This window comes from Vibrio limimangrovi (assembly GCF_054064025.1).
Genome location: NZ_JBSUGF010000007.1, coordinates 576,715 through 634,385, shown reverse-complemented (window position 1 = coordinate 634,385; position 57,671 = coordinate 576,715). Strand labels below are relative to the sequence as shown.

The 57,671-nt window shown below is 44.7% G+C and carries 48 protein-coding genes (1 of these 48 running past the window's edge); 15 read left to right on the top strand and 33 right to left on the bottom strand.

Annotation, left to right across the window (positions count from 1 at the left end; genetic code table 11):
- The first annotated feature begins 141 nt into the window (after positions 1-141).
- Positions 142-1,083, top strand: a complete 942-nt coding sequence (locus ACWYU8_RS10535) for a sugar-binding transcriptional regulator (RefSeq protein WP_457519519.1) — start codon at positions 142-144, stop codon at positions 1,081-1,083.
- Positions 1,084-1,129: 46 nt separating this feature from the next.
- Here the strand turns inward: ACWYU8_RS10535 and ACWYU8_RS10530 are convergent, their stop codons facing one another.
- From ACWYU8_RS10530 to ACWYU8_RS10500, 7 genes are all read right to left on the bottom strand, one after another.
- Positions 1,130-1,741, bottom strand: a complete 612-nt coding sequence (locus tag ACWYU8_RS10530) for an NAD(P)H-dependent oxidoreductase (RefSeq protein ID WP_457519518.1) — start codon at positions 1,739-1,741, stop codon at positions 1,130-1,132.
- Positions 1,742-1,856: 115 nt separating this feature from the next.
- A complete protein-coding gene (locus ACWYU8_RS10525) occupies positions 1,857-2,354 on the bottom strand; it encodes a (R)-mandelonitrile lyase (RefSeq protein WP_457519517.1) in 498 nt (165 codons plus the stop codon).
- A 14-nt stretch (positions 2,355-2,368) separates the two neighbouring features.
- Positions 2,369-3,085, bottom strand: coding sequence for a carboxymuconolactone decarboxylase family protein (locus tag ACWYU8_RS10520; protein WP_457519516.1), 717 nt, complete (start codon positions 3,083-3,085; stop codon positions 2,369-2,371).
- 403 nt (positions 3,086-3,488) lie between these two features.
- A complete protein-coding gene (locus ACWYU8_RS10515; protein WP_457519515.1) occupies positions 3,489-3,839 on the bottom strand; it encodes a cyclophilin-like fold protein in 351 nt (116 codons plus the stop codon).
- A 190-nt stretch (positions 3,840-4,029) separates the two neighbouring features.
- Positions 4,030-5,196 carry a MalY/PatB family protein gene (locus tag ACWYU8_RS10510; RefSeq protein WP_457519514.1) on the bottom strand — a complete coding sequence of 389 codons (1,167 nt, stop codon included), beginning with the start codon at positions 5,194-5,196 and terminating at the stop codon, positions 4,030-4,032.
- Positions 5,196-6,089: a DUF3737 family protein gene (locus ACWYU8_RS10505; protein ID WP_457519513.1), complete on the bottom strand. Its 894-nt coding sequence runs from the start codon at positions 6,087-6,089 to the stop codon at positions 5,196-5,198. The genes ACWYU8_RS10510 and ACWYU8_RS10505 overlap by 1 nt, the downstream gene beginning before the upstream one ends.
- 403 nt (positions 6,090-6,492) lie before the next feature.
- Positions 6,493-7,122 (bottom strand): carboxymuconolactone decarboxylase family protein, encoded by a 630-nt coding sequence (locus tag ACWYU8_RS10500; RefSeq protein WP_457519512.1) that lies wholly within the window; start codon positions 7,120-7,122, stop codon positions 6,493-6,495.
- A gap of 435 nt (positions 7,123-7,557) precedes the next feature.
- Here ACWYU8_RS10500 and ACWYU8_RS10495 point away from each other — a divergent pair, with 435 nt between their 5' ends.
- Both ACWYU8_RS10495 and ACWYU8_RS10490 read left to right on the top strand, forming a co-directional pair.
- Entirely contained in the window at positions 7,558-8,469 is a 912-nt protein-coding gene (locus ACWYU8_RS10495; protein WP_457519511.1) for an AraC family transcriptional regulator N-terminal domain-containing protein, read from the top strand.
- A 202-nt stretch (positions 8,470-8,671) separates the two neighbouring features.
- Entirely contained in the window at positions 8,672-9,841 is a 1,170-nt protein-coding gene (locus ACWYU8_RS10490) for an iron-containing alcohol dehydrogenase (protein ID WP_457519510.1), read from the top strand.
- A gap of 81 nt (positions 9,842-9,922) precedes the next feature.
- Here ACWYU8_RS10490 and ACWYU8_RS10485 read toward each other — a convergent pair whose 3' ends face one another.
- Positions 9,923-10,966: an NAD(P)-dependent alcohol dehydrogenase gene (locus ACWYU8_RS10485; protein ID WP_457519509.1), complete on the bottom strand. Its 1,044-nt coding sequence runs from the start codon at positions 10,964-10,966 to the stop codon at positions 9,923-9,925.
- Positions 10,967-11,517: 551 nt separating this feature from the next.
- Here ACWYU8_RS10485 and ACWYU8_RS10480 point away from each other — a divergent pair.
- A complete protein-coding gene (locus ACWYU8_RS10480) occupies positions 11,518-12,555 on the top strand; it encodes a GlxA family transcriptional regulator (protein ID WP_457519508.1) in 1,038 nt (345 codons plus the stop codon).
- A gap of 98 nt (positions 12,556-12,653) precedes the next feature.
- Here ACWYU8_RS10480 and ACWYU8_RS10475 read toward each other — a convergent pair whose 3' ends face one another.
- The 8 genes from ACWYU8_RS10475 to ACWYU8_RS10440 all read right to left on the bottom strand — a co-directional run bounded on the left by ACWYU8_RS10475 (position 12,654) and on the right by ACWYU8_RS10440 (position 23,090).
- Complete coding sequence (locus tag ACWYU8_RS10475) at positions 12,654-14,033, bottom strand: L-serine ammonia-lyase (RefSeq protein WP_457519507.1); 1,380 nt, start codon at positions 14,031-14,033, stop codon at positions 12,654-12,656.
- A 14-nt stretch (positions 14,034-14,047) separates the two neighbouring features.
- Positions 14,048-14,914: a formyltetrahydrofolate deformylase gene (purU, locus tag ACWYU8_RS10470; RefSeq protein WP_457519506.1), complete on the bottom strand. Its 867-nt coding sequence runs from the start codon at positions 14,912-14,914 to the stop codon at positions 14,048-14,050.
- A 64-nt stretch (positions 14,915-14,978) separates the two neighbouring features.
- Positions 14,979-15,647: a sarcosine oxidase subunit gamma gene (locus tag ACWYU8_RS10465; RefSeq protein WP_457519505.1), complete on the bottom strand. Its 669-nt coding sequence runs from the start codon at positions 15,645-15,647 to the stop codon at positions 14,979-14,981.
- Positions 15,640-18,657: a sarcosine oxidase subunit alpha gene (locus ACWYU8_RS10460; RefSeq protein WP_457519504.1), complete on the bottom strand. Its 3,018-nt coding sequence runs from the start codon at positions 18,655-18,657 to the stop codon at positions 15,640-15,642. The genes ACWYU8_RS10465 and ACWYU8_RS10460 overlap by 8 nt, the downstream gene beginning before the upstream one ends.
- 12 nt (positions 18,658-18,669) lie before the next feature.
- Positions 18,670-18,954 (bottom strand): sarcosine oxidase subunit delta, encoded by a 285-nt coding sequence (locus tag ACWYU8_RS10455; RefSeq protein WP_444495532.1) that lies wholly within the window; start codon positions 18,952-18,954, stop codon positions 18,670-18,672.
- Between the two features lie 13 nt (positions 18,955-18,967).
- Positions 18,968-20,221, bottom strand: coding sequence for a sarcosine oxidase subunit beta family protein (locus tag ACWYU8_RS10450; RefSeq protein ID WP_457519503.1), 1,254 nt, complete (start codon positions 20,219-20,221; stop codon positions 18,968-18,970).
- A gap of 46 nt (positions 20,222-20,267) precedes the next feature.
- Positions 20,268-21,530 carry a serine hydroxymethyltransferase gene (gene glyA / locus ACWYU8_RS10445; protein WP_457519502.1) on the bottom strand — a complete coding sequence of 421 codons (1,263 nt, stop codon included), beginning with the start codon at positions 21,528-21,530 and terminating at the stop codon, positions 20,268-20,270.
- A gap of 432 nt (positions 21,531-21,962) precedes the next feature.
- A complete protein-coding gene (locus tag ACWYU8_RS10440; RefSeq protein ID WP_457519501.1) occupies positions 21,963-23,090 on the bottom strand; it encodes an FAD-binding oxidoreductase in 1,128 nt (375 codons plus the stop codon).
- Positions 23,091-23,425: 335 nt separating this feature from the next.
- Here ACWYU8_RS10440 and ACWYU8_RS10435 point away from each other — a divergent pair, with 335 nt between their 5' ends.
- A complete protein-coding gene (locus ACWYU8_RS10435) occupies positions 23,426-24,685 on the top strand; it encodes an aromatic ring-hydroxylating oxygenase subunit alpha (RefSeq protein ID WP_457519500.1) in 1,260 nt (419 codons plus the stop codon).
- A 290-nt stretch (positions 24,686-24,975) separates the two neighbouring features.
- Complete coding sequence (locus ACWYU8_RS10430; RefSeq protein WP_457519499.1) at positions 24,976-25,845, top strand: aldo/keto reductase; 870 nt, start codon at positions 24,976-24,978, stop codon at positions 25,843-25,845.
- A 191-nt stretch (positions 25,846-26,036) separates the two neighbouring features.
- Here ACWYU8_RS10430 and ACWYU8_RS10425 read toward each other — a convergent pair whose 3' ends face one another.
- From ACWYU8_RS10425 to ACWYU8_RS10365, 13 genes are all read right to left on the bottom strand, one after another.
- A complete protein-coding gene (locus ACWYU8_RS10425) occupies positions 26,037-26,279 on the bottom strand; it encodes a hypothetical protein (protein ID WP_457519498.1) in 243 nt (80 codons plus the stop codon).
- A gap of 123 nt (positions 26,280-26,402) precedes the next feature.
- Positions 26,403-28,010, bottom strand: coding sequence for a BCCT family transporter (locus ACWYU8_RS10420; protein ID WP_457519497.1), 1,608 nt, complete (start codon positions 28,008-28,010; stop codon positions 26,403-26,405).
- 197 nt (positions 28,011-28,207) lie between these two features.
- Complete coding sequence (etfB, locus tag ACWYU8_RS10415) at positions 28,208-29,002, bottom strand: electron transfer flavoprotein subunit beta (protein ID WP_457519496.1); 795 nt, start codon at positions 29,000-29,002, stop codon at positions 28,208-28,210.
- Positions 28,992-30,230, bottom strand: coding sequence for an electron transfer flavoprotein subunit alpha (etfA, locus tag ACWYU8_RS10410; protein ID WP_457519495.1), 1,239 nt, complete (start codon positions 30,228-30,230; stop codon positions 28,992-28,994). The genes etfB and etfA overlap by 11 nt, the downstream gene beginning before the upstream one ends.
- 9 nt (positions 30,231-30,239) lie before the next feature.
- The gene (locus ACWYU8_RS10405; protein ID WP_457519494.1) at positions 30,240-32,195 is read right to left on the bottom strand and encodes a (Fe-S)-binding protein; all 1,956 of its coding nucleotides are present in this window, start codon (positions 32,193-32,195) and stop codon (positions 30,240-30,242) included.
- 9 nt (positions 32,196-32,204) lie between these two features.
- Positions 32,205-34,268, bottom strand: coding sequence for a dimethylglycine demethylation protein DgcA (gene dgcA, locus ACWYU8_RS10400; protein WP_457519493.1), 2,064 nt, complete (start codon positions 34,266-34,268; stop codon positions 32,205-32,207).
- 83 nt (positions 34,269-34,351) lie between these two features.
- Complete coding sequence (locus ACWYU8_RS10395) at positions 34,352-34,885, bottom strand: DUF5943 domain-containing protein (protein WP_457519492.1); 534 nt, start codon at positions 34,883-34,885, stop codon at positions 34,352-34,354.
- Positions 34,886-34,952: 67 nt separating this feature from the next.
- Positions 34,953-35,930, bottom strand: coding sequence for a dipeptidase (locus ACWYU8_RS10390; protein WP_457519491.1), 978 nt, complete (start codon positions 35,928-35,930; stop codon positions 34,953-34,955).
- A gap of 174 nt (positions 35,931-36,104) precedes the next feature.
- Positions 36,105-37,232, bottom strand: coding sequence for a choline metabolism transcriptional regulator GbdR (gbdR, locus tag ACWYU8_RS10385; protein ID WP_457519490.1), 1,128 nt, complete (start codon positions 37,230-37,232; stop codon positions 36,105-36,107).
- Between the two features lie 705 nt (positions 37,233-37,937).
- Positions 37,938-39,044, bottom strand: coding sequence for a CocE/NonD family hydrolase (locus ACWYU8_RS10380; protein WP_457519489.1), 1,107 nt, complete (start codon positions 39,042-39,044; stop codon positions 37,938-37,940).
- A 483-nt stretch (positions 39,045-39,527) separates the two neighbouring features.
- A complete protein-coding gene (locus ACWYU8_RS10375; protein ID WP_457519488.1) occupies positions 39,528-40,670 on the bottom strand; it encodes an iron-containing alcohol dehydrogenase in 1,143 nt (380 codons plus the stop codon).
- A gap of 577 nt (positions 40,671-41,247) precedes the next feature.
- Complete coding sequence (locus tag ACWYU8_RS10370) at positions 41,248-42,219, bottom strand: glucokinase (protein ID WP_457519487.1); 972 nt, start codon at positions 42,217-42,219, stop codon at positions 41,248-41,250.
- 186 nt (positions 42,220-42,405) lie between these two features.
- Entirely contained in the window at positions 42,406-43,392 is a 987-nt protein-coding gene (locus tag ACWYU8_RS10365; protein WP_457519486.1) for a LacI family DNA-binding transcriptional regulator, read from the bottom strand.
- A gap of 234 nt (positions 43,393-43,626) precedes the next feature.
- On the opposite strand from ACWYU8_RS10365, the gene ACWYU8_RS10360 reads away from it, so the two are divergent.
- Genes ACWYU8_RS10360 through ACWYU8_RS10345 form a run of 4 tightly spaced genes read left to right on the top strand, consistent with a single transcriptional unit; the run spans position 43,627 to position 47,993 of the window.
- Positions 43,627-44,760: a Gfo/Idh/MocA family protein gene (locus ACWYU8_RS10360; protein WP_457519485.1), complete on the top strand. Its 1,134-nt coding sequence runs from the start codon at positions 43,627-43,629 to the stop codon at positions 44,758-44,760.
- Positions 44,761-44,810: 50 nt separating this feature from the next.
- Positions 44,811-46,055 carry an MFS transporter gene (locus tag ACWYU8_RS10355; protein WP_457519484.1) on the top strand — a complete coding sequence of 415 codons (1,245 nt, stop codon included), beginning with the start codon at positions 44,811-44,813 and terminating at the stop codon, positions 46,053-46,055.
- 23 nt (positions 46,056-46,078) lie between these two features.
- Positions 46,079-47,143 (top strand): sugar phosphate isomerase/epimerase family protein, encoded by a 1,065-nt coding sequence (locus ACWYU8_RS10350; RefSeq protein WP_457519483.1) that lies wholly within the window; start codon positions 46,079-46,081, stop codon positions 47,141-47,143.
- Between the two features lie 4 nt (positions 47,144-47,147).
- Complete coding sequence (locus tag ACWYU8_RS10345; RefSeq protein WP_457519482.1) at positions 47,148-47,993, top strand: sugar phosphate isomerase/epimerase family protein; 846 nt, start codon at positions 47,148-47,150, stop codon at positions 47,991-47,993.
- A 294-nt stretch (positions 47,994-48,287) separates the two neighbouring features.
- On the opposite strand, the gene ACWYU8_RS10340 is transcribed toward ACWYU8_RS10345, so the two are convergent.
- Positions 48,288-48,785, bottom strand: coding sequence for a hypothetical protein (locus ACWYU8_RS10340; protein ID WP_457519481.1), 498 nt, complete (start codon positions 48,783-48,785; stop codon positions 48,288-48,290).
- A gap of 406 nt (positions 48,786-49,191) precedes the next feature.
- On the opposite strand from ACWYU8_RS10340, the gene modF reads away from it, so the two are divergent.
- From modF to ACWYU8_RS10325, 3 genes are all read left to right on the top strand, one after another.
- Positions 49,192-50,646 carry a molybdate ABC transporter ATP-binding protein ModF gene (gene modF / locus ACWYU8_RS10335; protein ID WP_457519480.1) on the top strand — a complete coding sequence of 485 codons (1,455 nt, stop codon included), beginning with the start codon at positions 49,192-49,194 and terminating at the stop codon, positions 50,644-50,646.
- A 339-nt stretch (positions 50,647-50,985) separates the two neighbouring features.
- A complete protein-coding gene (locus tag ACWYU8_RS10330) occupies positions 50,986-51,720 on the top strand; it encodes an IclR family transcriptional regulator (RefSeq protein WP_457519479.1) in 735 nt (244 codons plus the stop codon).
- A gap of 6 nt (positions 51,721-51,726) precedes the next feature.
- The gene (locus tag ACWYU8_RS10325; RefSeq protein ID WP_457519478.1) at positions 51,727-52,569 is read left to right on the top strand and encodes an arginase; all 843 of its coding nucleotides are present in this window, start codon (positions 51,727-51,729) and stop codon (positions 52,567-52,569) included.
- A gap of 75 nt (positions 52,570-52,644) precedes the next feature.
- Here the strand turns inward: ACWYU8_RS10325 and ACWYU8_RS10320 are convergent, their stop codons facing one another.
- The 3 genes from ACWYU8_RS10320 to pcp form a co-directional block, all read right to left on the bottom strand.
- Positions 52,645-53,937, bottom strand: a complete 1,293-nt coding sequence (locus tag ACWYU8_RS10320) for a DEAD/DEAH box helicase (RefSeq protein ID WP_457519477.1) — start codon at positions 53,935-53,937, stop codon at positions 52,645-52,647.
- Positions 53,938-54,111: 174 nt separating this feature from the next.
- Positions 54,112-55,098 carry a CobW family GTP-binding protein gene (locus ACWYU8_RS10315; protein ID WP_457519476.1) on the bottom strand — a complete coding sequence of 329 codons (987 nt, stop codon included), beginning with the start codon at positions 55,096-55,098 and terminating at the stop codon, positions 54,112-54,114.
- A 173-nt stretch (positions 55,099-55,271) separates the two neighbouring features.
- Positions 55,272-55,910, bottom strand: coding sequence for a pyroglutamyl-peptidase I (gene pcp / locus ACWYU8_RS10310; protein WP_457519475.1), 639 nt, complete (start codon positions 55,908-55,910; stop codon positions 55,272-55,274).
- A gap of 229 nt (positions 55,911-56,139) precedes the next feature.
- On the opposite strand from pcp, the gene ACWYU8_RS10305 reads away from it, so the two are divergent.
- Together ACWYU8_RS10305 and trpB are read left to right on the top strand one after the other, a co-directional pair.
- Positions 56,140-56,388, top strand: a complete 249-nt coding sequence (locus ACWYU8_RS10305; protein WP_457519474.1) for a hypothetical protein — start codon at positions 56,140-56,142, stop codon at positions 56,386-56,388.
- 196 nt (positions 56,389-56,584) lie between these two features.
- A protein-coding gene (gene trpB, locus ACWYU8_RS10300) for a tryptophan synthase subunit beta (protein WP_457519573.1) crosses the window boundary here: on the top strand, positions 56,585-57,671 show its 5' portion. 113 nt of this gene lie beyond the right edge of the window; only the first 1,087 of its 1,200 coding nucleotides appear in the window; the start codon lies at positions 56,585-56,587; its stop codon lies off the right edge, out of view.

Here is a 57,671-nt window from a genome sequence, read left to right as displayed (position 1 = left end):
ATGACTTTTTGTTCATTTTTGGGTAATTGATTGCTATTGCACTCACGAGGAGTTAGAGAGAAGATAGGTGTTCTAGATACGATGACGAACTAAATATTGTCATCAAGAGAAACACAATAAGCTGAATAATAAGGATAAAACGTGGCTAAAGACGATAGTTTTAGAACCGATCAGATGGTTCGCGCAGCCTGGCTGTATTACATCTCAGGTCGTAATCAAAGCGATATAGCGTCTGAACTTGGTTTATCGCGTCCGGTTGTACAACGTCTTATCGCAGCAGCGAAAGAAGAAGGAATTGTCTCGGTCGGTCTGCACCATCCGATTTCCACTTGCTTGGATTACGCAGAACTTCTTAAAGAGAAGTACCAGTTGGTGGAATGCAATATCGTGCCCACGACCAGCGATGATGAGACACTTGATAACGTTTCGTTTGGCTGCGTTCAGCTCATGTCAAAATATGTAAAGGACCAAAAGGCTAAAATCGTGGGTATTGGCTCTGGCCTGACACTAAAAAAAGCCATCAACCGAATTGATTTTGAATCACCGAATAGTAAATGTGTCGCCTTAATAAGTGCGATGGGCGTAGATGGTCAGTGTAACTACTATGATGATGTTCCACTGATTCTGGCGAGAAAAATTCAGGCAAACTACTATCAGTTACCTGCCCCACGTTATGCGACCTGTTCTGACGAGCTTAAAACTTGGGTAGGTATGCGAGTGTTTAAAGAGGTCTTCAGCGTTGCCGATAGTGCCAATGTCATTTTCATTGGTATTGGCTCATTGAGTAAAGCAAGCCCTATCATCAAAGACGGTTTCATTTCTTCAAATAAGGCAGATGAACTCAATCAGCAAGGCGCTGTAGGCGAAATCCTAGGCCGATTTATCAACGCACAAGGTGAAGTGATCGACTGCACCATCAACACTTTCATCACCAGTTACGATATACGTAACAATGATTGCCCTCGAATTGGCGCGGCTTGTGGTGAAGATAAACGCCCTGGTATTCTCGCGGCACTGAGAGGCCATTGGGTGAATGGTTTGGTTACCGACGAAGCGACAGCGAGATGGCTACTCACTCAATAAGCTAGCTGTCGCACTAAGCCATAGCAGCTAAGGAAGTTTAACCAATTTAATGTGTTAACCTTTCTATCAATGCTTGTTGATACTCAGGCAGTTTGGAACGTGAGACTGATTGAAATGCCAGTGGCGTAAGGTAGGTCATTCCTGCATGTAGCGCACTCGCTTTCATTGGTAAGAAAACATCTTCTAGTTTAACGCCAATTCTGCCCGATTCACCGTAAGTACTTGTACCACCAGCCGCAGTCGTAACCAACAGCATTTCTTTGCCTTGCCATAAACCAGGTCCTACACTCCCCCAAACATCGTTCATGTAAGCTTTCATCATTGGAGTGATGTTGAACCAATGAGTTGGAAACATAAATACGATACGATCATGCTGTCTTGTTAACTCACGCTCTTTTTCTGCATCGATAGCGCGAGTATCAAAGCCATAAATGGTCTCTAGGTTTCTTACGGTTACGCCTTCAACAGTTTCGGCAGCTTGCTGCATCCCTTTTGTCATCACTGACCGTTCTGGATAAGGGTGAGAAACAATAACCAGTGTTTTTATATTCGTTTTATGTACCTGCTCAGCAGCAGATACCACATTGATACACGCGAGCCATAGCACCTGCAATACAAGCAAAAAGCCAGCGCGCTTAATTACGCTATCCCTTTTCATTTTCGTTGTTCCTAACTTTCTATCTGTCGACAGTTTTTGTTTTATAAAATTAAGCCCGGCAAACCGGGCTTAATAGCAATTGTAGTAACGAACCAATAGTAGAAACTGATCGTTTTTATTGGCCAGCAGCGTATTGCTCGTCGGTCACCTTCTCTTTCCAAACGACGTTTTTGCCATCTTTCGATGCCGTCACAACAAGGTGAGTCATTGGCGCATCAGGAGTCGCGCCGTGCCAGTGATCAATACCCGGTGGACACCAAACGCTCTCGTTTTCGCTAAAGCGAATGACTTTACCGTCTCGGGTACCAGTAAGAGCCACACCAGAAGTGACGATCATATGCTGGCCTGCTGGGTGCATGTGCCACGCAGTACGAGCACCTTTATCAAAAGTAACGTAAGCAGCACTGTAATTTGCGACATCATTTTCAGGGAATAGCATGTCAACTTTTACATTACCGGTGAATAAATCTTCTGGTCCATTAAATGATTTCAGATCTTTTGCTCGATAAACTTGCTGGCTGTCTGCTGTATCATCTGACGCCTGTACGGTAGAAACCATCGCTGTAGATGAAACCATTCCTGATAATAAAATTAAAGCTAGTTTATTTTTCATAATAATATTCCCTATTATTTATTTAGGACCGAATCCAGAACTTTTTGCGCATTATTAGCAACATCTTGCCCAACTTGCTTTTCGATGATGGTGATAAACTCTTTTAGTTCATCGACTGTCACATCATTATTCATGCTGATGTTGTAATGTGCGGCCAACTGGCTGTTTACGCCCGGTATATTGGATAAAGTCGCAATGGTTGCAACTTCGCGTTGTTTCCAAGTCAGTACATCACGGGCAAAAATGTCACCAAACAGATGAGATTTCAGGTATTCATCAATTTGAGGAGAGAAATCAAACAGTGGCCCTTTTACTTCAACACCGATCAGCTTAGTTTGGTTCTCCGCACCAAATTCTAAGCTGGTTCTGTCCGTTGGTAATGGGGATGATTCAGGACCCACAACATCTTCGATGCCTTTGCTTTTTCTCTCGTCGAGCACTTGCATAAATGCAGCAAGAGCATTCAAGCTGCGTGGAAAGCCTGCGTAAGCGTACAGTTGACCAAGCACTTCTTTAGTTTCATTGATGGTAAGGCCCGCTTCCAATCCTTCATTCAGGCTCACTTTTAACTTGTCTATCTCACCACTTGCTGCGAATGCTGCAATGGGAATGATCGCTTTCTCTTTACTGTCAAAGCCTTCTGAAGCGACGGCTGCATTCACGGTGAATAACGCTAACAAGCTGGCGACTAAAATGGCCAACTTACTGGCATATTTGTCTATACGAAACATTTAATTCTCCCTATACCCTTTTGTATTTATGAGTACTTCAAGCGTACTCTCTAAATATAAACTTATCTCAAAATCCGCATACTACTTTGCCTAGAAGAGTCTAATTATTGCCTAATCTTCTATTAAATAATTTCAGGTAGGAGAACGATAAAATTAAAAACAATATATTACATTCAGAAACAAATTAAACAAAATTATGAACTTGACTATTCTTAGATTAAAGCTACTAAGATTGAAGCTAAATAGCTTTAATATTTTATATCATTGAATTTCAGCAAGTCTGAGCGAGACTAGGAATCTAATATCAGCGCGCTGGGTAGTTAATGAAATAACTTTGGCCATAAAGTGCTTGGACATTAGTTCCTGAATCACGCTCCTTCATCGCTGTTCAGCAAGAAGGGTATTACTCGATAACTTCGATCGTAACCTTCATGGAACCACCAGAAGTAAAACGAGATAAGTCGCCGTCGATCTTACCTAGATTGATAAGACCAGATGCATACCCGAAGTTCTTGTAGAAAACGACTAAGTTACCCCAAGGTGCATAGTAAGAAATATCCCCAGCTTTAGAGCTTACGCCTGCTGGTGCGCCTTCCTTAGTCAATTTTGATGGTAAGTAAGCGATTTTTTCAGTGCTTGCGTAATCTTCCAGTTCTACTGTTAGCGGTAGCTGAGCGATAAAATCTTGTGTGCTTGGACTGTCGTTTAACGTTGCTGTGACTGTGCGATCATCAAATACAAAACGAATTTTCATGGAACCTTCCCCGGTAATTGCTCCGCTCTCGAGCACATTGCTAGCAGCGAAACAGAATTGACTAATAAGTAATGCGGGCAACACTGTCAACGTGAACAAAATGGTCTTGCGCCAGTTTTCAAACAACCCATTTACAAAAAACCAATTTTCAAACAACATCGTAGTGATTCCCTTTTCGTAACTGACAGTATTAGACGCTACCTAATACTCGTGCCATCCGTTGTAGGCCTTCGAGTAATTGTACTCTCGGACAAGCCATATTGAGACGAATATAACCCTCGCCCGGAGCGCCGTACACCGTACCTTGATTAAGCATTAAAGCGCCTTCATTTATCAACTTTTCGCCGATCTCAGCTGAAGGAATATCTAACTTACGGCAGTCAATCCATGCCAGATAAGTGGCTTCCTGCTGAATAACACTCAAACGTGGTAAGTGCTGATTAATAAACTCTACAACAGTTATATAGTTCTGATGGAGATACTCTCTAAGAGCGTCTAACCAGGCTTCACTTTCGTTATATGCCGCCATTAAAGCTTCTACACCAAAAGGATTCACATCGCATACTTCATGAATATTTAACGCGCGATCGATTTTATCTCTGAGTTGTTTATCCGCGGTGATGATGTTGGCGATTTGTAGTCCGGCGATATTGAACGACTTACTCGGAGAATTTGTCGTCACCGTGTTAGCAAGGAACTGGTCTCCGATAGCAGCAAAAGGCTGATGCCGAATCCCTGGGAATGTCAGATCACAATGGATCTCGTCGCTAATCACTTTGACACCGTGTCTAAAGCAGATCTCACCGAGTCTGGTCAGCTCTTCTTGAGTCCACGCACGACCAACCGGATTGTGAGGGTTGCATAGAATCAGAACAGTAACATCAGATCGAGAAGCTTTATCTTCGAGATCCTTAAAATCCATTTCGTAGTAACCATCACGATTCACCAGCGGATTTTCAACAAGGTGGCATTCCATGTTGCGAATCGAACTGAAAAAGCAGTTATACGCAGGAGTTTGAACAATAACGCCATCACCCGGATTGGTCAGTGCTTTCAGGATAGCTGATAACGCAGGAACTACGCCTGACGTGTACTGAATCCACTCACGTTGGATGTGAAAGTTATGTCTGTTCGCGAACCAGTTAACAACTGCGGTGTAATAAGCCTCGGGGACTTTCGTGTAACCAAAAATGCCGTGCTCAACACGTTGTTTCAATGCACTTACAATAGGTTCGGCAGTGCGGAAATCCATGTCCGCGACCCACATCGGAAGAATAGAGCTGTTCCCCATGCTATCCCACTTAACACTGCCCGTTCCTTGTCGTTCAACAATTTGATCAAAGTTGAAAGATGACATTATGTTCTCACCTCAAATTCCGTCTCAATTGTGCATCCTCCTGGGTTCTTACAATGCTTATCTAAGATAATTTCGCCAATTGAGCGAGCTTTGATAGAGCCAGACAAAGGGTTCTTTATACTGATGATGTCGGAAACAATTTCGGCGTTCAATGTCGCGTATTCAAAACACAGATCCGTTTCTTCCATTACGCAATTCTCCATGACTAGATCTTGCGCGTAACACAGTGGCTGCTCACCGCGAATGGTGCAATTAACCAAACGTAAGTTTTTAGAATGCCAGCCTAAATATTCTCCATCTAAAACACTGTCGTATACAGTGACGTTTTCCGTACCCCAAAATGCGTCTTTAGAATCCAAATATGCGTTACGAATGGTGACATTTTTAGCATCTTGGAACGAGTAATTTCCTTGCAATTTAAAACCGTCAATTTCAACATTTTCACAGTTCATAAAAACGTAATCGGCTCCGCGCATTTCAACATTTTTCAGGCTTACGTTATCGCACATCCACAAGGTTTCACCCGCATTAGGAAATCTCGTATTCTCGATAGTAAGATGCGAGACACGGCGAAACATTTTAGGTGCTTCGACAACACAGTTATTCATCGTAAGGTTTTCGGTATACCAAATAGCCGCTCGCGCGTATACCGTAAACAGACTCTGCTCAATCAAGATGTCATTGCTATGCCAGAAAGGATACTTACCCATGAACTCACAGTGTTTAACCATGATATTTTGGGTGTGTTTCAGTGCTGACTCGCCCGGGTAAAAACGAACTTTGTGCAGATACTTATTTTCTTCCGCGTATAACGGTCTCTCACCTTCAAAAAAAGTGTCGCATATTTTCTCTTGATGACAGAGTTTATCTTGAATTGTTTTAGATAGGGTCATAGTACACCTGAACTTAGCAAATTGGGGAATAGTCGTCGGCACGAATATACCAACGATTTAAATCATTAACTTTATGTGAGCAATAAGAACCCTAGGCACCAAATGTGAGCCTTATTAATAAATTTTTAATTAATTATATTTAGAGTAGCCAACTATTCAGCTATTGCTCTAACCACCCTAATAACTCAATAAAAAGGTAAGGAATACAAAAAAGGCAGTGGATCAGTAAACCTTACTCGAAACTTTTTTGAAGAGATTATGGCGTAGGTCATAACCCCTTCCATATATTCATTTCTCACATTTTCTATGAGAGTTCACACTGTCTTGTGAGTTAGCCTCTCAGGCGTTATTTTGTCTAATTCGTTATTAAAGAAAATCTTCAGAAATATTCTTATTATGGAACTTAGCCTAAAACAACGTTCAGAACTTGGTTTGCATTTGAGGCAACATCCTCACCACAGTGCTGTTTTATTTCGACAATAAATTCTTTTAACAAATCTGGCGTAATACCATTATTTAAACTGATAGCAAAATGAGCTTGAAGTTGACCATTCACACCTTGCATGTTCGCCAACGCCGCAATCGTCGCAAGCTCTCGATCTTTCCATGTCAGTACATCACGTTGGAAAATGTCACCAAAGAGATGTGCTTTTAGGTACTGGTCAATTTCGGGTGCAAAATCAAACAAAGGGCCAGAGACAACTTGCCCAACTAACTGGGTTTGGTTTTTAGTACCAAAACTTAAACTGCTTTCGTCTGTTGGTAGAGGGCTTGAAGGCTCGCCTTCTGTATCAAAGATTCCTTGCTGCTTGCGCTCTTCTACAACAGACATAAATGTCCCGAGCGCGTTAAGGCTTCTGGGAAAGCCAGTGTATGCGTACATCTGTACCAGTATTTCTTTGGTTTCGCTGATGGTGAGGCCAGCATTCAACCCTTCGACCAAACTCAGCTTCAGATTTTCAAGATCACCACTTGCAGTGAATGCCGCAATAGGAATGATGGCTCGTTCTTTATTAGAAAAATGTTCTTGCATCGGTGCCTCCGAAGATTGAGTCAAAGGTGAATATCGTGCCTTGCCGTGACAACAAGATTAAATTTACGCCTAAATGACAAAACCCGTTAGCCTAATGATTGCCAATAATTGCCTAATTATCCAAACTTCCGTACTAAGACTGGAAGCCAAATCGAAGTCCCCCTCGGAGCTCGCCTTTTACAACCATAAATTAACATACTGATTTATAATGATTAAATAACTTATCCATCCCCATTAATCTTGTTTTCAGCGGTAAGTTTTGACTGAAAAAGAGTGATAAACTCGTCAATAACAGATTGCCTAATAATCTTTACATAAAAGAAATAGCTGTTATAACTACGTTGTGCAGAACCAAAAAACTGTTGTGCAAAACCAAAAAAACTAAGTTGACAAAACCAGAAGTAGTCCAACCCTTTGGTTGCCCGTGGAGTAACTATGAACGATTCACAAAACATGAATATGGCAGCGTCAGTCCTTGCTGAAAAAATCCAAAAGTGGACCGGTGACACCACACAATTTGATACCAAAATTCCTGGACTTAGACTCAGCCGCTGGACAACCCCAACCCCGCCAACAAGTTACACCCATAACCCTAGTATCTGTCTAATCGCACAAGGTAAGAAACGGGTTTTGCTCGGTCAGGATAGCTACACCTATGATGCCAACCATTTTCTGATTTCTTCCGTTAACCTCCCTATTACGGCCAACATAATGGAGGCAAGCGAAGAAAAACCGTACCTTGGGCTGATAATGGAGCTGGATTTACAAGAGATTTCTCAGCTAATTGTTGATAGTGAACTTTCTTTTAGTAGCGGCAAGGAAGCGCAGAAAGGCATTGCTGTAGGCGAGCTCTCAAGCTCACTGCAAGATGCATTTATCCGGTTGATGACACTATTAGAACAGCCGGATGACATAAAGATCCTCGCACCAGTCATTAAAAAAGAAATTTTTTATCGATTGCTAATGACCGAACAAGGCGCACGTTTAAACCAAATAGTGACGACAGGTAGCCATGGCCACCAAATAGCCAAAGCCATTGACTGGCTGAAAAACAACTTTGTCAAACCGTTAAGCGTTGGCGATCTCGCGGCATACAGCGGTATGAGTAAATCTGCTTTTTATACGCACTTTCGTTCCATGACATCGATGACGCCGTTACAGTTCCAGAAGAAGTTGAGATTAAGTGAAGCTCGTCGATTGATGTTGACCGAAAACTTGGATGCGATGGCGACAACATTCAAAGTTGGCTATGAAAGCCCCTCTCAATTTAGCCGCGAATACAGTCGTCTGTTCGGTGCACCACCTTCAAAAGATATTAAAGCGCTGAAAGAAGCAAATACAGCTTAAACTTCTTTTCTATAGCAATAATTTGGAAGAATAGGCAAACCCCAGCGACAATCCGACATTCACAATATCGCTTTACCCTTCTAAAATGAGCGCTATATTAAACACGTTTGCGATTCAGTTTGTAAGCGGAAGTATATGGCTTATGAACCTCTGTCTTCGTGCATTGACTTCATAAGTCCAAACACCTTAGAAGGATGTGATCATGCAATTAGATTTCTCATACTACAACCCAACAACAATTCACTTCGGTAAAGACTCACTCGCCAAACTTAACGATGAATTGCCAAAATACGGTAGTACTGTTTTGCTTGTTTACGGCCGAAACGCAATCAAATCCAATGGACTTTACGACGATGTCATCGCGAGCCTAAGCGCTGCAGGTAAAAAAGTCGTCGAGCTGTCTGGTGTTATGCCTAACCCTACTTATGCGAAAATGATGGAAGGTGTTGAGCTTGTTCGTGAGCACAACGTAGACCTTATTCTTGCTGTTGGTGGTGGTTCAGTTGTTGACTGTGCGAAAGGTATTGCTGTATCTGCACACTGTACAGATGCTGACCCATTCCAAAAGTACTGGATAGAATGGCAAGACATCTCAAACGAGGTAGTGCCTGTTGCTTCTATCCTTACTATGGTAGGTACTGGCTCAGAAATGAACGGTGGCTCAGTGATCACTCATGAAGAGACTAAAAACAAAGCGGGTCGTGTTTTCCCACCAGCAGCATACCCTAAGTTTTCAATCTTAAACCCAGAGTACACATTTACTGTATCTCAATACCAAATGGTGAGTGGCGTGTTCGACACAATGTCTCACCTGATGGAGCAATACTTCTCAGACCAAGGTGCGAACACAACAGACTATGTCATTGAAAGCCTGCTTAAGTCTTCAATCGATAACTTGCGTGTTGCTCTGAAATCACCAGAAGATTACGAAGCGCGCAGTAACATCATGTGGAACGCAACTTTAGCGTTAAACACCGTTACTGGCTTGTCTAAAACTCAGGACTGGCAAGTACATATGATTGAACACCAGCTTGGCGCTTACACTGACTGTGCTCACGGTATGGGTCTGGCTGCGGTGTCTCTGCCTTACTACCGTCTGGTCTACAAGTTTGGTTTGGATAAATTCGTTCGTTTTGCTACCGAAGTATGGGGTGTATCTAAGGAAGGTAAAACAAAAGAACAAATCGCATTGGAAGGCATTGATGCTCTGGAAGCATTTACTAAAGAGTGCGGCATCGTGACCTCTCTGGAAGAGCTTGGTGCAACTAAAGAGATGCTACCGAAAATTGCAGAATCAACCATCATCATCGGTAATGGTTACAAGAAACTGACTAGCGAAGAAGTTCTGAACATTCTGGAAGAGTGTTTCTAACAGTCTTTACTGACTAGCTGATACTAAAAAGCGAGCATCATAGCTCGCTTTTTCTTTATCTATTTTTTGAAAACCGAATGATTAATCGAGAGAAGACATATCGATAACAAATCGATGCGCTAAATCACCGGAAGCGAGCTGCTTAAATGCATCGTTAATTTCATTCATTTTGATCATTTCGCATTCTGGGTAGATGTCATGCTCAGCACAAAAATCCAGAAGTTCTTGCGTTTCAGCGATACCGCCGATCAAAGAACCAGCAACGCGACGACGACCAAATACTAGAGGCACGCTCATTAGCTCGTCTAATGGACCAACCTGACCAACAATGACAAGTGATCCGTCTAGATCCAACAATGGCGTGTATAGATTGACATCATGCTTGGTTGGTACTGTATCGATGATGAGATCGAACGAAGAAGCCGCAGCTTGCATTGCCTGCTCATCTGTTGACGCCAGGATAGCTTTAGCACCCAATGCTTTTGCTTGCTCTTCCTTGCTTGTTGTACGGCTGATTACCGTTACTTCAGCGCCCATCGCCACAGCAAGTTTAACTGCCATATGGCCCAGACCGCCCAAACCAATGACGCCAACTCGCGAACCTTCAGTTACGTTCCAAGTACGTAGTGGTGAGTATGTTGTAATACCTGCACAAAGAATTGGCGCGGTACGAGACATATCCAACGAGTCTGGAACGCTCAATACAAACTCTTCACGAACCACGATGTGTTTAGAGTAACCACCTTGAGTGATTTCACCGGTATGACGATCTGGTGCACCGTAAGTCGGCGTCATGCCATTGCGGCAGTACTGTTCTTCGCTGTCATGGCAGTGGTCGCATTCCTGACAACTGTCCACCATACAACCAACGGCAACTCGGTCACCTACTTTGTATCGAGATGCTTCCGCACCTACCGAGGTAACGATACCAACAATTTCGTGGCCAGGAACCAGTGGATATGGTTGAGGTCCCCAGTCACCATTAACGGTATGTAAATCTGAGTGGCATACACCACAATAGGTTATTTCAATCGCGACATCATTTGGACGTAATTCTCTGCGTTCGAAATGATATGGTACTAGATCCGTATTTTCTGCTTGTGCCGCGTACCCAACTGTTTTCATGTCACAATATCCTTTTATTCTCTATTGCTTAATAAATAGGATGACTGTCAATTACAAGTCATCACTATCACCTTATACGCTTAGAGATCACAGTTCTTGCCCGATACTCTTTTATCCTTGCTCGATTGTTGTAGTTAGAGATGAGATTGCATCGGGCTCAACTATAATCATTGATATAGTGTAGCTTGCTGGTCAACATCGTTGTATCCTGAGTGCAATTGAACAGACGCGACTATTGAATTGTTTACTGACGTCGGAATAAGTCGTTCAACCGATTTGCTGCGCTGAGCACCGGACAACATTATCAATTATTTACGCCATTAATTGGTGAAGCGACTGATTTATCTGATCCGGTTTGTTTGAGATTCGAAGTCAGAGCTCTGCAATCTCTACCTAAAGTGCGCTCCTGAGAATAGATCTCTTTCACTCACCTTCACAATCTCTGTCAAGCACATTAGCCGACAGACTATATTTATGCCTAAATAAAAGAATAAAACAGAGTAGTTATGAGCTGTTATCATACGATCCACCTTAAAATGAGTGAGAACTAAATGCAGGCTACTTCCTCGCAATCAAATCAGAAAAATTCTTGCCCTGCTCCAATTAGAATCGGCTTTATTCTCCAGCCACATTTTTCTCTTATGGCGTTTACTGCCGCCATGGATGCCCTGATTACCGCCAATCTTGTGCATGAAACAGAGCTATTTCAAATCCAGACCTTTGGTATCGATTCGCGTAAGGTATTGAGTGATATAGGGATTGACATTGCGACAGACGCAACGGTTGAATCCTTAAATCTGCACAACAGAGGCATTCTGGATTGGTTATTTGTTTGTGGTGGATACCGTTGCAGCACGCAAGCTTCTCTGCCTCTGATTGAATGCTTAACGTCTGCCAAGAATCAAAAAGTCCGTCTGGGAAGCATCTGGAATGGGACGATAGCCTTGGCCTATGCCGATGCAATTGAAGAAGGTGCTGTTTCAGCGGTACATCCCAACAGCCATCAGTTTATTCATACGACTTTCCCTACGCTGGAATTGTCTACACACACCTATGAAGTCACGGATAGAAGCGCCAGTTGTGCGGGGCCAAACAGCGCTATGGAAATGATGCTTAGTATCATTGAAGCGCAGTTTGATAAAAAACTAGTCCGAGCTGTTCGGGAGATCTTAAGCTGTGACCAAGCGTCAGAAGGAAGACAGGCGATATTACACAGTCAAACCAATAAATCTCAAGTCGATGCCTTGGCCCGTCCTGAGGTTTTAAGAGATGCGATTGCGCTAATGGAAGCAAACATTGAAGAGCCGCTGACTCCTGATGAACTCGCGCGATTTTTATCTATGTCGCGAAGACAATTAGAACGACTATTTCAAACCCATTTAGAACTCTCACCGTCAAGATATTATCTAAAGCTACGTCTGCTCGCTGCTCATAAAGAACTGGAAAAGTACAAAGAACCGATCATACAGATTGGATTAAGCTGTGGCTTTGTCAGTAGTAGCCACTTTAGTAACTGTTTTAAAGATTTCTTTGGCTACACCCCTACCCAGTTACGCCAAAATATGAAGAGCAATAGAACGAACATCTAAACTTGATATCCGCCCCGTAAAAAAAAGACACAGCAGATGCTGTGTCTTGTTTGGCTTAGTTGGTAAGTGTCAACATCAAGGACGAGAGATAAAAAATATCAACACTCAATTACATTAACAGCTAAGCCACCTGTTGATGTCTCTTTGTATTTGTCTTGCATATCCAGGCCAGTATCACGCATCGTTTTAATGACTTTGTCCAGAGATACGAAGTGTTCCCCATCACCTCGTAGCGCCATTTGAGCAGCATTGATAGCCTTCATTGCCGCAATTGCATTACGTTCGATACAAGGTACTTGGACGAGCCCCCCAACCGGGTCACAGGTTAGTCCCAGGTTGTGCTCCAAACCGATTTCTGCTGCATTTTCTACTTGTAGCGGCGTTCCGCCAAGAACGGCACAAACACCAGCAGCTGCCATTGCACACGCTGAGCCCACTTCACCCTGACAGCCGACTTCTGCTCCAGAGATTGACGCATTTTTCTTACACAAAATGCCTATCGCTGCTGCAGTCAAAAGATAATCGACCACCTGTTCGTCGGTACAATTTGGAGTAAACTCTTTAAAATACATTAATACTGCTGGGATAATGCCCGCCGCACCGTTCGTCGGCGCGGTCACCATTCGGCCACCTGCTGCATTTTCCTCGTTAACGGCCAGAGCATATAAGTTGACCCAATCCATGCCACTCAGCGTGCTGCTTATAACGTTAGGATTTGCGCAATAAACTAGCGAGTCGAATAATTTCTTCGCGCGTCGTTTAACGTTCAGTCCACCAGGCAATACACCCTCAGCATTGAGGCCATTAGAGATACACGCTTTCATGGCATGCCAAATCTTCAGCAAGCCTTCGCGGATCTCCTGTTCTGAACGCCAGACTTTCTCGTTTTCCAGCATCAATTCGCTGATGCTTAATCCATTTGTCTGACATAACCGGAGTAGTTCTTCGCCGTTATGAAAATCATAAGGAAGTTGAACGGCGTCAGATGGAGAGCTTTCAGATTCCGCTTCTCTCTGGTCAAGGATAAAACCACCGCCTACAGAGAAATAGATGTTGCGATGTAGTGTTTTACCTGATTTATCAATAGCAATGATTTCCATTGCATTCGGATGATAAGGATGAACTTCACGTAAAAACTTCATGTCATTTGACCAGTCAAAAGGCACTAACTTTTTACGCTTTAGCCACAGATCACCACCTTGCTTTAGCTCTTGAGTGATGACAGGGATCATCGCCGTATCGACAGTATCCGGCAGTTCTCCCATTAAGCCTACGACAATGGCGGAGTCCGTACCATGACCGACACCCGTCGCACTCAACGAGCCCATTAACTTGACGACGACTCGATGAGTATCTTGCAAAACATTGAGCTCATCTAACTCGTCAGAGAAGCGTTTCGCAGCAACCATTGGCCCCACAGTATGAGAACTCGATGGGCCTACACCAATTTTAAACAAATCAAAAACACTGATAGACATCCTTATCACTCCTATCAATGACTAAGAATAATCGTGCGAGCACCGGATAAAAATACCCGTCTCTCAACATGATGCTTGACGGCATTAAACAACGTGATTCGTTCAACATCCTGACCTTTAGCAATCAAATCTTCTGGATAGTGAGCGTGCCCTACTTCCTGAAGTCCTTGCGAGATGATCGGACCTTCATCCAGGTCGTTGTTAACATAGTGGGCCGTAGCGCCGACCATCTTCACGCCTTTCTCCCAAGCTTGATGGTAAGGGCGCGCACCTTTGAATCCTGGTAATAATGAGTGATGGATATTGATTGCACGTCCACTTAAACGTTCGCATAACCAAGGAGAGAGAATCTGCATGTAGCGCGCCAGTACAACCAATTCGATGTCGTACTCGTCTAACAAGCGAACAATTTCCGCTTCCTGATCTGGCTTCGTCTCTGGGGTAATAGGCAGATGGTGGTAAGGAATACCGTGCCACTTGGCTAACTCTTCCAAATCTGGATGGTTAGAGATAATGACCGGCACCTCAACGTTCAACTGACCAGTACGGTAGCGATAAAGCAAATCGTTCAGGCAGTGATCATATTTGGAAACCAGGATAGCCATGCGCATGCGCTGACCAGATGCCGTCAGATTCCACTCCATCGAGAAATCTTCCGCTCGTGCCGCAAACTCTGCGTCAAACTGCTGTGGATCAAAGTCTGGTTGTGCAGGGATAAACTCAATACGAATAAAGAACTGTCCCGTCGCTCGGTCATCAAATGACTGAATTTCATTGATGTAATGGCCAACACTTGCCAGATAACGTGTCACGACATCAACAGTGCCGCTTACGCTAGGGCAATGCGCGGTAAGAATCCAGGTTTGAGTTGAATTTTCCATAGTTCCCTCTACTTATGGTATAGCCGGCACTTCCAGTACCGGCTTGATTACAACTTAGTTAGCTTTATTTAGCGATGGTCAGACCAAACTCTAAACTGGCATCTTGAAGCCACAGCCATAGGTAGTCAGAAAAACTACGGCGAACAACCAACTCAAACTTATCTTCATCAAGACGACGCATGATGGCACCACTTTTCGCAAATACGCTAGAAACCACTTTCCCTACTGGGAATTCTTCACGGTGAAAATCAATCGGTGTCGACTTTTTCAGTACATCCACCGCGTGTGCTCCAGAGATTTCCAAAATGGTTGATCCACCACTGCCGTTAACCAGTGAGTAATGTCCTTTTACCTGCTCGCGGAACGCAGTTTCAACGTCAAATGCCGCTAGCCCAGGAACAGTAATCAACCACTCATCAGGTGAGATCCAACGAGCTGCGTATTCACCTTTTGACGCTGATGTCAGCGGCTCAAGTGGCAGTGCGAAGCCAAGGATTGAAGACACTGATTTGATCAGCTCTTCGTTCTCTGGGTTGCATCGTAAAGTAAGATGTCCCATCAACTTAACTTCTTTCAGTACTACACCTTGGCGATCAGGTGGCATACTCGCTAATTTATCAAACTCAGCGTGATGTAAAGGAGACTCACCGAAGATCTCTCCACCAGGAACCTGATTCATTAGGTCAACCAAAGGTTCTTTGTTTTCTTGTTTAATCAGTGTTGTATCAGACATTCTGGCGCTCTCCCTTTGGATCCAAAAATACAGTGCTACAAATTTCAGCTTCAATCACGCGACCATCAGCTTGTGGGTAGTAGACCTTTTCTCCCATGCGGTCTAAACCACCTTTAACAAAGCCCATCGCAATACTGCGATTTAGGTTCGCACTCCAGTAACTAGAAGTAATATGCCCAACCATTGGAACAGGGATCGGCGCATTTGGATCTAGCACACCTTGTGAGCCTTCAGGAAGAACCACGTTAGGGTCGATTGTTTTCAAGCCAACCAGTTGTTTACGGTTCTCTTTCACACAGTCTTCACGCGCCATGCCTCGTTTACCGATATAGCTGAATGGTTTGCTGTTCGCGACACACCATCCCATGCCTAAATCGTAAGGGTGTACACTTCCGTCTGTATCTTGACCTGCGATGATGAAACCTTTCTCTGCACGTAAAATGTGCATCGTTTCAGTACCGTAAGGCGTGATGTCGTATTTCTTACCGTGTTCCATCAGTTTCTTCCAAACGTGAAGACCGTAGTTAGCCTGAACGTTGATCTCGAATGACAGTTCGCCAGTGAAAGAGATACGGAAGATACGTGCTGGTACACCAGCAACCGTTGCTTGTTTCCAGTCCATGAAAGCAAAGTTATCTTTGCTCAGATCGCAATCTGTCAGCTCTTGAAGCAGCTTGCGGCTGTTTGGTCCAGAAATTGTCGCTGTCGCCCAGTGATCAGTAACCGAAGTAAAGTAAACTTCCAGTTCCGGCCATTCTGTTTGATGGTAAAGCTCAAGCCACTCAAGTACGCGTGCTGCACCGCCAGTTGTAGTGGTCATTAAGAAATGGTTTTCGCCAAGACATGACGTAACACCATCGTCAAACACCATACCGTCTTCACCACACATCAGACCGTAGCGACACTTACCTACTGGCAATTTCGCCCAGGCATTACTGTAAATTCGGCCTAAGAATTCGCGCGCGTCTTTACCTTGGATATCGATCTTGCCAAGTGTTGACGCATCAAGAATACCTACAGAGTTACGTACTGCCAGACATTCACGATCTAATGCTTGTTGCATTGTTTCTGCTGCTTTTGGGAAGTACCAAGGACGTTTCCATTGGCCAACATCTTCGAACAGCGCACCGTTTTCTAAGTGCCATTGATGCATAGCAGTGTAACGCTTAGGATCAAATAGCTCTTTACAGTGGCGTCCAGCAATCGCACCGAAAGTAACCGGCGTGTAGTTTGGACGGAAAATCGTCGTACCCGTTTCTGGGATAGACTTGTTCAATGTCTTGGCCGCGATAGCCATGCCGTTGATGTTGCCCAGTTTACCTTGGTCAGTACCAAAGCCCATCGCAGTATAGCGTTTAACGTGTTCGATAGACTCGAAGCCTTCACGACATGCCAGCTCGATACCAGCCGCTGTTACGTCATTCTGGAAGTCAACAAACTGCTTAGGCGCTTTTGAGGTCTTCTTCGGATGAGGAATATGGAACAGTGCCATTGGCTTCGCCGCTTTCTCTTCATCCGTATTAGGTAGAACTACATCGACAGCACTCAGACCTAACTCTTGGATCGCTCTGTTACCCGCTTCGATGCCTTCCTGCAGCGCACCTTTAGTCGTAAAGTTGCCGTTAATCGCACCAGCTGTCAGCTGTTTTTGCTTAGTTTCACCAGGTACAAAACCGATGACTTCTTCGTTCCACACCGGGCGGCTTCCAGTATGACAAGAAAGGTGTACTGCTGGGCTGAAACCACCAGAAGTTGCAATGGTATCAACCTGCAGTGTTTCACTTGATTTCTGAACAGCATCGCCATTTGCGTCAAGACGGTTGATACGAACACCAGTAACACGTTTGCTACCCATCGCTTCAATCACAGCTGAGCCTTTGATGATGCGAATACCAGCACTCACGACTTTCTTGATGATCGCACTGTCTGCATTTGCGCGAGTGTCTACTACCGCGCTGACTTTGCGACCCGCACCGTGCCAATCTAGTGCAGTCTGGTAACCACTGTCGTTCGTTGTCATAACGACTAGGTTTTCACCTGGTACCACTGAGTAACGATTGATGTAAGTTGATACTGCGCTACATAGCATGCTGCCTGGTAGATCGTTGTTACCAAATACAAGCGGACGCTCATGAGAACCAGTCGCAAGAACAACCCACTTAGCACGAACACGATGCATACGCTGACGTGCAGTGTGCTTCGGTGCAAGATCCATCAAGTGGTCTGTACAACGCTCATGGATAGTTAAGAAGTTGTGATCGTGGTAACCGTTCACTGTTGAGCGTGGAAGTAGCATCACTTCAGGGTAAGTTTTCAGTTCTTTAACAATCTCTGCTACCCACTCAGCACCGTCACGACCATCAATCTTAGTGTTTGAGGTAAGTAGATCACCACCCATTTCACTTTGTTCGTCCGCCAGGATAACTCGAGCACCACTGCGCGCTGCAGTTAGTGCCGCCATCAAACCTGCTGGGCCAGCACCAACAACAAGTACTTCGCAATGTTGATTGATGTTTTCGTAGCGATCAGGATCGTTTTCTAGTGGAGAGCGACCCAAGCCTGCTGCTCGACGGATGAATTTTTCGTACGTTTCCCACATTGATTTAGGGTACATGAAGGTTTTGTAGTAGAAACCAGGAGGCATCATGCCGCCACCGACTTTACCAACAAGACCCATTACGTCTTTATCAACATTCGGCCAGCCGTTTGTAGATTGGCACACTAAGCCATCATACAGCTCTTGCTGAGTCGCACGGATGTTAGGAACTTGTGTTGCTTCTGTCGCACCAAGTTGGAAGATTGCGTTTGGCTCTTCTGCACCAGCCGCAATAATGCCGCGAGGACGGCTGTATTTAAAACTACGACCAACAACGTCTACGCCATTTGCCAGAAGAGCTGAAGCTAGTGTGTCACCCACATGGCCTTTGTATGACTTGCCATTGAATTCAAAGCTGATTGACTTCGATTGATCAACTCGACTTTGAGATGAAATTCGGTTTACTTGTGTCATCCTTAACACTCCTTACTCTGCAGCCAGTGAAGGTTGCTCTCCAATCTTGTAGACTTCTTTAATTTCATAAGTCTGTGTATCGCGTGTCATATTGAAAAACTTGCGACAACCCGCTGCGTGTACCCACATTTCGTGGTGAAGGCCTCGTGGGTTCTTGCGGAAGAATAAGTACTCGCCCCACTCTTCGTCAGTACAATTGTCCGGGTCTAGTGGACGGGAAATGTGAGCCTGACCTTTTGGGTGGAATTCTTCTTCTTCACGATACTCACAGCAGTGAGGGCAATAAATCAAAAACATAATTCTTCTCCTGTTAGTGCGCTACGCCCGCAGCACCGTGTTCGTCGATCAATGCACCAGAGTTAAAGCGGAACATAGAAAATGGTGCAGCCAGTTCGTGCATTTCGCCTTTAGCCAGACTTGCTGCAAAGACATTGCCTGACCCCGGAGTTGCTTTAAAGCCACCTGTACCCCAGCCACAGTTGAAGAACAAGTTTTCAACCGGTGTCTTAGTCATAATCGGACATGCATCCGCAGTTGTATCAACGATACCACCCCATTGACGGTTCATTCGTACTCGGGAGAAGATTGGGAACATTTCCACAATCGCCTGCACCGTGTGCTCGATCGTAGCGTAAGAACCACGTTGTCCGTAACCGTTGTAGCCATCGATACCCGCACCGATTACCAAGTCACCTTTATCTGATTGACTTACGTAACCATGTACGTGGTTCGACATAACAACTGTATCTATAATCGGCTTGATTGGTTCTGATACCAAAGCTTGTAGAGGGTGAGACTCAAGCGGCATATCAAAACCAGCCATTTTCGCTAGTACGCCAGAGTTACCTGCTACCACACAGCCCACTTTATCAGCCATGATGTCGCCGTAACGGTTAGTTTTAACACCAACAATCGCGCCGTCTTCGATGATCATGTCGACCACTTCAGTTTGTTGAATCAGATCAACACCCATGCTGTCCGCACCGCGAGCAAAGCCCCAAGCCACTGCATCGTGACGTGCCACACCCGCATTTGCCTGCCAAGACGCACCAAGAATTGGGTAGCGAGCATTTTCAGAACAATCCATGTGCGGTACGATTTCTTTCACTTGTTGCGTATCAAGGACTTCACCTTGGATCCCGTTAAGACGGTTTGCTGCAACACGGCGCTCAATATCACGCATGTCTTGAAGCGTATGTCCCAGGTTGAGACAGCCACGACGAGAAAACATCACGTTGTAGTTCAGGTCTTGTGACAAGCCATCCCATAGCTTCAATGAGTGTTCATACAAAAATGCAGCTTCATCCCAAAGGTAGTTTGAACGCACGATCGTTGTGTTACGTGCCGTGTTACCACCACCCAGGTAGCCTTTTTCTATAACCGCGACATTAGTAATGCCATGTTCTTTTGCCAGGTAATAAGCCGTCGCCAGGCCATGGCCACCGCCACCAACGATGATTACATCGTATTTCTTTTTAGGAGTAGGGTTACGCCAAACACTTTGCCAGTTTTCATGATGAGAAAGAGAGTGTTTAAGTAGACCAAAACCAGAATAATGCTGCATTTGTCTGTTCCTTCATTTCAGCTAAAATCAAATATCTTTCTGATATCTATTGGTATGCAGGGAAATCACGACATAGTGATTTAACCTTGCCGCCTACTAATTCAATCGTACTTGCCAGAGCTTGAGGATCGTCAAGTACATCAAGAATATCGGCAATCCAACCAGCTAGCATTTCACACTCAGGTTCTTTGAAGCCACGGGTTGTGATTACCGGAGTACCGATACGTAGACCAGAGGTTACGAAAGGTGATTCAGGGTCGTCCGGTACCGCGTTTTTGTTTACTGTGATTCCAGCCAGGCCAAGCGCAGCGTCTGCAGCTTTACCAGTCAATTTCTGACGGATTAAGCTCAATAGGAATAGATGGTTGTCTGTACCGCCTGATACAACATCGAATCCACGTTCGATAAAGACTTTCGCCATCACTTGCGCGTTAATCACTACTTGCTTCTGGTATTCTGCGAATTCTGGTTCTAACGCCTCTTTAAACGCTACTGCTTTTGCAGCAATCACGTGCATCAGAGGGCCACCTTGACCGCCAGGGAATACTGCAGCGTTGATCTTTTTCTCTAGTTCAGCATCGCGAGATACAATCAGACCGCCACGTGGACCACGTAAGGTTTTGTGTGTTGTCGTTGCTACGACGTCTGCAAAAGGAACAGGGTTTGGATAGATACCTGCAGCAACTAGTCCTGCTACGTGAGCCATGTCAACGAAAAGATAAGCGCCAACTTTGTCTGCGATATCGCGGAAACGTTGCCAGTCCACTACGCGTGAGTAAGCAGAGAAACCAGCGACGATCATTTTAGGTTTGTGTTCTAGTGCAAGTTGCTCAACTTGTTCATAGTCGATTTCGCCTGTTTTAGCGTTTAGACCATATTGAACTGCGTTGTAGATTTTACCTGAAAAGTTAACGTGAGAGCCGTGAGTCAAGTGACCGCCGTGAGCAAGGCTCATACCCAGAACTGTGTCGCCCGGTTCGCACAAAGCCATGTAAACGGCAGCGTTTGCTTGTGAACCCGAGTGAGGTTGGACGTTTGCGTATTCAGCACCAAATAGCTGTTTTGCACGTTCAATCGCCAAAACTTCAACTTCATCGACATATTTACAGCCACCGTAGTATCTTTTTGCCGGGTAACCCTCAGCGTATTTATTTGTTAGCTTACTACCTTGAGCTTGCATCACTCGTGGGCTGGTGTAGTTCTCAGAAGCAATCAGCTCAATGTGGTCTTCTTGTCTCTGTTCTTCTTTAACAATCGCCGACCATAATTCGCTGTCATACGCTTCGATGTTTTGAGTAATGTTAAACATATCTTCTCCTTGATACTGAAATCTTGCTTCCGTGTTTAGGCATCAGGTTCGCAGTACGACATTGAATTCAAAATCGTTACAATGGAAACCTAATCGACAATTCAATAGTAATTAATTCGTAATATTGCGCTTGCGTAAATACGACAAAATCTGCGGATTTGCGACATCTTTAAATTTATTCTTAAATAAAAAAAAGCAGAGCTTACGCTCTGCCAAAATCCCGATAAAAATCAATAAGTCTCGATATATACACCTCCTTGTGAATATTACGATTTGGATATTTTTAATGTATCAATTTGCAATATTATTTGAGCCACACGCTTCAGTTCTTATTTCAAATATGTGAGTGCTTAAATCGGCCAAAATCCATATGGCGACACTCATCATTTGAATTAAGCACTGAAGCCGCGGCTGTTATTGATGATGGACTAGTTAACATTCAATAACGACATTTCCATTCGGAACACTACAGCATGAAAGAATGTATCCCTCTGCGACATCCTCATCGGTAATACCGCCATTGTGGCTCATTTCCACATCACCGCTGACTTTCTTAACCTTACAAGTACCACAGATACCCATACCACAAGCTCTAGGAATGGTAAGTCCTGCCTTAGCCGCTGCAGCATGTACCGTTTCTCCCGGTGCCACATGAACTTGCTTGTCACTTTCAGTAAACACGACTTCAATTAGATCACTTTCAGTCAATGCTTCCGCTTCTTCCGCTGCAATTTCAGCGTCATGAACCGCTTGCTCTTCTACTGCGACAGGTGTCTCACCAAATGCTTCTTCATGGTAATGTTCCATGTTAAAGCCGAGTTTGGTCAGCATCGATTTTACTGCGCGCATGTATGGCGTTGGGCCACAACAGAAAATTTCACGTTCATGCAAATCTGGTGTGATCATCAATAATTTGACGTCATCCAAATAACCTCGGTATCCAGACCAGTTTTGTCCTGATTCCAAACGCTCACAAATTAAGTGCAAATGGAAATTAGAGATACGAGATGACATAAACTCAAGTTCACGATGGAATATAATGTCACGTGGCGTACGAGCACTGTGAACAAATGCGACATCAACGTCGCTATTGGTATCGTATACCCAGCGAGCCATAGACATGAGTGGCGTTACACCTACCCCACCAGACAAAAGAAGGACTTTCTCAGAAGGGAAGTCAATAGAGTTAAATGCGCCTACAGGACCATGGACCGCCAGCTCAGAACCTACTTCCAGATTGTCGTGAATCCAGTTAGATACAAAACCACCCGGAACACGTTTTACTGTAATAGAAAAGCTGTAAGGTACTGAAGGAGAACTCGAAATAGTGTAAGAACGGAATACTTGTTCGCCGTCAATATCAAGCTCTAGAGTCACAAATTGACCCGGCTTAAAGAAAAACATGGTTGGCTGTTCAGCCATAAAACAAAACGTTTTGGTATCCCAGGTTTCCTGGATGGTTTTTACGCAACGAACTGCGTGACGACCGTTATCCCAAATTTGAGTTTCAACTGGAATAAATGAGCCACTTGTGGCTAGAGAGTTAATTGGGGTATTCATATCCGGCTTCTCCGCAACGGTGTAATTACTGGGTTCCCTCCATGGGTCGAGCTTATTGTGAGTGAACTGACTTCTGCGAGTTATCCATTAACGACATGGAGTTATCCAAAACGGTCACATAAGAGAAAATAGTTTATTGGATGTCTTAAATAGAGTAGATCGATGTCGTATTTAGACCACTTACAAACGTGCCAATAATGGCAGGATATCAGCAAGCCAAACATTTACACACTATTAGTAAGGCTGTTAGCCAAAAACTAGTAAGGCTGTTGGCCCAAAACGCATGGAAGCCCTAGCAGGGCGTATCGTCCACATTTTCTAGAAGAAGATAGACAATGACACAAAACGATATTCTCAACATTAGCTACTCGAGCGTGGAAGTTGCTCGAGAAGAAATGAAAAAAATGCTCAATGAGCGTCGTTCTGATTATTCACTACCACGTCCGCTATACAATGATCCGCTACTATTCAAAATTGATGTAGAAGAGATCTTTCAGAAGGAGTGGTTATTTGTTGGCATGACGAGTGAAATACCGTCAAAAGGCGACTACTTCACCGTTGAAATCGCGCAAAACCCAGTGCTTATCGTGCGTGCCGCAGATGGCCAGGTAAACGCTTTCCACAACACCTGTCGCCACCGTGGCTCTCGTATTTGTACTGAGCACAGAGGCAAAGTAGCCAATTTAGTCTGTCCTTATCACCAGTGGACATACGATACTAAAGGGAATTTATTATACGCTGGCACCGAAATGGGCGATGAGTTTGACATGCAAAAACATAAACTCAACCAAGTTCATTGTAAAACGGCTGGCGGCTTTATCTTCATTTGTCTTGGCGAACAAGCACCAGAATCAGATTTTGATGAGTTTCTGGCGACACTTGAAGAATACATGGAACCTTACGATGTCGAGAATACTAAACTCGCAGTCGAGTCAAACATGTATGAAAAAGCAAACTGGAAACTCGTTATCGAAAACAACCGTGAATGCTATCACTGTGCAGGTAGCCACCCAGAATTGCTTAATACACTTCTGGAGTGGGATGACACAAACGACCCGCGTGCAACTGAAGAGTTTTTGAAGTACTACGAACGCATGGCTTCTGAGTGGGATGCAGAATCTATTCCTCACGAACATAAAAAGTTCGGCAGCAGAAACCGTCTGGTCCGTATGCCTTTAAAAGAAGGAACGTCGGTAATGACGATTGATGGTGCGCCGGGTTCGAAGAAACTGTTAGGTCGCATCAAAAATGATAAGTTAGGATCACTGCGTATCCTTCACTTACCAAACTCTTGGAACCACATGCAAAGTGATCACTTCATTGTATTCCGAGTGCTGCCTATCTCAGCACAAGAGTCTATGGTAACGACGAAATGGTTTGTCCATAAAGACGCGGTAGAAGGTGTGGATTATGATACTGAAACCCTACGCCGTGTTTGGGACGCAACCAACGAACAAGATCGTCGTCTTGGTGAAGAAAACCAACGTGGTATCAACTCACTAAGCTACCAACCAGGACCTTACTCTCAAACCTACGAGTTTGGTGTAATCGACTTCATTAACTGGTACGCAGACCGAGTGAAAGAGAAGTTGTAAGAAATATTGCTCCATAATCAAAGCCTCATCTTTCGAGATGAGGCTTTTTTATGCGGCAAAAATAGCGTTCACAGCAGGGCCGTTAATCGCCTCCCTCACCCTCACCATATAAAAAATAAATTTTTAGGCAAATAATAGCGAAGATCTAACAACTCAATGTCGACGATTGCATGCCATAATTTATGGACCCGTAAAAAGGGAAACCGCATGATCTCTATTGATTTTATAGGACTAGGCACCGATAGAGTTGACTGCTTTACGTCCAATCAGCGCAATGGAGATATTCTACAATGGAATATACAACATTAAGTAACAACCTAGAGATGCCGATGGCAGGCTTTGGTGTTTTCCAGGTAACCGACAAAGAAGAATGCAAACAGTCAGTGCTCAGTGCTATCCGTGCTGGCTATCGCCTTATTGATACTGCAGCAGTCTATGGTAACGAAGATGCCGTGGGTGACGCCGTGCGCGAAGCCATAGAAGAAGGGATTTGCACGCGCGAAGATCTATTCATCACGTCAAAATTGTGGGTCCAGGACATGGCCAACTACGATACGGCTAAAGCGGGTATCGAGGCGTCACTTAAAAAATCTGGTTTGGAGTATTTCGATTTATATTTGCTACATCAGGCAATGAGAGACTATTTTAGTGCCTGGCGTGCAATGGAAGATGCCTATGAAGAAGGCAAACTAAAAGCGATTGGTGTATCTAACTTCTATGCTCACGTATTGGCTAACTTCTGTGAAACGGTGAAAATTAAGCCGATGGTGAATCAAATTGAGTTGCACCCATACCATGCTCAGCCAGCTGCACTAGAAACAATGAAGTACTACGGCGTTCAGCCAGAAGCGTGGGCTCCACTAGGCGGTGGTCGTCACAAACCTTTTGAAGACGACATGCTGAAAGGTATTGCAGAAGCTCATGGTAAAACGATCGCTCAGGTTATTTTACGTTGGAACTTACAACGTGGCGTTACTGTGATTCCAAAATCCGTCAAGCAAGCACGCATTGAAGAAAACTTCGACATTTGGGGTTTCACTCTTTCTGATGAAGAGATGGAGAAAATAAATAGTCTGGATTTAGGCTACGTTGGTGAAGCAGTTAAACACTTTAACCCTGACTTTGTCCGTGGCTGTCTGAGTGTAAAAATTCACGACTAACGACAGATGTTGCTTATTGTTCTACTTTAAGCAACTGGCGCAAATTGGATTACGCCAAATAAAAAGACACACACCTATTATCGGTGTGTGTCTAAGAAAGCTTTCGATTTACTTTCAATATATTACGATCTCATTGACTCAAATATTTTGAGCAAGAATCAAATAAGCTGAGTGAACGCTATCAAGCGTCCTCAACGAGGCAGCTGTTGAATTCCCCAGAGAACAACACTTTCAATATCTGGTAACAAAATGCCTTTTTGCTCTACACAGAACAACAGTTTAGAGAACTGATCGCGCTGAGTACTATCAACCGATTGTAGCCACTCATCAATAGTGGTCTTTACACTATCGACATCAGAATTAGGACACTCTATACCAAGCTCACTAAGATCAGTAATAAAGTCATCCATATCTACAAGATCTACGTGCATCATAACTAAATTCTCCTACCAAATAAGGGGCTTCCTTTCCCCCTAACAAGCCTACAATAGACGATTCCAAAAGGGGCTGTGATCACTTTCTGTTTCACACAGCCCAAAATGCTAGCTGCGTCGCAATTAAGCTCTGCGATAAAGGTGGCTCTCCGAAAGCAACCCTTTGTACAAACTCCAGCACATTAGTACCAACACCAGTGTGAATGGCAGACCCGTGGTAATTGCTCCCGCTTGTAATGCAGTCAGGGCTTCAGAACCACCGCCAAGCAACAATGCAACAGCAATCAGACCTTCGACTATCGCCCAAAACACACGCTGACCAACTGGCACATCCTCTTTACCGCCAGCCGTGATGCTATCAATAACCAGTGAGCCAGAATCTGAAGAGGTTACAAAGAAGACTAGCACAAGTAAGATGCCAACCACGGATAGCAGTGTTGAGAGAGGTAAATTTTCAAACATCTGGAACATCGCCAAAGATACGTCACTAATACCATTCGCTAGCTCACCAACCCCTGTAGTCGTTTGCTCCAGAGCAGTTCCTCCCATCACACTTAGCCACACCATGGTGACCAAAGTTGGGATAAGCAACACGGCAGTAACGAATTCACGAACGGTACGTCCTTTTGAAACGCGTGCGATAAACATACCCACGAATGGTGACCAAGATACCCACCAAGCCCAGTAAAACACTGTCCAGCCATGGAACCAATCGCTGTCTTCACGCCCAATCCAGTTTGAAAGTGGCACGAAGTTTTCAATGTAGCCCAGTGTGATATCACCAAAAGTATTAAAAATAGCCAACGTCGGACCAATCACAACAAGAAGTGCAACTAAACCTGCCGCAATGAGCATGTTGATGTTACTTAATATCTTCACACCGCCATCAAGTCCGCGTGCTACGGAGATCACGGCAATACCAGTGACCACTACAACGAATGTAATTTGAGTTGAAATACCACTTGAGACACCAAATAGATGGCTAAGGCCAGAAGCCGCCTGTTGTGCACCTAAGCCCAATGAGGTTGCTAAGCCGAAAATGGTTGCCAGAACAGCAAGAATATCGATGACGTTACCAATAGGTCCCCAACAACGCTCACCCAAAATAGGGAAGAATGCAGAACGAATAGTAAGTGGTAAGCCTTTATTATGAGCAAAGAATGCCAGCGCTAAACCAACTACAGCGTAGATAGCCCAAGGATGAAGTCCCCAATGGTAAGCAGTGGCACTTAACGCCATTCTTTTGGCTTCTTCAGTATTTGGAGCCACGTTAAGGGGAGTTCCGTACCAGTCTGTGTAATAAGCGACAGGTTCCGCGACACTCCAGAACATCAAGCCAATCCCCATCCCAGCAGCGAACAGCATGCTAAACCAGGATATTGTTGAGTAATCCGGTCTTGCATCTACCCCGCCTAAGCGAATTCTGCCAAGTGGCGTGATTAGTAACAACACGCAGAAACCGACGAACAAGTTACACCCTACCATAAAGAACCAATCAAAATTATTAATTGACCAGCTTCGCGCAAATGTTAGCGCTTCTTTAGAGGCAGTAGGAAACAGCAAAGTTAATATGATGAACAATAAAATTAAACTAGCGCTGATACCAAAAACGGGGTTATGAATATCCATGCCAAAGATTTTGACATTGTCCTGTCCCGCGCAATAATCCGTTTCATACTTAATACTATGAACGGATTTATATTTTCTTCGACTACTTACTATGCTTTTCATGCGATCCCTCTTTAATGATTAACATATGTTGAACCCTCTTCAGTAATTCCTTTCCCTGAGTCGTTCTTAGTCATGGGTTATGCACGTATGGATCCGACCATTTTCCATTAATGATCGGAACCATGAACGTGAATATATTCGTCTCATGAACTACATCTAGTTCGATAAGTTGAATCCCTAACAAATGAAATTTCTAATTATTTACTTACAACCCCTTCTTCAAGCAGCAAATCAAATACTGCCTGAGCCATCTCACTGACAGGCTGGTCTTTAAGGACTCTACCGCCAGATGATTCTGCTTTTGCTGTCGCAGCTTTAAAACGGTCGGCTGCACTTTTGGCTTTGACGACTTTCAAACGCTTAGCTTTCGGCTTCGCGATACTGGTTTCCCAAGTAAGTCGTTCTTTATCCAGTTGTTTACCTGCGACCTCTTCCGTGACAATGTCACATTTTCTGGCACGACCAAATGCACTTTGTCGCGGCTCTTGTGCAGCAAAATCGACGCTTGCAACAAATGGAAGCGAAACGTTTAGCGCTCTGCGTTGCCCTCTAGGTAAGGCTTGCAACACGCGGGCAGTCCCATTTTCCACAGACAAGATTTCAGCAATCCCCATAACAATTGGACAATCCAACGCCTGAGCTAAAAAGAATGGTAGCGTGCCAGAAGATTCCCCATTTTCCGCGCGCATACCCGTCAGCACGATGTCTGGCATGTCATCACGAAAATAAGATGACAAGGTGTTAATGGCATCGTCTTGCTCGTCTTGTGCCAGAACGCGAATTTGAGAAAGCCCCATCCCGCTGTAGTAACCTAATGCAGGATCTTCAGGATTGCCGGCGTGCAGCACCTCGATTTCGCAATCACCCAAATTCATTGCCAATTCAACTGCACGAGCATCGGTAGCTGAGCGGCGCGCACGCCCGGTATCAGGATGCGCGCCAATGGAAACTAAAGTACTGACACGTAGTGTGTCGATTTGATTATGCGGCATCCTTTAGCTCCTTTGATTGATTGTGTTGAATAAGAGAAATCAATTCCCTTAAAAACTCGTTGCTATCAGCAATCACGCTCAAATCAGCACGTTTAACCATGTCACAACCCGCATCTGTATTTACTGCAATGACTTTTTCACACGCGCCAATACCTTGCAGATGCTGAACTGCACCCGAGATGCCAACGGCTACATAGACTCGAGCCGTAACCCAGCTACCAGTTGCACCAACCTGACGGTGACGAGGCATAAAGCCATCATCCACCGCTACGCGGCTCGCACCTTCAGTTGCACCCAGAATATTGGCCGCTTCATGGAATTGATCCCAGTCATGAATACCGTTGCCCGCAGACAGAATGAACTCTGCCTCGGTAAGTGGGATTGCCTGAGGATCAACCGCCACAGAGCCAAGATCTTCAATGCGAGACTCAATATTGAATTCGCCTTCAAAGGCCACTGGCAACACTTCGTGTCTGGTTTCATCAATAGGCAATGCACATTCTTGAGCCATTAACAGCACTCGAGGAGTCACACGCTTGATGTCATGTCGACCGCCTGATGCCCGGCATACCGCCTGCTCACTGTCGACTTGCCACACTTGCGTTGCAGGACGTTCATTAATAACGGCACACAGACGAGCACCAAGCTCAAAGCCACCTTGAATACTATCCGGGAATAGCCAATGCTTTGGCTTGTATTGCGCTTCGATGCTCGCAAGAACCTCAACGCGTTGCTCCGGACTATAGTAATCAAACACTTCGTCTGGGATAGCGAGTAAACGGTCTACACCAGCAAGATCAAACTGCTCTTCTTTATGTGTTCCGAAGACAACAGCCATCACCGCACCTTCGCCATCAGACTGTTTAACCAGCTGATGTGCTTGTCCCAGAACATCTTTATCATGGCTGCTCAAACGACCGCCAGGCATATCCGGAACCACCACAATGTAAAAGTCAGGAGACTCAACTTTATGAAGTGGTAGTTCAACCTCTGTCTGGCTGCCTTTGCGTGCAGAGGTCATCGACGTCGCCGCATTATTGTTTAAGCGGTCGATGCGCTTAATACCGTTAGGTCCAATAAAGCCGACACGATGTGGATAACGCCTAGTTAAGCCGCTTGGTCCAATTTCTTCAACTGGCTGTACCGTCAAGCTATCGTGCAGTGGGTGTAGCCGATTGCGTCTAATCCACTCAACACGAGGGTCACGGCGTAAAATAAATTCTCCCATGCTCTTCTCCTACACACCGACGGTTTCAGACTCTGGTGTCCATATGTCCACCTGGTCATCGTTAATCTCAACCAACATGTCAGCCACAAGCTCTGCAATGTCTTTCACTTCTGGTCTTGGCTCAACCACACCTTCAAGCATTGCAGTACATTGCTGGCAACCAACTGCCACTAAATCAGCACCCGTTTCACGAATATCATCCATTCGCATGTCTGCAATTCGGCGCTCGCCTGGGATATCAGTAATTGGTGCAGCGCCACCACCACCACAACAACGCGAACGGAAGCCTGAACGTTCCATTTCAGCGATTTCAACACCGAGGTGTTTTAGCACCGAACGTGGGGCTTCATATTCACCGTTGTAACGACCTAAGTAACAAGGGTCATGGTAGGTAACTTTTCCGACTGACAATGGTTTAAGACCGATTAACCCCTTTTCAACCAATTGGTTAATGAAGGTTGTATGGTGCCAAACCTGGTAGTTTGGTTTTTCATTCTCAGGGTAGAAGTCCGGGTATTCGTTCTTCAAACAGTGGAATGCGTGAGGGTCTGTTGTGACGATGCAATCAAAGTCGTACTTCATCAACGTTTGAATGTTACGTTTTGCAAGGCGTTGGTAAGTGACATCATCACCTAGTCGACGGGCAACATCACCACAGTCCAGTTCTTCATCGCCCAAGATAGCAACATCAATCTTGGCTGCTTTGAGAATTTGCACCATCGACTTAAGAATGCGTTGGCTACGCATATCAAACGCACCATCAGATACCCAAAACAGAACATCTGCACGTTTCACTTCAGACATCAGTTTCAGATTTTGGTCTGCAGCCCAGTTAGAACGTTTGTTTGGATTGTGGCCATTCGGGTTGTCTGTGAAAATTATATTTTCCAGTACTTCCGCACCTTTATTAGGTGTTTCACCTTTTTCAAGCGTTAAGAAGCGGCGCATATCGACAATCGCATCTACGTGCTCGATCATCATCGGACACTCTTCTACACAAGCTCGGCAGGTGGTACATGACCACAGTGTTTCTGCGTTTAGAACACCGCCAACGATTGGTTTGTGCGGGTCGCCTTTTGCACATCCGGTTTCTTTACCAGGATATGGGCTACCAGCGTATTTTTTATCTGTTCCGCCAGCAAGACCCACAACCATGTCTTGGATTAGCTTCTTAGGGTTCAGTGGCTGCCCCGCTGCGAATGCCGGACACACTGCTTCACAACGACCACACTGCACACAAGCGTCAAAACCTAACAGTTGGTTCCATTTAAAATCGCTAGGGTTTTCTACGCCCAATTTTTGCGCGTTAAGATCCAACGCCTTCAGGCCAGTCGAACGACCACCACCAAAGCGCTCAGGACGACGGTGAAATGCTAAGTGCAAAGCACCTGCAAACGCGTGTTTCATTGGCCCGCCCCAGCCCATACCGAGGAACATCTCGCCGACGCCCCATACGATAGCAGCAAGGAGAACAACCGCAGCAACCACGTTGAACACATCACCAACTAACTGAGTTGCAGGTAGAGTCACAAGGAAAAAGCTCACCGAAAACATGATCAGGCTTTTCGGTAGTCTCATCCAAGGACCTTTAGACAGGCGAGATGGTGGGTTTAGTCGACGTTTTGCTACAAACAACGCACCGCAAAACATGAGACCGAGTGAACCAAGCAGTACCCAAGACAGGATCTGCGGCTCTAAGTTAAATACATGCACCGCGAAAATGAGTACAACAGATAGAACGAAACCACCTGCCGTCGCGACGTGAGTGTTAGACATCACTTTGTCACGCGCCACCACGTGGTGTAAATCCACGAGGTAACGGCGAGGCATGGCTGCTAACCCTGCAAAAAAGGCAACACTTTCGGCTTGCCCTCTCCGCCACATCATAATGCGGCGGAGCATCCCTATAACAGCCAGGGCTCCGGCTGTTATAAGTAAGATAGGAAGTAGTGACTCTAGGAACATAAGCCCCCCTTACAGATCTTTACATAGACGAAGTGCGTCGTAGATTGCTGCGTGAGTATTACGTTGAGATACGCAATCACCCAAACGCCACAGGATCATGCCGTCATTTGCTTGTGACAAGACAGGTTGCGCCTGAGAAGCAAACAAGGTTTCAACGTCGATTTGCCCCTTGTTCACTGACTCTTCTTTCAACTCGTAGTAAAGCGCTTCATTTGGACGAACGCCGTTTTCTACTACAATCTGATCCACAACGCGCTCTTCTTTAGCACCCGTGTATTCGTTTTCCAGCACAGCGATTAGGTTATCACCTTCACGGTAAACCTTATGTAGTGCCAGATCGGAAGTCATAATCACTTCCTTCTCGTACAGACTGCGGTAGTAAGTTGGGAATGTCGTACCACCGATACCAACGCCAGGTTTGATATCATCAGTAACAAGTTCAACTTGCGAGCCTTTAGAAGTTAGGTAGTCTGCCGCCGACATACCAGAGAATTCACAGATAGTGTCGTAAACAAGAACGTTCTTACCTGGCTCAACCGTGCCGTTAAGAATATCCCAAGAAGACACAACCAGTCCTTCTGCCGCACCCCAGTCTGGGTTCTGTTCAATGAACGGAGTACCACCAGTGGCAAGGATACAAACATCAGGTTTCAGTTCACGAATCATATCTGCGTTAGCAGCGGTGTTCAGAATAACTTCAACACCAAGACGGTCCAGTTCCATCGCCAGCCAACGAGTAATACCCGCCATCTGATCACGTTGAGGGGCTTTCGCTGCGATAGTAAGTTGTCCGCCAAGTTCACCCGCTTTTTCAACCAGCGTCACCTTATGGCCACGTTCAGCAGCAACGCGTGCCGCTTCCAAGCCACCAGGGCCACCACCAATAACCACAACTTTACGTACAGGCCCGGTTGTTTTTTCAATGATATGAGGCATACCCATGTGCTCGCGAGACGTCGCCGCGTTTTGGATACACAATACATCTAAGCCCATGTACTGACGGTCGATACAGTAGTTCGCACCAACACATTGACGAATTTGATCGGTTTGACCCAGTTTAATTTTGGTGATCAAATGTGGATCAGCAATATGCGCACGAGTCATACCAACAAAGTCCACATAACCCGCTTCAAGAATACGTTTAGCCTGGTTTGGATCTTTGATGTTCTGCGCGTGGATAACTGGTACAGAAACCACTTCTTTGATGCCTGCAGCCAAGTGCAGGAACGGCTCTGGCGGGTAGCTCATGTTAGGGATAACGTTTGCCAGAGTGTTGTGTGTATCACAGCCAGAACCAACTACGCCGAAGTAATCGACCATCTTAGTTGAATCGTAGTAAGCCGCGATTTCTTTCATATCGTCATGGTTCAAACCATCTGGGTGAAACTCATCGCCAGTAATACGCATACCGACAACAAAATCAGGACCAACCGCTTCACGTACCGCTTTTAGTACTTCCATACCAAAGCGCATGCGGTTTTCAAAGGTTCCGCCCCACTTATCTGTACGTTTGTTAACACGTGGAGACCAGAATTGGTCAATCATGTGCTGGTGAACCGCAGACAGTTCAACACCGTCTAAGCCACCTTCTTTCGCGCGAACGGCTGCTTTTGCAAAGTCGCCAATGATGCGCCAGATTTCTTCTTCCTCAATGGTCTTACACGTTGCGCGGTGTACCGGCTCACGTACGCCAGACGGAGACATAAGGTTTGGCCAATGCTCACCGTCCCAACGGGAACGACGTCCCATGTGAGTGATCTGAATCATGATCTTGCCGCCATGCTTGTGCACAGCATCGGCCAGATTTTGGAAATGTGGAATGATGCGGTCTGTAGATAGGTTAACCGAGCTCCACCAGCTTTGTGGGCTGTCAATTGAAACCACACTTGAACCGCCACAGATACACAGACCACAGCCACCTTTGGCCTTTTCTTCGTAGTATTTTACGTAGCGATCAGTCGTCATACCGCCGTCTGTAGCATAAACTTCTGCGTGTGCAGTACTAACAACACGGTTACGAATTGTCGTTTTATTAATTTTTAATGGTTGGAATAGAATATCGAACTGAGACATGATTTACCCCTGTACCGGCCTCACTTGGTAATAAGTGAGGCGGTCTTCCTTGACTGACTTACAAATGGATAGAATTTGGTGTTTTAATCGATTGGTGTTACTTCAAAAACGCCGTAATCGCACCCTTCCTCTGCACCACTCTGTGTTTGTACTGCTTTGGTTTTTACTGATAGTCCAAGACTTGCAGCGATTTGGTCGATCGCACCAGCGAACCAGCCAGTAAACATGTAATCGACTTTACGGTTAACTTTGCCGTATTGGTAAACGAAGCATGAATTTTCCAGACGTACACGGGCTTCACCTTTCGCAATATCTAGATGCTCAGTGACGAAGAAACCCCATCCACGTTGTGATAAACGTTTCATGTAATGTTCAAAAACGGCGTCGCCAGAAAGACCATGTTCCTCAGCTTCCTTTTCACACCAGTAGTAAGCGGACTTGTAGCCAGCTTTGTACAGAATGTCTGCATAACGCTCCGCGCCGATCTCTTCTTCAATACCCATGTGGTTATTTACAAAGAAGTGACGTGGAACGTACAACATAGGTAAGGCATCCGTTGTCCATACCCCTGTTTCGTCATCAACCAAGATTGGCATTTCAGGTGCGTGTGTACTCATATCGTATTCTTCCTTTTATACAAATTAACTAACTCGTTATATCGTTATATTTTTATGTAAACCGCTGTTACTCGCCCCAAACTTCGCCTAGTACACGAAGCCAGTTTTCACCCATGATTTTGCGAACTTGAGTTTCAGTAAAACCATGTCGTAACAGCGCGTCTGTCAAATTAGGGAACTCACCCAAAGTGCGGATGCCTTCAGGGTTAATGATTTCACCGAAGTTGGTTAGGCGGCGTGCATAACCTTTATCGTGCGTCAGCCACTCGAAGAACGGCTGACCATGACCTTGTGTGAAGTCTGTACCGATACCGATCTGGTCTTCACCCACCAGGTTGAAGATGTAAGCGATCGCTTCAACGTAGTCTTCAATCGTTGAATGAATGCCGTTTTTAAGAAATGGGGCGAACATAGTCACGCCAACGAAACCGCCGTGGTCAGCGATAAACTTCAGATCTTCATCTGATTTATTACGTGGGTGGTCTTTTAAACCACTTGGCAGACAGTGCGAGTAACAAACCGGTTTTTCAGAAGCAAGAATCACTTCTTTAGATGTTTTTGCGCCCACGTGCGACAAATCACACATGATGCCCACTTTATTCATTTCAGCGACAATCTCGTGACCGAAACCAGACAAACCACCATCACGCTCATAACAACCAGTACCGACCAGGTTTTGCGTGTTGTAGCACATCTGTACAACGCCAACACCTAGGTCCTTGAACACTTGTACGTAACCAAGCTGATCTTCAAAAGCATGGGCGTTTTGGAAGCCCATCATGATGCCGGTTTTACCCTGCTGCTTAGCTTTGCGAATGTCGTCAGTTGTGCGAACTTTAATAACCAAATCATTGTTTTCTTCAAGCAGGTTATTCATTTCAACGATATTGTTTACCGTATTCTGAAAACCTTCCCAAACAGAAACTGTACAGTTTGCAGCAGTAATGCCACCTTTGCGCATGTCTTCAAACAGTGCTCGGTCCCACTTCGCGATCACCAGGCCATCAATCACTATTGAATCTTCATGCAAGTCCGTTGCGTTCATTTTTAAACCCTATTATTCCCTTTCCTCGTTAGTCTCCAGAATAGGTATTACGCTGGATTAAAAGTGTTCTAAAAACGGCATCTGAAATCCCTTTTGCGCAACTCTAAGCGACAAATTGAAAACAAAAAAAACGCCATCCTTTGGGGATGGCGTTCTTTATTCGAACTTTACCGGTTAGATTGAGACGGAACCATACGTTGGCTCATGTTTAGCCTCATATAAGACTTTAGATGAGCGTATTGGTGTGGTGTTAAACTGCATTAAATCAACGATAGTATCAGTTTCCAACGCTGGCGGAGTAACAGCCACAGCGGCTGAATGTGTTCCCAATCGTTCCGCTTTCGGAGAAATGCCAATATAAACACGGTAACACTTGCTAAAATGTGGTGATGAAACAAAACCACACGCAGTCGCGATTTCGATGATTGACATCGAGGTTTGTCTTAACAACTGTCTTGCACGGTTCAATCTAAGCTTCAGGTAGTATTTTGATGGTGAGCATTGCAAATATTTCTGGAATAGACGCTCTAACTGACGACGCGATAAACCGACGTACATCGCCAATTCATCAAGTTCTATGGTCTCTTCTATATTCGCTTCCATTAAAATAATAGCTTCAACCAACTTAGGCTGAGCGGTACCAACCGTATGTTTAAGAGGGATACGTTGTGTATCATTTTCACCGCGTATATTGTCACAGATAAACATTTCGGAAATGCTTGAGCCAAGCTCACGACCATAATCTTTCTGGATCATGGTGATCATCATATCCAATGGCACGGTTCCACCACTACATGTCATACGATCTCGGTCGATAACAAATAAGTGATTGAGACAATTGACTCGAGGGTGACGCTCTTGCAGCGTCGCAAGACATTCCCAATGAACACTGCACTGATAGCCATCCAGAAGACCAGCTTCTGCCAGTACATAACTCCCCGTACACACACCACCGAGTACAACATGCTTACGAGCTAAAGACTGTAACCAAGTTATTTGCTTGCGCGTGAAGCTACGTGTGATATTCACACCACCCACTACGATCAGAGTGTCTAGCTGAGGCGCATCCGCCATTGAACAATCTGGCTTGATAGTAATACCATCGCTGGATTCAACGTCGTCACCATCTTCTGAGATCACATACCAATCATACAGTTCCTTTCCTGTCAGTTGGTTAGCCATGCGCATCGGATCAACGGCTGATGAAAACGCAAGCATAGTAAAATTATCCAACAGCAAAAAACCAATACGGTTTACTTCCTTGTTCGACGAGTAATCGAACTTATTTATTGAGACTGACATAGCGCACTCCAATGTAAAGGAGATTTATTATTAATCGGTAGAACTAGCTATTTTTTATATTGGCTTAGTACACCGCATTGAGCACCTTTGTCTAAGCAACAACTATGCCTATGTATTTATATAAGGCGAATATTTTTGCAACATCAAGTTTCAAACTACATGAGCCAAGATATCTGTTTGAATATATTGTCTATTTTTTTTAGTAACCCGATTACAGATTTTGTATCAGTTGCACCCTTTCGATGCTTCTAACCAACTTACTGCAACCACATGCACCAAAAAGATGCGCTATTAAACAAATACTCAAATTTCTTGACCAAATAAAAACCATACAATTTAAAGGCTTAGAGCAATTATTCGGTTTCATTTAAAACAATGATATAAATGGAAAAAGTAAGAAGTCCATTAATACATTTGGATGGTAAACTACTTGTTTTAAACGTTACACAAACGTAACAATACAGTTAATAAAGCGGCAGTTCAGTGAAATTGAACACAAAAATAGTCATCATGAAGAAAAAATTTGTTGCGCTGTGGGATAAATAACTATTCTGCGCACAAACAAAGAAGCCAACATCTGTGGTCAACTGATGTTGGCTTCTTTAGGGGGTGTTTGTTGGCTAATTACCTCAATTTTGTCGCAAGTTTGACGCTATCAAGGTTAGCTTTAAAATCTGGCTTATTCAGACTAGACTGATACCTTACTTACGCTAGGTACTCTTTAAAGAAGCCTTCCATTTTATCGAATGGAATGACATCCATTTGATCATAAAGATCAGTATGGGTCGCATTAGGAATGATCATCAGTTCCTTCGGCTCTGCTGCTGCCTCATAAGCGGTTTCACTGAAATAACGTGAGTGCGCTTTTTCACCATGGATAAACAGAACCGGACGTGGCGAAATTTCTGCAATGTAAGTCAAGATAGGCATGTTCATAAACGACAATGGTGTCGTGATCGTCCATGACGCATTTGAGTTAATTGCTCTTGGGTGGAAACCGCGTTGCGGATCCTTATAGTAAGCCGCATATTCAACAACAAATTGTGGTTCACCACCCTGCAGCTCAAGTGAAACAGGGCCGTAAGCAGGCTTACCACTTTCTGCATCTTTCCAACGTTGTTGTCCCAATTGCTCTAGGCCCTGCGTACGTTGTTCAAGAGTAACACTGTCGTTGTAGCCTTTTGACATGACACGGGTCATATCGTACATGGTACTTGCAACAACCGCTTTAACACGTTTGTCGATTGCTACAGCATTCAAGGCCATACCGCCCCAGCCACAAATACCGATAACGCCGATACGTTCGCGATCAACATTTTCTTGCAAACCGATAAAGTCAACTGCAGCACTGAAGTCTTCAGTATTAATATCCGGAGAAGCAACATTACGTGGCTCACCACCACTTTCACCAGTGTATGAAGGGTCAAATGCCAGGGTAATGAATCCACGCTCTGCCATCGTTTGTGCATACAGACCAGATGACTGCTCTTTTACTGCACCAAAAGGACCGCTAAGAACGATTGCCGCGAGTTTGCCAGAACTGTTTTTTGGCTGATACAGGTCTGCAGCAAGCGTAATGCCGTAACGGTTGGTAAAAGTCACCTTTTTATGATCAACTTTGTCGCTTTTCGCGAAAGTCTTATCCCAGCTACTACCTAACTCTAATTTTGAACTTGCCATGGCCTGACCTCCTGTAAGTGCACCAACGCCTAAGGCAACCACGCCTGCACCAGTCATTTTCATTGCATTTCTACGGCTAGCGTTAGGCAAATCTTGACTAGCGATTGTGTCGTTATTATCGTGCTTGTTCATTCTAGTTTCTCCTGATAAACCTGCTAACCTTGTTAGCTCAGTATCGATGTATGCTTTCAGTAGCCATCCTCAGACTGAGTCAACTCGTCTAGCTTGAGAACGGGTTTCGCTATAGAAAGGCTGACTCTCTTTGCGAATCTATTGATATCCATAATGTAACAAGTCACAAAATTACGTTATCCGGATAATACTTAATCTTTGCACAATCCTCCAAGTTGATAGCCAACGTGAACTAAATTCTGTTGTCCGTCACTTATCAATTAGCAATGAATTTGAAGAAAAATTAAAACAAATTACTGATATATAAGCATAATAATAATAAAAACCACGACATTAAGCATATGTGTGCTTATTGGTAACTCTGAATTTATCGATTGCCTGATTTTGCTCTCGCACCAGAGTTTATGCAGTTAAGAAAACAAAAAGCCTAGTCAATTGGAGACTAGGCTTCTACATAAACTAATTGAGCTGGGGAATTAGGATTTACAACGCTTTCTTATACAGTTCAATTACTTGTTCTTTTGTCATTGCACATGGATTGCCACCTGCGCAAGGATCCGCCAAAGCGTCATCTACCCAAGTCAGAATATCCTGCTCAGTAACGCCGAGTTCACCAAAACCAGCAGGAATGCCAACTCGACGGTTCAGTGCATGAAGCGCTTCAATGGCAGCCAAGCTCGCTTGCTCGGCAGTCATGTCTGACGTATCAACACCCAATACTTCAGCAACCTTCGCAAACTTTTCAACACGGTGTGGACGGTTAAACTCACTCACAATTGGCAACAAGATTGCGTTACATACACCGTGAGGCAGATCTTTATGAGCGCCCGCAGGGTGAGCCATCGCATGGACCATACCCAGACCCGCACTGTTGAAAGAGAGCCCAGCAATAAACTGACCATAAGCCATCATTTCACGCGCATTGATATCAGTACCATCATCCACCGCTGCAGGTAAGTTTTCAGCAATAGTTTGTATCGCTTCAAGTGAAATGTAATCAGTTAACTTGTGAGCACCAACAGAAACGTATGACTCCAGTGCGTGAGTCAATGCATCAATACCGGTCGCCGCGGTTGTTGCTTTAGGAATGCCCAGCATAACACTTGCGTCATTGACTGAGATTTCTGGAATGATTTTATCAGAGATAATGACGTGTTTTACATGCGTCGCAGTATCAGTAATAACCGCATTACTTGTTACCTCAGCTGCAGTACCAGCTGTTGTGTTAATAGCATAAAGCGGTGAGCCTAGTCGTTCGACTTTCTCAACACCATTGTAAGCCGCGATTGGACCTGGGTTAGCCGACAAAATTTTGATCGCCTTTGCAGTATCTATCGAGCTACCACCGCCAAAACCAATAATGTATTTAGCGCCAGACGTTAGATACATGTCATAAGCATTGTTCACAGTATCCGTATCAGGGTTAGGTCGTACATCTTTGAACAAAGTAAGCTGCAACGGACTCGCCAGTAGTTTTTCTGCAAACCCTAATTCAACAAGCATTGGATCACAGATCAGTAATCCGCTCTCAGAACCATGTTCATTCGCTAAACGTTCGACCAAGGCTTCGATAGCACCGACACCAGAATAGTTGATTTTAGGAAACGCCAGTTTAAATACGCTCATCGTGTTTATCCTTATAAGTTAAATTTTTTAAGGAGCCCATGTTTACTGTGGACTCCTTTCCAGGTTCTTGGCCAGACGCCTTGTGTATCAAGCGCAACCAGTTATCAGTACTGGGCAGTTCGATGGGACGAAAGCGCTAAGAACCTTTGTTAGATTCGTTGTGCAAATAAGGAAGAAGAAGATTGAGCTAGCAGTTGCGTATCATAGGAACACGTGACTTCTGCCTGACCAATAGAGAAGAGGTTATCCATGCCGCCCTCATTCTCGTTAGTCTAGTCTGAGCCAAACCATCTATCCGACTTACCCTTTTGCTTTATAGGGTTATTAAAGCGCTTTTATACACAAAATAACTTTGCTTTTTAGCCTGCTAAGCCGCGTACGAGGGAATTTTGTTAAGGTTGGATAGCCTAAGTTCACAAATTGAACCACGAGCTAATTGCACTTCAATAGTGCGAATTAAAACAGAAAGGTTGATAAGCGATTATAGAAGTGAACCCTGATAGCGAGTTGTCAACGATTACTTTTTAGATATGAGTAAGCCGAACCCATTTTAAGAATTCGACTTACTTTAAAAATATTAATTTATAGAAATACTTAGTGATTGCCGGATGTAAGTACCTGAGCCCAGTAGCCCAGGATCTGAATGCGTGATTAAGAACACAGGAATGGATTGAAGATATTCTTTAAAACGGCCTTTATCTTCAAATGCCACCCGGAATCCAGACTTGATAAACAGATCTTGAACTTTAGGGACAATGCCACCAGCAATATACACACCACCAAAGGAGCCATTGGTCAGAGCCAAATTGCCTCCAAAACGCCCCATCAATATGCAGAACAGATACAGCGCTCGTTCACAATCCTTACATTCTGCTTTGAGCGCTTTCTCAGTAATCATTGCCGGCGTATAGTCTTCTGGTACAGCACCACGGTGTGAAACAACGAAGTCGTATATGTTTCGAATACCTTGCCCAGACAGACAACGTTCCGCAGATACACGGCCGAATTTGTTGCGTAGGTAAACGATCAAATCATCTTCTTCTGGAGTGCAAGCCGCCAAGTCAACATGTCCACCCTCTCCTGGTACACTATGCCACAAGTTTCCACCATGAATTAACTGAGCAACACCGAGGCCTGTGCCCGCGCCGTATACGGCAATAGGCTTATTCGCTATTGGTTCACCGCCACCGATCTGAACTCTGTCTTCAGGTTTTAAGCTCGGGATTGCAAAAGAGACCGCAGTAAAGTCGTTAATGACTTCCAGAACCTGCAAATTCAGTTGTGTTTTCAGCGCCTGAATGGAGAACTCCCAATGATGGTTAGTCATTGAGACCCAATCCCCTGTGATTGGACAAGCGATTGCAATACAAGCCGATGAAATTTGATATTCATGGCGAGCAAGATACTGACGCATCACCACATCCAAAGTTTCATACTCTGCGGCAGGGTAAGTCACAATATCGCTTATCGCCCCTGTTGCTAACTCACAAAGTGCTAATCGAGCGTTGGTACCCCCGATGTCTCCCACCAAAGCATACTGTTCCGACATTACTTCTCCTTAATTAATCGCAAACTCAAATATTGGTAAAAGACGCATCTAAAACCAATTAATGTAATAAATGAAACGTTACATTTCATATCATAAATAGTCAACGCTCAACGATGCTAATCGTGAGCGTTACAACGAAATAATGCTTTTAAGGCAAGTAAAGAATAGCAGAGGCTTTAAGATAGGTTATGCGGAATGCCTAACTATCAGAGAATGATGAATGATTTTAGATGTCGCGGTATTACCGTCAATACGTTGAGTTAACATCTTCATCGCCGCCTGCCCCATGTCAAATGTAGGCTGCTGAATCGTCGTTAATGACGGTTCAAACATATCCGAGATAGGGATATCATCAAAACCAACGACAGCCACATCTTGAGGCACCGCCTTACCCATCCGAAATAGTGCTTTCATGACACCAATAGCCAACATGTCTGAGACAGCAAAGATAGCCGTTGGTGGTGAAGGTAGCGTCAGCAGACGTCTTGCAGCTAACTCGCCCAGAGGGTAATCAACGCCTCCCATCGATTGAATATAGCCCTCTTCGATGGTGAGTCCCGAAGACTCCATAGCACTGATAAAACCTTCACGACGCTGTTGAGCATAGATATAATTTTCGTCAGAATTAACTAACGCAATACGCTCATGTCCTTTAGATACCAGGTATAAAACCGCATCTTGGGCCGCCTGCTTGTGGTCAATACTCACGTAAGCAACCTGGGAATCAGGAACATACTCAGAGCAAGCAACCCAAGGCAACTGAACAATACGCTCAGGTAACTCTAACTGCGCGGTCATTGGATCCAAACTAATAACACCAGCGACTTGCTTCTGCTCCAGCATGTCCAAATACTTAAGCTCTTCCCAACTATCACCTTGCGTATTTGTCAAAATAACAGAGAAGTTGTGTTCACGCGCAGCGGATTCAATACCACTAACAATGCCGCTATAAAACGGGTTTTCAATACTAGGAACCAGCACCATCACAAGCTTTGTGCCATTTAGTTTCATCACCGGATTACTTTCCGGTAGCTGGTACCCTAAAGCTTCAATTGCCTGTTTAACCTTTTCACGGGTGTGTGGACGAATAGACTGGCTATCATTGAGTACTCTCGAAACCGTTGCTGTTGATACCCCAGCAAATTTAGCCACATCAGCGACAGATGGACGCATAGATCTTCATACCTATAAAAAACTGCATGAAACAAATGTAACACGTATTGCATTTCCGCTCTATCTTTTCGAGTGAATAACCTAACGTGATCCAACTCTCAAAGTGCTTTTAGTTTGTGATTCAAGACATAAAAACAAGCAGAGAATTCCAGAATTATTTAGCCAAGAAACCGTTTTGATATAGTTTATGTAATGAAATGTAATGTTACACGGAAAAACAAAACGGAGCGTAGAATGAGTAAATCAAGTATTAATGCAGTAATTGTAGGGACAGGAATGATTGCCCATGTGCATTTCCGATCTCTAAAAACTGCAGGAGTGAATGTACTTGGATTAGTAGACGCCAACCCAGAGCAAGCTCGAGCAGTCGCAGAAAAATGGGGAGTGATGGTATTTGACGACCTAGATCATGCGTTACAAAGTGACCAAGTAGACGTACTGCACATCTGCACTCCAAACCGTTTTCATCACCCAATGGCTAAACAAGCACTTGAGGCAGGAAAACATGTTATTTGTGAAAAGCCACTTGCCACTAATTTAGAAGACGCAATCGAGCTTCAAAAACTGGCGAAAGAAAAAGACTTGGTTACAGGTGTGCCATTCGTTTACCGCTACCATCCGATGGTACGCGAAGCAAAGGCTCGCATTGAAAGTGGTGAAATTGGCCTGTTGCACCTGATTCACGGTAGCTACCTGCAAGATTGGCTGCTAGAACAAACAGATAACAACTGGCGCGTTGACCCAAAACAGGGTGGTGCTTCACGTGCGTTTGCCGACATCGGCAGCCACTGGTGTGACTTAATTGAGTGGGTTACCGGTGAACGCTTTACCGATTTAACCAGTCTTTTCCATACAGCCCAAAAAGAGCGTTCAACAAACGCAACTGAGACATTCAGCGAGCGTACTGAAACCGCAACATCAAGTGAGAGTTCTGCAGTGACCACTGAAGACATCGCGAACTTGCTGTTAATTACTGATAAAAGCACACCGGCAACACTGACCGTAAGCCAAGTATCTGCGGGTCGTAAAAACCGTCTTTGGTTTGAAATCGATGGCAGCAACGCCAGCCTTGAATTTGATCAGGAAACACCAGAGCAACTATGGATTGGTCGACGTGACTCGCGCACTTTACTGGTTCGCGATCCAACTCAAGGCAGTGCAGAACAAAAACGTTTGTCACTGACGCCAGCTGGTCATGCACAAGGTTACAGTCACTGTTTCGATGCTTTCATCAATGACTTTTACGACACCTTACTTGGTCAAAAACGAGAAGGTTTACCAACGTTTGATGACGGTCTTCGAGCAGCCAAACTGATTGATGCAGCCCTCACTTCAGCTAAAGAAAAGCGTTGGGTGACTATCGACTAAAAGCAACACCAATTTGTGAAACACCCCTACACTAATAAATGGATAATATTATGAAATACGAAAATTTTATTCTGCCTCGCTTGCGCGCCATGATGTTTTTGCAATTCTTCATCTGGGGTGCGTGGTACACGTCTATCGCAGTCTATATGTCTCAGGTAGGCATGAGCGATCTGACTCACTGGCCATATACGGTTAACCCGCTTGCTGCGGTTATTGCACCATTCTTTATCGGTCTGATTGCTGATAAATATTTCGCCACGCAAAAAGTGTTAGGAACCCTACACCTTTTAGGCGCAGCATTTCTATTCGCCGCCCCACATACCATTGAAAACCCAACGCTATTTATAGTGATACTGCTGGCTTATAACTTGGCTTACATGCCGACATTAGGCCTGTCTAATTCGCTGGCGTTCCGCAACATCGAAGATCAGGAAAAACAATTCCCGACAATTCGTGTGTTCGGTACGATTGGTTGGATCGTTGCAGGTTTGTTCATCAGCTTCGGATTGAGCGGTATGTTAGGCGTAGCCGCAGAACAAACAGCAATGCCACTTTACACAGCAGCAACAGCAAGTGTGATTCTTGGTATCTTTAGCTTCATGCTACCTGACACACAACCAGCTGCAAAAGGGACGAAAACGTCATTCAGTGAAATTGCTGGTATCAATGTGTTCAAAGAACTAGCAAGCCCTGCATTCTTTGTGTTCATGCTTGCTTCGTTTTTAATCTGTATCCCACTCGCTGCCTACTACAACTTTACTCAGCTTTTCCTAAGCTCTATGGATATGGCTAACATCGCCGGTATTCAGACACTTGGTCAGGTTTCTGAACTTGGGTTTATGCTACTGATGCCAATGTTCTTCCGTCGTCTTGGCGTGAAATGGATGCTGGTTGTAGGTATGGGTGCTTGGGTTCTTCGCTATGCACTATTCGCGATCAGCGCACCAGATTCAGTCGTTTGGATGATCATGGCAGGTATCGCGCTACACGGCGTATGTTACGACTTCTTCTTTGTAACCGGCCAAATCTACATTGATAAACAATGTAACGATAGCAACCGCGGCCAGGCGCAAGGTCTACTTGTTTTGGTGACTTACGGTGTTGGTATGTTGGTTGGCGCGCAAATTGCCGGCATGGTTTACAACGAGTTCTTACAAGGTGCGACTCAGCTAACACCTGATAACTGGGCAAGCTTCTGGTGGATTCCAGCAATGTTCGCGGCTGGCGTAGCACTGCTATTCATCCTGTTCTTCAAAGAGAAGCGCTCTGCTTCAACGCAAACTGCAAACGCCTAATTTAAATTTTAAGGTAATTGATTATGCAACAAATTAAAGGTCCTGCTATTTTCCTCGCGCAGTTCATTTCTGACCAGGCACCATTCAACACACTTGAAGGGCTGGCAAAATGGGCTGCAGACAAGGGCTATAAGGCGCTGCAAATGCCAACGCTGAATCCTGAGATATTCGATCTGGAAAAAGCGGCAACAGATAAAGACTACTGTAAACAAATTGAACTGACTCTTGCTGAATTTGGTCTGCAAATCAGTGAACTTTCTACTCACATTCAAGGTCAGCTTCTGGCAGTTCATCCTGCCTATGAGCCCTTGATGGACCAGTTTGCTCCAGAAGCGGTGCGTGGCGATGCTACGGCTCGCTCTGAGTGGGCAACGCAGCAACTGATGTTGGCAGCTCAAGCTTCTGCCAACCTTGCTCTGACCGCGCATGCAACGTTCTCTGGTTCGCTTCTTTGGCCATACGTCTACCCATGGCCACAGCGTCCACAAGGTCTGGTTGAAGAAGGATTTGCGGAGCTAGCCGCGCGCTGGCTTCCAATTCTGGATGCATTCGACGCGGCAGGTGTCGATGTCTGTTATGAGCTCCACCCGGGTGAAGATCTGTTCGATGGTACCAGTTTCGAACGTTTCCTGGAGAGCGTTAACTACCATCCGCGCGCCAACATTCTGTACGACCCAAGCCATATGCTACTGCAAGGCATGGACTACTTAGGCTTCATCGATCGTTACCATGATCGTATCAAAGCCTTCCACGTAAAAGACGCCGAGTTCCGCGCGAGTGCTTCGCAAGGCGTTTATGGTGGCTACGCAAGCTGGGTTGATCGTGCAGGGCGATTCCGCTCACTGGGCGATGGTCAGATCGACTTCGTGCAAATTTTCAGCAAGCTGACCCAATATGGATTTTCCGGCTGGGCTGTACTGGAGTGGGAATGCTGCCTCAAAGACTCAGAACAAGGCGCAGCTGAGGGTGCCCCATTTATCCAAAAACACTTAATAAATCGTACCGAAAAAGCGTTTGATGATTTTGCTTCAGGTACACAAGAACAAAATCTAAACCGTAGCCTAATGGGCTTAGACAAGGAAGACTGAATCAATGAAACTGAAAAACTGGGTTAAGACTGGGGCACTTACGTTAGGTTTACTGTCCTCCTCACTGGTTATGGCAAACGTCAATAAGAGCGACATTGCACTCCAAATGTACACCTTAAGAGATGTTGGTACGCTGGAAGAGCAATTTGCTATGGCACAGCGAACTGGATTTCATGCCGTCGAACTGGTTGGCACTCAAGGTGTAGACAGCTTTGAGCTTAATCGTTTGCTGGAATTGCACCAGCTAGACGCGATGGGCGCTCACGTACAGTTAGCTGATTTACGTAACGATCTTAATACCGTTATCAGCTTTAACCAGTCTATCGACAATCAGGTGATCATCATGCCATGGCTTGCAGCGGAGGATCGCCCTACTTCCGCACAAGGCTGGAAGGAGCTTGGTCAAGAGCTTGACGCAATCGGTAAAACTCTGCGAGAAAACGGTATGCAACTGGCTTACCACAACCACGATTTCGAAATGAAAAAGTACGACGGTAAGCTTGCACTCGAGTGGATGTTGGAAGGCAGTAACGCGGACAACCTAAAACTGGAACTCGACGCAGCTTGGGTTTCTCGTGGCGGTCAAGACCCTGCTAAACTGATCAAGAAATGGAAAAAGCGTATTTTCAGCGTTCATGCTAAAGACAACTCCGGAATAGGAACGCATGATAACGAGCGCAATTTTACGGTTATTGGCGATGGCATCATGGCGTGGGATGAAGTACTGCCAGCGGCACAGAAAGCAAACGTTCAATGGTATGTTGTTGAACACGACATGCCTGCAGATGCAGAAGCTATCATCAGCAAAGCGAATCAGTATCTGATTGAGCATTTAGATCAAGGTCATTAATCTTCCGACCCTCTTAAAAGCGGCGCGAATATTCGCGCCGCTTTTATTACTTAGAGTGTGTACCGCTAGAGCGAATTGCTAAGGCGAGCCAGAACCGAGACTACCGCTTAATGACGCCAATGATTGGAGAAATAGTCGGCTTAAATGATAACAATCAGACTTTTTCTCAGTGGTGGAGACAGTAATACCAGTCTCATTAAGTCAATACCTTATATTTCGGGGGGATCTTCCAATCACAATAAGCCTCCGGTCAAATACTCGAGGACCTATTGAGATTAATTTGCCTACAACACGCTACATAGAAGCCTGAAACTGATCCCAAGCCTTGGTGATTTCATCTCCATTTGGTTTGTATTGAACACCATTCAACTCATACCCGGAACTCAAAGCATTAATCACATAGAACACGGCTTGCGTTGAGGGTTGACCAGACGGTTTGACAAATTTCGTCACACGCGTTGTTACAGGCTCAGTGTTACAACTGATCTCTTGTAGTACACTATTTGGTGATTCACCGCCTATCGTGATCTTTATCGTTTGACCCTGATGCTCTTTGCATCGCTCTGTAAAACGCTCTGAAGTACCCGATTCAACAACCTCTACCGTTTTATCTTTACGGATAATAAATCGTTGAGATGCCCCTATTTCAGGGAGTTCAAAGTCATACATCAAAACACCTGAAATATCATCGACAAGTGCCCCTTGGAATTCAGCGGATTGTGGTTTGGCAGCATTTACGGCATGGACTGTCAGAGTAGTAAGAACCGCAACAAATAACGCTAATTTACGCATGTTTTTTCCTTTCATAGATTGATAAAAGTACACGATAAAGCAGGAAGACAAGAGCCTTATCTGGTCATGGTGACTACCGTTAAATACTAGAGTTATTCATTGCTAAAATGGTCTAATTAAAATTAATAATAATGAAATTCAATTAAAACAGAGTGTTATATATTCAGCCACCCTCACGTGCCGCTGACGGAACTTGATAAACTTCCTTGCTGTTGATCACCACATGCTATGTATTGCCGTCATAGTCTGCAGTCGGAAAAGAGAAGTGGCGTTATCGGATGTCGCTTTACTGTCAACACACGCATTGATGTGTTTCTCTTTGATCCATCTATTTACGCCAGTCACCCTGGCTTGGTATAACAACAGAAAGAAAAGAGAAATAGAGTTCATACAAAAAGGAAGCAGAGTGAAAATTTGTTTAGACAACGTAATTGCAAGGGGATGCACCTCGACCTTAGATATCCAACATTGGGAAATTGAAAGCGGGCACGCTTGGGGTATTTTTAGCGCCGAAGGAGATATTGGCTCTCTGCTTGGTGATCTACTTTGTGGTGAACTTAAGCCAACTGATGGCAATGTTGATCTTGGCGGATGGAAAGTGGCTCAAGTGTCTTTGTCTGAACAACAGCGACTTTTAGATCTTGAATTAGAAAAGGACGATACAGACTTTCTTGACCGAATTGACCACGGCAGTACCGTTTACTCGCTAATTTTTGAATGCTGCAAAGACGCAGAAATTACACAAAAGTTAATCGCAGACTTAGATCTTACCCACCTTGAGCAAAGTGGTTTTCGTGTGTTGTCTACGGGAGAAACCAGACGAGTAATGCTTGCTCGAGCTTTGGCAACACAACCTGACTTGGTCTTGTTAGACAATCCCTTCACCGGACTGGATGTGAGCCATCGAGCAGCATTGGCTGACTACTTACACACGCTATCTCAATCGTTGCAAATGCTGATTACCTTCTCTCGAGAATCCGATATGCCAGAGTGGATTGACCGTGTGGCTCTGTTTAACTCAGGTAAACTCGACAGTACCATGGATAAACAAAGCTGGGATCAACACCCAATCATTGAGCAAATCAAATCGCAGTCAGAGAAACAGAGCGAAGAAATGATGGCTCTGATACGTCAGCATCAGCACTCTACCCATTTCGAAAACCCGATCTTTGAGCTAAAAAATGGTCACGTAGAATACACTGAGAAACGAATTTTTACTGACTTAAACTGGCGTATCGATAAAGGCCAACATTGGCAGGTAAAAGGCCCTAACGGATGTGGCAAGAGTACGTTGCTTGGAATGATATTTGGCGATCACCCACAATGTTACAGCAATGACATTCATATTTTTGGTAAGAAACGTGGCTCCGGAGAAACTATCTGGGAAATAAAGCAGCACATTGGCATGGTGTCGTCTGCTCTGCACCTACAGTACCGTGTAAATTGTAGTGCGTTAGAAGTAATTTTGTCTGGATTCTATGACTCTATTGGTTTGTATCATCAACCAACCCGCAAAGAGATTGACGTCGCGAAAGAGTGGTTAGAAATCCTGCATATGAGCCAATACCAAAAAACGTCATTCCGACAATTAGAATATGGTCAGCAACGTTTACTACTGATCGCCCGCGCGATCGTTAAGCAACCAACCTTGCTGATTCTGGATGAACCCTATCAGGGCTTAGACTTCTTAGGAAGACGATTGGTCAAAAACACGTTAGAGCTCATTGCACGTGAAAACCTCAGTCAGCTCCTGTATGTCTCTCATTATCAGGAAGACCGTTTGGAGAGCATCAAAAACGATTTAGAGTTTGTTTTTGATCAGGACGTACAATGTTACCGAGCTCAAATTAACCAGTACTAGTTATCTTCGCAAAGTGTTTCCTTCTGATGAAGATCTCTTAGGGGATCGTCTCGCTCAAGCGTTTCGATTCCCTTGGCAGTCAACTTTACTATGAATTCATAGGCAAATTGGATAATCCCATTCAAAACAGATGCACTTATGCCTTGAATGAGAGCATTGCCCGATAGAGCGTTCGCTGTATTCACGCTTAGGACTCAGAAATGAGCAAAAAAACCAATCCTTTTATGGGAGACTTGCTCTTTCTCACTAAGTGAGAATTGAATTCAAAAATTATTTTTATTTTCTCAGCTATTAAGAATTATATTTGTCCTAATTCACCTAACAAGTTACAACATATCCATGACAACAAACAAAGCGAATGCTAACCAGGTAAACGAAAAGGCCCTGCAATTATTAATGAAAGTCGCAGTGAGCCCATTCCCAGTATCTGCGAAAACACTAAGCGAACAGTTAAACGTACCATTGAGCAGTCTTTATCGACATTTGAAACTGTTAAAAGAATGGAACCTGATTGAAGAAAGCGTTCACGATAAGACCTTTGTCGTCGGGCCAGCTGCGCTGCTTTTGATGCACAGCTACGAAAGTGCTCAGCACGGTCTTGATTTAGTAGAAACGATCTTATCTCGCTTGGTACAACAAACTGGTGAAATGGCAGCCTACATGGTTCCATCTGGTTATCGAGCTCTGTGTGTCAGACAAAAAGAAAGTATGCAGGCGCTACGGTGCAGCTTCGTCCAGGGTCAAAGTCAACCCCTGCTTCGTGGCGCCTCATCCAAGGTGATGCTGGCTTACATGCCTAAAAGTCGTTGTGACAAGATCTTACGCTACTTCAAGCAAGATCATAAACTTAATGACTGGGAACAAGAGTTCGCCACTATCCGTAAACAAGGATACGCCATCAGTACTTCCGAAATTGACCCTGGTGTTTCTGGTATCAGTGCACCTGTCATGAAAGGAAGTAAGCTCGTTGGCGCTGTTTCAGTGATGGCTCCAGCACACCGTGTCGAAAAGGACAAGCAGCGCATCGTTTTACACGTGTTGCAGGCGGCAAGGGCACTACCACCAGAAAGGTAATTCATCATGTTGAGCTTTTTCAAACGCTATAAATTTCATCACACAACAAAGGCACCAGTGCACCACTACCCTTTCTCATTTATGACAGTATGTGAGCACGTAGCTCCTATGTCGAAGGGCGCGTTTGAATTAGCGGATCAGAGCTTGGACAATGCCAGTGAATGGCTCTATCAGCAACATGACCAGACAACAGCCGCTGATTGCGGTCATTTTCCGCATACTAAGCTAGAGAATGGCGACTTTCAGGAAGCACTTAGTTTGTCTCTTTCTCGCCACTCTATTCCTGTGCTGGTCACTAATTGCACCGAAGCCATTTTGTCTATACTGCCTGTAGTTGTCTCCAGCCAAGATGAAGTCGGCATCGTGAGTATCGGTCATAAAATGCACTTGAAGCCGACTCTAGAACCACGGGTGGGCTCTGCGTTTCATTTCGCACTTTCCAGATACAACAACGTCCGCCTGTTTTTTGCTGGTGTAAACGAGCAAGATATCAAACAAGAAACATGGGAGTACGCTGAAGATCAAGGATGTGATTGGGTAACAGCGCGAGAATTGACTTTCCGCCACCGTAATGACGTCAAACAACAGGTCAGTAATTATCTGGATCACTGCGACCAAATAATTGTGTCGATTGACTTAGGTTCACTTGTTGCAAAAAACAATCTTGATGGTGACATGTCGCTAGATATTCAAATGGTATTAAGAACCATCAGACTGTGTTTAGTGTCTGGTAAGGTCAAAGCTATCCAGTTGGTTGGCGATCGCGATCGTTTGGTCTATTCAAGACAAACCAAAGCTATCATAGAAGAGCTATATCAAATCGCTCCACTGATTGATCACGCCGCTTAATTGCAAGTAAGTACGAGTAAATACCAATAAAAACGCCCTTCGTGAAGGGCGTTTTTGTTCCAATAAATATTGATATTATTTTGTCGTGCGACGTGCTTTCAAACGCTTAACCATTGCCAGGCGGCGTTCCGCAGAACCTTGGTCCGTTGCTGATTGATTTGGATTGTTACGGCGGCCTTGGCGGTTTTTAAACGCAGGTTTTGAGTTTAGCTTCTCAATGTATGATTCACGTTGTTTCGGCTCGTAGCCCGCAAGTTCAATACGACGGATACGTTGCTGAATTAAGTTTTCAACCTGAACCACAGTCAGTTCCTCATCGCGGTTTACAAAAGAAACAGCGTGACCCTGTTTTCCTGCACGACCAGTACGACCTATACGGTGAACGTAGTCTTCTGCCAAGAACGGCATATCGTAGTTCACTACATGTGGCAGATCTTCAATATCCAAACCACGAGCAGCAACGTCTGTCGCCACCATCACTCGAACTTTGCCTGTTTTGAACTCTTCAAGAGCGCGACGGCGAGCACTTTGCGCACGGTCACCGTGACAAACGACGGCTTTGATACCATCCAGTTTAAGCTCTTGAACAACATCATTTGCCGTTTCTTTGTAGTTCACGAACACCAGCACTTGCTTCCAGTTTTTGCGACCAATCAGTTCAGAAAGCAGTTCTGTTTTGCGCTCTTGATCAACTGGGTAAAGTACGTGAGCAACGGTTTGTGCGGTGGTATTTGCACGCTCTACTTCAATGCGTTTTGGCTTACGCAGAATGTCTTTCGCCAGTAGATTTAGCTGGCTAGAAGTTGTCGCAGAGAACATCATGATTTGAGGATCGGTGTCCACATCCAACATGATTTTACGCACGGCGTGAATAAAGCCCATATCGAGAATACGATCAGCTTCGTCAAAAACCAGAAACTCAAGGTTGGCAACTGACACATTGCCCTGTTCGATGTGTTCTTCCAAACGACCTGGTGTCGCCACAAGAATATCAACACCGTTTTCTAGTGCAGTCACTTGTGAAGACATTTTGCGACCACCAAAAACAGCAGCCACCGATAGATTAGTGTATTTAGTGTACGCCTTAATGTTGTCAGCAATTTGCTCTGCCAGTTCACGCGTAGGTGCCAGGATAAGTGCACGAGCCGTTTTACGCGACGCACTGCGATTGCTGTCCAGCAGCTGCTGAATCATAGGCAATGAGAACGCTGCAGTTTTACCAGTACCTGTCTGTGCTGTAGCGAAAATATCATGGCCTTTGCGAGCCATTGGAATCGCCTTCTGTTGAATTGGCGTTAACTTTTCATAACCGCATTCTGCCAGCGCTTTTACCACTTCTGGTGCAAAACCTTGAGATGAAAATGACATTGAGCGTATTCCTTAAACAAACCACTAAAAATAGCGTTAAAAATTCAGCCGTGCACTATACCCGAATTTAAGTGATTTATCTCACTTTTCTCTCTTTTTTCAGTTTTAGTCTCGCTTAGTAGCGAAAACGGCGAATCCTGACATGCAGACGATTCACCGTTTAGCCTCTATCTATTACAATTCAATGCCAGACAATTTTAACAAAATCTGTTCTAGGTCATCCCAAGGCAACAATTGAGAGTCAATGACTTCTAATCTCGACTCAAAGCCTTCAAGACTGATTTCATTAACTGAAACTACCGTATTGGCAACATTAAATGCGTAGCATCCACGGTCGGTATTTATTACCGCTTTAACTCGTTCCGCTGTTAGTGCCGAAAGCATGGAGAATAGCTGGTCAAAATCGAAGGTGTATTCAGCACCAAATAACCAGCCGCAGCTATAGTAGCCTTGCCCTCTATTCTCTTTACGGATAAACGCTTCACCAGGTGGCAACTGGAATTGAGGCTCTTGGTGAGCGTGATCATGATGATGCGATTCAATATGTGAAGAGGCGCAACCATGGATTCGTTCTATATCTAAGACTTCAAGTGGTAACTCACCATCATGGATCAACTTGCTAAACACTTTCGATGGAGACTGATCCGTAATCCAATCATTGAATACATCGATATCATGGCTAGAACACAGATCAACTTTGCTGCCTATGACAACATCCGCGCTGTCTAGTTGATCAATGAAGTTTTGATTAGACAGGTATTTTTCATTGCTTAGATTACGTGGATCCACCAAGGCAATTGTCGCCTTCAGATCAACGTATGGCAGATATTGTTCAGACGTCAGCGTCGCAATCACTTGTTTTGGATGGCCCAAACCTGTTGGCTCAATGAGCAAACGGTCTGGTTTTTGACGTAGCAACGCAGTAATGCCGACAGACATAGGTACCCCAGCAGTACAACACATACAACCACCAGGTACCTCTTTAATTAAGGCACCTTGCTCTGTCATCAAAGCGCCGTCAATGCCAATCTCACCAAACTCATTAACCAACACAGCCCAATTTTCGTTTTCAGGCTTATTCTTTAATAGATTTAAAATCGTCGTCGTTTTCCCCGCGCCCAAAAATCCCGTTAGTATGTTGGTAGGTACTCGATTTGACATGTTTTTCTCCGACGTTAGTGCTTTTATGCTATCGCAAAGTATACGGACATTGAGATGTGCTTCAATGCTTTTATCTACTGGAAGAGCTACACCTTACCCACGATTTGAAATAGAAAAAGCTTATTCAGTTAACGTAACTTCGACGCTCGAACAGAACCCAATATCAAGAGGTTTCAGCAAATCTGTCCACCAGTAACAACAATATCTGAATCATGGTTAATCGCCACTTGCGCGACCAATCTTAGTCCTTCCACTATAGTATCTAAGGCCATCGTTGGCTGATCACCCATAGGATTTTGTTCCGGTAACAGCGGAATATGCACAAAACCATGACGAACTGGCTTATCTTTGAGGTAGTGTTGTACGCCGTAAAACAGGTGATTGCATACAAACGTCCCTGCACTGTTAGAGACTTGGCAAGGAATACCTTGATCTTGCAGAGCTTGTACCACTCGTTTTATTGGCAACGTGGTGAAGTAAGCATCTGGCCCTTCTGCAACAATAGGTTCATCTATTGGTTGGTGACCACCATTGTCAGGTATTCGGAAATCATCAACGTTGATGGCAATGCGTTCTGTCGTTATCGCGGCGCGACCCGCTGCTTGCCCTACCGTTATCACGCAATCTGGCTGGTGCGTTTCTATGGCTTCTATCACTGCGTTAATAGAGTCATAACGGGTAACGGGAACATGACAAGTGACAATAATGCCACCATCGATAGCCACTTCTTCTAACCTCTTGACTGCTTCCAAAGCGGGATTGATGGTATCTCCACCAAATGGCTCGAAACCAGTAATCAGGATTTTTTTCATTTTAGTCTTCAATCAAACGGACGGAATATCCAAAAATTATTACACTCCCGTGTCGCCTCTCCAAACTTTAACTCACTGTAACCTGTTTATTTGTGGGTATTATGTGACACCATTCCAACCAGAGAATCTGTGACGATTGTTACGCGAACTATCAGGAACTTGGTTTCTCTACTTAACTTAGGTAGAGTACGTGCCACAAATAATCTGCACTTCGAAGAATTTGAATAAAATGAATATCGATAATCAAATCATTGAAACCATTGAAGAGCTGGAAACATTTCTCCGCCAGGTAGAAAGTGGCTCTCTTGGTATTGAGGGTGTAACCGGAATTGCTCTGGCCACAACCAACAGCGATGGTCGTCCGTTTATTGCTGTATTAGGCGAAAATCACCAGCTTTTGTTGGGACGTTGGGTTTCAAAACACGTTTACGACCACGGTAAAGATATCGTTCGCAACGGCCCGAGCCGCACCCACTAATACAAACCAAGTTCAAAAAGCTTGCTACGTTCAGCAAGCTTTTTTGCATCACACTCGTACTAATACACTAGTTCACAATGGCGATATCACGATTTAAGCAACTGATCACACTATAACGGATTGAATTTGGGTATAAATGCATTAAGACTCTCGTAAATACTAGGATGTACAAATGGAAAATTCGTTCAACTACTCGATGCCAAACAGTGATGGATTCTTCGGCGAATATGGTGGTAGTTTCGTTCCACCGGAACTAGAACAGATTATGCGCGACATAAACTCAGCGTATGAAGAATGCTGCAAAGATCCCGAGTTCAAAGTCGAATTGGCACGTCTTTACAAACACTTTGTTGGCCGACCTAGTCCGATTTTCCATGCTGAGAACTTATCCAAAAAATACGGTGCTGATATCTATCTGAAGCGCGAAGATCTCAATCACACTGGCGCTCATAAAATCAACCACTGTCTGGGCGAAGCGATTCTCGCCAAAAAGATGGGCAAAAAGAAATTGATTGCCGAAACTGGTGCAGGTCAACACGGTGTGGCGTTAGCTACCGCAGCAGCACTTGTCGGTCTTGAATGCGATATTTATATGGGTGAAGTCGACATTGCTAAAGAGCACCCAAACGTGGTTCGTATGAGAATCCTTGGTGCCAATGTCATTCCTGCCACTCATGGGCGTAAAACGCTGAAAGAAGCGGTAGATGCTGCGTTTGAAGCGTATTTAAAAGATCCAGAAACCCAACTATACGCCATTGGCTCTGTGGTTGGCCCTCACCCATTCCCGAAAATGGTACGAGACTTCCAATCTATTATTGGTAACGAAGCGCGAGTTCAGTTTAAAGAGATGACGGGTAAATTGCCGGATAATCTCGTCGCTTGTGTCGGTGGCGGCTCAAATGCTATGGGTCTATTTAGCGCATTTTTAGAAGACGATCAGGTTGCGATTCACGGTGTTGAGCCAGCAGGCCGTTCTCTGGATAAAGTAGGCGAGCATGCGGCAACCTTGAGCCTGGGTGAACCCGGCATCATGCATGGTTTTAAATCTTACATGCTCAAAGATGAGCAAGGTGAACCTCAAGAAGTCTATTCAGTGGCGAGCGGTCTGGACTATCCGTCTGTTGGCCCTCAGCACAGTTACCTAAAGGATATCGGACGCGTAAATTACGGTTCGATCAATGACGACGAAGCAATAGATGCGTTCTTTGAGCTTTCACGAGAGGAAGGCATTATCCCTGCGATTGAGTCTTCTCACGCAGTGGCATACGCGATAAAACTTGCGA

Excerpts from the sequence above, each read along its gene's own strand:
- ACWYU8_RS10530 (WP_457519518.1), bottom strand. The coding sequence starts at position 1,741 with ATGAAAAGGGATAGCGTAATTAAGCGCGCTGGCTTTTTGCTTGTATTG.
- ACWYU8_RS10525 (WP_457519517.1), bottom strand. The coding sequence starts at position 2,354 with ATGAAAAATAAACTAGCTTTAATTTTATTATCAGGAATGGTTTCATCT.
- ACWYU8_RS10520 (WP_457519516.1), bottom strand. The coding sequence starts at position 3,085 with ATGTTTCGTATAGACAAATATGCCAGTAAGTTGGCCATTTTAGTCGCC.
- ACWYU8_RS10515 (WP_457519515.1), bottom strand. The coding sequence starts at position 3,839 with ATGAAAATTCGTTTTGTATTTGATGATCGCACAGTCACAGCAACGTTA.
- ACWYU8_RS10510 (WP_457519514.1), bottom strand. The coding sequence starts at position 5,196 with ATGTCATCTTTCAACTTTGATCAAATTGTTGAACGACAAGGAACGGGC.
- ACWYU8_RS10505 (WP_457519513.1), bottom strand. The coding sequence starts at position 6,089 with ATGACCCTATCTAAAACAATTCAAGATAAACTCTGTCATCAAGAGAAA.
- ACWYU8_RS10500 (WP_457519512.1), bottom strand. The coding sequence starts at position 7,122 with ATGCAAGAACATTTTTCTAATAAAGAACGAGCCATCATTCCTATTGCG.
- ACWYU8_RS10495 (WP_457519511.1), top strand. The coding sequence starts at position 7,558 with ATGAACGATTCACAAAACATGAATATGGCAGCGTCAGTCCTTGCTGAA.
- ACWYU8_RS10490 (WP_457519510.1), top strand. The coding sequence starts at position 8,672 with ATGCAATTAGATTTCTCATACTACAACCCAACAACAATTCACTTCGGT.
- ACWYU8_RS10485 (WP_457519509.1), bottom strand. The coding sequence starts at position 10,966 with ATGAAAACAGTTGGGTACGCGGCACAAGCAGAAAATACGGATCTAGTA.
- ACWYU8_RS10480 (WP_457519508.1), top strand. The coding sequence starts at position 11,518 with ATGCAGGCTACTTCCTCGCAATCAAATCAGAAAAATTCTTGCCCTGCT.
- ACWYU8_RS10475 (WP_457519507.1), bottom strand. The coding sequence starts at position 14,033 with ATGTCTATCAGTGTTTTTGATTTGTTTAAAATTGGTGTAGGCCCATCG.
- purU (WP_457519506.1), bottom strand. The coding sequence starts at position 14,914 with ATGGAAAATTCAACTCAAACCTGGATTCTTACCGCGCATTGCCCTAGC.
- ACWYU8_RS10465 (WP_457519505.1), bottom strand. The coding sequence starts at position 15,647 with ATGTCTGATACAACACTGATTAAACAAGAAAACAAAGAACCTTTGGTT.
- ACWYU8_RS10460 (WP_457519504.1), bottom strand. The coding sequence starts at position 18,657 with ATGACACAAGTAAACCGAATTTCATCTCAAAGTCGAGTTGATCAATCG.
- ACWYU8_RS10455 (WP_444495532.1), bottom strand. The coding sequence starts at position 18,954 with ATGTTTTTGATTTATTGCCCTCACTGCTGTGAGTATCGTGAAGAAGAA.
- ACWYU8_RS10450 (WP_457519503.1), bottom strand. The coding sequence starts at position 20,221 with ATGCAGCATTATTCTGGTTTTGGTCTACTTAAACACTCTCTTTCTCAT.
- glyA (WP_457519502.1), bottom strand. The coding sequence starts at position 21,530 with ATGTTTAACATTACTCAAAACATCGAAGCGTATGACAGCGAATTATGG.
- ACWYU8_RS10440 (WP_457519501.1), bottom strand. The coding sequence starts at position 23,090 with ATGAATACCCCAATTAACTCTCTAGCCACAAGTGGCTCATTTATTCCA.
- ACWYU8_RS10435 (WP_457519500.1), top strand. The coding sequence starts at position 23,426 with ATGACACAAAACGATATTCTCAACATTAGCTACTCGAGCGTGGAAGTT.
- ACWYU8_RS10430 (WP_457519499.1), top strand. The coding sequence starts at position 24,976 with ATGGAATATACAACATTAAGTAACAACCTAGAGATGCCGATGGCAGGC.
- ACWYU8_RS10425 (WP_457519498.1), bottom strand. The coding sequence starts at position 26,279 with ATGATGCACGTAGATCTTGTAGATATGGATGACTTTATTACTGATCTT.
- ACWYU8_RS10420 (WP_457519497.1), bottom strand. The coding sequence starts at position 28,010 with ATGAAAAGCATAGTAAGTAGTCGAAGAAAATATAAATCCGTTCATAGT.
- etfB (WP_457519496.1), bottom strand. The coding sequence starts at position 29,002 with ATGCCGCATAATCAAATCGACACACTACGTGTCAGTACTTTAGTTTCC.
- etfA (WP_457519495.1), bottom strand. The coding sequence starts at position 30,230 with ATGGGAGAATTTATTTTACGCCGTGACCCTCGTGTTGAGTGGATTAGA.
- ACWYU8_RS10405 (WP_457519494.1), bottom strand. The coding sequence starts at position 32,195 with ATGTTCCTAGAGTCACTACTTCCTATCTTACTTATAACAGCCGGAGCC.
- dgcA (WP_457519493.1), bottom strand. The coding sequence starts at position 34,268 with ATGTCTCAGTTCGATATTCTATTCCAACCATTAAAAATTAATAAAACG.
- ACWYU8_RS10395 (WP_457519492.1), bottom strand. The coding sequence starts at position 34,885 with ATGAGTACACACGCACCTGAAATGCCAATCTTGGTTGATGACGAAACA.
- ACWYU8_RS10390 (WP_457519491.1), bottom strand. The coding sequence starts at position 35,930 with ATGAACGCAACGGACTTGCATGAAGATTCAATAGTGATTGATGGCCTG.
- gbdR (WP_457519490.1), bottom strand. The coding sequence starts at position 37,232 with ATGTCAGTCTCAATAAATAAGTTCGATTACTCGTCGAACAAGGAAGTA.
- ACWYU8_RS10380 (WP_457519489.1), bottom strand. The coding sequence starts at position 39,044 with ATGAACAAGCACGATAATAACGACACAATCGCTAGTCAAGATTTGCCT.
- ACWYU8_RS10375 (WP_457519488.1), bottom strand. The coding sequence starts at position 40,670 with ATGAGCGTATTTAAACTGGCGTTTCCTAAAATCAACTATTCTGGTGTC.
- ACWYU8_RS10370 (WP_457519487.1), bottom strand. The coding sequence starts at position 42,219 with ATGTCGGAACAGTATGCTTTGGTGGGAGACATCGGGGGTACCAACGCT.
- ACWYU8_RS10365 (WP_457519486.1), bottom strand. The coding sequence starts at position 43,392 with ATGCGTCCATCTGTCGCTGATGTGGCTAAATTTGCTGGGGTATCAACA.
- ACWYU8_RS10360 (WP_457519485.1), top strand. The coding sequence starts at position 43,627 with ATGAGTAAATCAAGTATTAATGCAGTAATTGTAGGGACAGGAATGATT.
- ACWYU8_RS10355 (WP_457519484.1), top strand. The coding sequence starts at position 44,811 with ATGAAATACGAAAATTTTATTCTGCCTCGCTTGCGCGCCATGATGTTT.
- ACWYU8_RS10350 (WP_457519483.1), top strand. The coding sequence starts at position 46,079 with ATGCAACAAATTAAAGGTCCTGCTATTTTCCTCGCGCAGTTCATTTCT.
- ACWYU8_RS10345 (WP_457519482.1), top strand. The coding sequence starts at position 47,148 with ATGAAACTGAAAAACTGGGTTAAGACTGGGGCACTTACGTTAGGTTTA.
- ACWYU8_RS10340 (WP_457519481.1), bottom strand. The coding sequence starts at position 48,785 with ATGCGTAAATTAGCGTTATTTGTTGCGGTTCTTACTACTCTGACAGTC.
- ACWYU8_RS10330 (WP_457519479.1), top strand. The coding sequence starts at position 50,986 with ATGACAACAAACAAAGCGAATGCTAACCAGGTAAACGAAAAGGCCCTG.
- ACWYU8_RS10325 (WP_457519478.1), top strand. The coding sequence starts at position 51,727 with ATGTTGAGCTTTTTCAAACGCTATAAATTTCATCACACAACAAAGGCA.
- ACWYU8_RS10320 (WP_457519477.1), bottom strand. The coding sequence starts at position 53,937 with ATGTCATTTTCATCTCAAGGTTTTGCACCAGAAGTGGTAAAAGCGCTG.
- ACWYU8_RS10315 (WP_457519476.1), bottom strand. The coding sequence starts at position 55,098 with ATGTCAAATCGAGTACCTACCAACATACTAACGGGATTTTTGGGCGCG.
- pcp (WP_457519475.1), bottom strand. The coding sequence starts at position 55,910 with ATGAAAAAAATCCTGATTACTGGTTTCGAGCCATTTGGTGGAGATACC.
- ACWYU8_RS10305 (WP_457519474.1), top strand. The coding sequence starts at position 56,140 with ATGAATATCGATAATCAAATCATTGAAACCATTGAAGAGCTGGAAACA.